Raw genomic sequence first — 57,671 nt, forward strand, 5'->3', positions numbered from 1 at the left:
ATGGTGGTGGAACAACTATGATTTAGTACTTATTATTTGTACTGTAATTCTATTGAATCTGTTAGTAAATATCATTTCTAAAAAACGCTACTTAATAAAGTTGTGTACAAGTGTAACCATATTTCTTATAGGATTTGGGCTCTTCCTATTCCAGATAAACACAAGACCGTTTGACTTTTCCTACGAAGGACATAAAGTAGACTATCACAAATTTGAATCTAAATCCATGCAAATACAAAAGGACATTTTAGGAGAGCAACTTTATAATATCATGACTAAAATTGACAATAAAATTCCTCTGAATTTTTAAGCAAGCAAATAATTACTTTACCACAGCCTGCTCTATATAATCTTGGTATTCGTACCAAAACAATTCAAATTGCCCCATTACCTCGTTAAAAAACTGATAACAATCTCCCCATGAGTTCTTGTTATAAATACTAAACTTCTGTTGGTGTACTACATAGATTCTACCAATCGTTTTTCCGTTTTCCAAACGATACTCGTTGTCAAAAATAGCTTCGGGTAAATACTCTGTCAGTAAAATGTTTTTTAGAGACAGTAACTGATCATATAACAATTCTCTTTGCACATCGTCATTACACCCAATTTCCAGAGCTACTTCTGCCTTTTTTCGCTCGGCTACAAACTTAAACTCAAAGTCCTTAATCTTGGTTCTATACAAAACCCATTTTCTAGGAAACGACTTCCCGTAACTTACCCAAAAATCTTTTCTTATCCTTGCAGCTTCCTCTCTACTAAACATTATCCGTGAATAGACTCTTTGGTTCCTAAATTTTTCATCAACTCTGCTTCGTACTCTAAGAGTGCTTGCCATTTTTCATCTACCTCTTCTCTATTTCCATATTCTCTCGCAAAATTTAAAAATAAGGTATAGTGATTTGCTTCTGAGACCATTAAATCTCTATAAAACTTAGCCAACTCTGCATCCTCTAAATTTTCGGATAATAAACGAAAACGCTCACAACTTCTAGCTTCTATCAGAGCAGCATATAACAACCTATGCACCAACTGAATGGTTCTGCTTCCTCCTTTTGGAAAAAACTTTACCAAATTAAGCACATACTCATCCTTACGATCTCTTCCTAAAGGAATTCCTTTGGCAATCAATCTATCGTGAACCAATTTAAAATGACTCATTTCTTCTTTTACCAAAGCAATCATCTCTGTAACCAACTCTGTATACTCTGGAAAACCTACAATTAATGAAATTGCTGTTGATGCTGCCTTTTGCTCACAATGTGCATGATCTATTAATATTTCATCAATATTTTTTTCTGCAATATTTACCCATCTTGGGTCTGTTGGTAATTTAAGCCCTAACATATTTTTCTTCTATTATTTTTTCTAATCGTACGCCAAAATCTATCATGGCCTTTACTTCTTTTACACTTGCCAATCTTTCTTTGTTAAAAATTAACAAACCGTTTCCATTAGATTCTATATGGTAATAATCATTACTTTCTAAAAACAGTACAATATCATCTGTAAAGAATTCTAGTATTTTATCTTCTTCTGTTCCAGACAAATAAAACCTTTTATTAAAATCTGGATGATTTGGCACTTCAATATCTGCAAACTCTGTATACTGCTTTATAAACTCTAACAAGCCTTCTTTATCTATAGCAAACTCCGGAATGGTATTTTTTAATCGAACATGATATACTGTAGTTCTTATTAACTGACGAGCAATAAACGCTCCTTCGGTAAAAACAACATCAAACAAAGCATCGTTGTTATATTGTAAAATGTTCTTGGTGGTTTGAATTTGTCTTGTGGTAAAAAACTTAAAGTCCTTAAGCCAATCAATTGTGCTATCTGTATAAGGTTGATACGTCCAACCAAAATCTTCTGCGACCAAAGCCAAACTCTTTTGCCTCTTAGTTAAAGAAAACTCTTTACTTACAGCAGGACTTTTGTTTATATTTCTAGGAGCAAAAGGGTGTGTAGTACCTGCCCCATGCAAGTCCAAACCGATCAACTCAAAATTCCCATTTTTACTTTCGAATTTCTCCACATAGGTATTCATGTTCTCTAACACAGTGCTATCTACAAAACTACACCTAGAAAAATCTACCACTACACTTTGATCTTCTGCTATTAAATTCAGCTTGTTTTTAAGTCTGTAAAAATTCACAAAAGAACTAAAGTTTTTAACGCTTAAGTAATAACTCCCATTGGCTTCTTTATACATTAAAACATTCGGTTTTAACATATTTCTAAAGAACAACACAACTCCTTTATTCATAAACATATGCAGAATAAAAGTTGTAAAAATCCCCATAAAAATCCCCACAATTAAACTGGTAAAAATAGTGGTAATTAAGGTGGCAAAAAACACGACTAACTGCTCCTTTCCTACTTTAGCTACTGCAAAAATATTTACTGGTGCAGCTAATTTATACCCTGTAAAAACCAAAATAGCAGCTAATGCAGATAGTGGTATCATTTTTAATTGCGATTGGAATAATAATATAAAAGCAACTAAAAACAATGAATGAAATAAATTAGCAGAACGATTTGTCGCTTTATTATTTACATTAACAGAACTTCTGGCAATTACTGTTACTACATTTAAACCTCCTAAAAAACCACTTGCCATAGTTGCAAAACCCAATGCCTTTAAATCTCTATTTACATTCGATTTTCGCTTTAACGGATCTAATTGATCTACAGCTTTTATACTTAACAAAGATTCAATACTCGCAATTAATGTAATAGATATTACAGACAATATAAAAGTAGATTGATGTACAATTCCAAAGTTTGGGAACGCTAATGTAGAAAACACATTGTTTGGAATATTAATTAACCATTCTTTCTCTATTGGATAGACTTGTTTTAATACCAACTGATAGAAGTAATTCATTCCCACAGCAAAAACAACAATCCACATAGGAGCAGGAATTAACTGAAAATATTTATTACGAATTTTTGAATGAAAAATCATAATTGCCAAACTCACCAAACCTATAATACCTGCATAGAAAAAACTAGTATTAGTGGTGGTAAAAAAATCTATAATCGTATTTGGAATTTGCATAAGCACCTCTACCAAACTACCACTTACCTTAGAGTTTCCAAACATTACATGTACCTGCTTGGCAAAAATTCCTATACCAATGGCTGCCAGCATTCCTTGGATGGCTGTAGAAGGAAAAAAATCACTTAAAATACCCAGTCGTAAAAAACCCAGAAGTATCATAATAAAGCCTGACATCACAATTGCCGCTAGAGTATAAGCAAAACCCAATTGTAAATCTCCACCTCCCAATGTGGTGATAGATGTTAACAAAACAACAACCAAACCATTACCAGGCCCTGTAATTGTTACGTTAGAACCTCCAAAAAGAGCTACAATAACACCACCAACAACTGCTGCTATCACTCCCGAAATAGGAGGTGCTTCAGAAGCTAATGCAAGCCCTAAACCTAAAGGAAGTGCAATTAAAGAAACCACAAATCCTGAAAATATATTTTGTGGAAGACTGGATAAAAACTCCTTCTTTTGTGTACTTTTTGTTGGCATAAACTATTTTAAAATTAGAACATTGGTTGGTAATTCCGATAATAAAAAACTCAACTCGTTTGCTAACATCTTCTTTAATAAACTTTGTCTTTTAGCAGTATCGGTAATTAATAAATCGGAACGAACCACTCGTGCATAATGCCCTATAGAATAACCACTCTTTCCATAAATACCTTGTTTTTTAATTTCAACACCATGTTTGTATTCTTCTGGAACAGTATCTATAATTTTTTGTACTCTTAAATTTTCTTGATGTGCTTGTCTCTCATGACTAATTGCGACTCTTCTTTGAGAGCGATCGTCGTCTACCTTAAGCCCCTTACTTTTTATCTCTTCTACAATGGTTACTTTTCTAGAAGACAAACTTGTGGCTACGTAAAAAGCACTGCTAATGGTTTCTTCGGATTGTGCAGTCTCCAAACCATTTACCACAATATGTTTATGGATTCTATTTTCTTCGGACTGCTTAATTAGTAACAACACAGAGCAACCTACTTTTTTGGTTAACTTTCTGGCAACAGATCCTACATAATGTTTAAATAAATTTTCCCTTTGTAAAGCCCCCAGCATTAGTAAGTCTATATTTTGCTCTACACAGACCATAGACAAGGCTTTTACGGGCTTTCCTTCTTTAAAAAGCAGTTCAACTTCCACTTGATGATCAATCTCATCAATCACCTCTAAAAGCAGCTTCTTTTTATAGGCATCTTGGGTACCAATATGTACTATGTATAACTTCGCATTAAAATAGTTTGCGAATTTAAATGCTTCTAATAAGTTGTTTTTTAAAGTAGGAGAAAAAGCAGCTCCTATTAGAATTTTTTGAAACTTTTTGATACTCATAATTTTATAGAAAGCTAAATATAACCAAGATTCCTTAGATATCTAGCCCAAACTTGCTTTTTAACAATAATAAATCGGGATTATCTTCTGCCAATTTCTCAAACTTCTCTTGAGGAGTGTATACAAATCGTTTCTTTTGAGTTTGAACAACTACAGTTTTAATTTGTATGCTGTAATTATTTAGAGAACTTCTTAAATACCCTAAAAGCTTAGGTTTAATGGTTCCCAACTGATCCTCCATTAATTTGGTTGGCAGTGCAAAAATAATTTCACCGTCCTTTAAAACTGGTTTGTTTACATTTAATACGGATGCTGTATTTAGATTTCCTTCGGCTTTTACTTTTTCTCCAAATTCTAACCATCTCTCTACCAACTGTAGTTCGGTAAATTTAGCTTTAGGTTTGTTGGTTAAATCCTCTACTTGAACAAAATCTTTATCTTCTAACCTATCTCTTTTTAAAGAAAGAGCAGATCTTCTTCTAGAAGATGGATCTCTTCTAGGCACCTCTTTTATTTCTTTTTTTACAATTTGAGGTGCAACTTTAGTAGGTGCTGAAATAGTGTTCTGAGGAACTTCTTTAGCCTTAGCAACCTCTTGAACCGAAGCTGTAGGAATAGCCACTCTAAAGAAAGTAGCCGGTATTATGAAGTCACTGCTTTTTTTTTTATGTCACTAAAAGTGATAGAAGCCAATTGCATCAAACAAAGCTCAATTAGTAATCGCTGATTTTTACTAGCCCTATAACTTAAATCTGTACTATTCGCTTTTTCTATAGCTGTAATCAAGAAATTCAGTTCTACCTTATTCGCTTGTTCAATATACTTTTGCTTGGCATTATCTCCAACTTCCAATAGTGCAACTGTAGCGTTGTCTTTAGCCACTAATAAATCTCTAAAATGTGAAGCCAAACCGTTAATAAAGTGCTGTCCATCAAAACCTTTAGACAAAACTTCGTTGTAAGCAATTAGTACTTCAGAAATTTTATTTTCAATTAATTGATCTGTAATATTAAAATACACATCGTAATCCAGCACATTTAAGTTCTCTGTTACTGCCTGACGAGTTAATTCTTTTCCAGAAAAACTTACAACCCTATCATAAATTGATAAAGCATCACGCATTGCTCCATCTGCTTTCTGGGCGATAATATGCAGTGCATCATCTTCTGCACTTACTCCCTCTTGTGCTGCAATTCCTTTTAAATGTTCTTTAGCTGATTGTACAGTAATTCTCTTAAAATCGAAAATCTGACAACGAGAAAGTATTGTAGGAATTATTTTATGTTTTTCTGTGGTTGCTAAAATAAAAATAGCATGTGCAGGAGGCTCTTCTAGCGTTTTTAAAAAAGCGTTAAAAGCTGCAGAAGACAACATATGAACCTCATCAATAATATAGACTTTATACTTTCCTACTTGTGGAGGAATACGTACCTGATCGATTAGATTACGTATATCATCAACAGAGTTATTTGAAGCTGCATCCAATTCAAAAATATTAAACGCAAAATCATCTCCCTCTACCCCTGTAGCCTGTTCATTTATCTTTTTAGCTAAAATTCTTGCACAAGTTGTTTTACCCACACCTCTTGGTCCTGTAAACAACAATGCTTGCGCTAAATGATTGCTTTGAATAGCATTCTCTAAAGTATTGGTTATAGACTGCTGCCCTACAACATCTTTAAACGTTGTGGGTCTGTATTTTCTAGCAGATACTATAAATGGCTCCATATATTATTTAGAATTGAAAGCAAATATACCTATTTGAATAGAGCAAAACAACAGTCTCTATGCATAAAAAAAACTCAGCTATAAATTAAAAGTTAATCTATAAGCTGAGCCATTGTGTTATACATTATTTGTTATTCAAAACAACATATCAATTTCTACCCCTAAAAATTTAATATGTAATAATGCAATTATAAATACCTACCCCTAAATATTTACAGTATCAAATATACGAACAAATTCGTAGAAACCATATCAAATGTTAAAAAAGTTACATTTAAAACAAAAATTAGTAATCTACATTAAATTTAAACTTATCAATTGTTACTTTTTTGGTGTACCATACAAATCAAAATCCCCTGCTTCGTGTATTTCTATGTTTATAAATTCCCCCATTTTAATATAATGCTCTTTAGCATCTACCAAAACTTCGTTATCTACATCGGGAGAATCATACTCTGTTCTTCCAATAAAATACGCTCCTTCTTTTCTATCAAAAATACACTTAAAGGTCTGTCCCACCTTTTGTTGATTGAGCTCCCAAGAAATTTGAGCTTGAATTTCCATAATGGCAGCCACTCTTTCTTCTTTGATATGTTCTGGAACATCATCTTCTAAAGTTGCTGCATGTGTATCTTCCTCATGTGAATATGCAAAAACCCCCAAACGCTCAAAACGCATTTCTTGAACCCATGCCTTTAACTCTTCAAATATTTCTTCTGTTTCTCCCGGATACCCCACAATTAATGTAGTTCGTATTGCCATCTCTGGTACTGAAGCTCTGAATTCTCTAAGTAATTTGTTGGTTTTTTCATACGTAGTACCCCTACGCATTGATTTTAAAATCTCAGTATTGATGTGTTGCAATGGAATATCTAAGTAATTACATACTTTAGGTTCTGATTTCATTACCTCTAACACATCCAATGGAAAACCTGCAGGAAAAGCGTAATGCAAACGAATCCACTCTATTCCCTCTACCTTTATCAATTCCTTTAACAACTCGGCTAAGTTCCTCTTACCATACAAATCTAATCCGTAGTAGGTTAAATCTTGGGCTATTAAAATCAACTCTTTAATTCCATCAGCCGCTAATTTACCTGCTTCTATTACCAAATCTTCTATGGGAGTAGAACGGTGTTTACCTCTCATTAATGGAATTGCACAGAATGAGCAAGGTCTATCACACCCCTCTGCAATTTTTAAATACGCATAATGCTTAGGAGTTGTTGTTAAACGCTCCCCTATCAATTCGTGCTTGTAGTCTGCTTCTAAAACTTTTAATAAATTGGGTAAATCTTGCGTACCAAAATATTGATCTACATTGGTAATTTCAGCCTCTAAATCTGGCTTGTATCTTTCTGACAAACAACCTGTAACATACACTTTATCTACAGCACCTTCTTCTTTCTTATTAGCATAATGCAAAATAGTATTTACAGACTCTTCTTTAGCCTTACCAATAAATCCACAAGTATTAATAACTACAATGTTTCCATCATCATTTTCATCTTCATGAACCACTTCTTTACCATTGGCTTTTAACTGTCCCATTAATACTTCAGAATCGTATACATTTTTGGAACAACCAAGAGTTACAACATTGATTTTATTTTGTTTGTTAGATTTAGTACGCATCCACTTTTATTTTAGGCTGCAAAAATACTAAAAAGCTATGTATAAACACTATAATAGTAGAATCAACCTAAGTCTAGTACTATATACACTTCCTTGCGGTATCGATTTATTTTAATTCTTATAAAAGTTTCTTCCTGTATAAACTTTCTTTTTTGTTTTCGCAAAGAACTCCTTCAGAATTAACCTTCAAAAAATCAAGTCATTAACAAAAGGATATCCCTTTAATTTCTAATTAAACAAATACAGGATCGTTACAACTATATAGTAGCTTCTTATCATATAAAATTAAGCTTATTGATTTTTATTTTTTAGACACTTTACTGATACTGTTTGAACTAAATACAAAAAAATAAATTCCATAGGACATTTATGCTGTAGAACATTTTACAAGCATCTAAAAAATAACACGTGATAAACTAGTCATTTTTTGCTATCACCTTCCATAGTTTATATCTAGCTATCAACGAAAAACTAAATATCAAATATTCCAAAAACCAACTAATAAATAATTAGAAATAGTTCATCTGTTCCTAACAATACATTTATTTCCCTCTACTACAACCATTTAATGTATCACGTTAACGCTTTGTAATACAACAAAAAACATTTAATCCTTGGTTTTATTAGTATGGTATATGAATCTTTTTTGATAAAGAGCTGTTGACTAATAACTTACAACCTAGTATTTATTGTATAAATAAATACCTAACTAACTTTTAAACCATATTTATAAAATGAAAAAAAACATTCTTAGAGTTTTACTATTTTTCTTATTAGTAATAGCAAACTCAAACGCACAAATTTATTATGGACCAACCAATACAGCACCAGCAGAAGCAGGAGAAGTAGGAGAACCTTCAACACCCAATAACGGAACTGTACAAACAGCTATTGCCCCACTTGGCCCTGATAACAGAACAAACGCTAGAACATCCTACCAAAACGCGGGTATTCCAAACTCTATTATTGACTTAGAGAGGTTTTTGGGGAATGGAAAATTTTCCAGACAAATCTCAGACATGTGGGCTGTTAAACAAACAGGAACGAATGTTAGAAAAGTTACCTCACAATCTTCCAATTTACCTGCTCCATCAAGCAATGTAATCTATATAACTAGTAGAGCAGAGCTAGATACCAATAGAGCCAATATCGCAAGTAACAGTAACTATACTTTTGTTTTTCAAGGATGGATAAACCCAGGCTGGCCAATAAGTGTAGGTTCTAATACAACTATTTGGGTAGACGGTACTTTAAGCTACGATGGAACTGATGCCCCTAGAACCGCAACAGGTGCTGCATTTACCCCTAGACCGTCTAAATACGATGGCGTGTTTAACATTAGACCTCAGGGTACTTTTTTAGACGAACCTAGCAATGCTTCAAACGTAACAAGTAACAAAAACCTAATTGCTCAAAAATTCTGTTCAACTTGTTATAGTCACTCAGTAGAATTTGTTAATATTTTTGGTACAAGAAATGGGCAGATTATTGTTGCACCAGGAAACTACATCGACCCAAATGGACAAACGCTACCTCAGGTAAACGGTATTACAATTATGAATGCTAACAATGTAAATATTGAAGGTGTTACTATTAAAAATTCATTGCAAGGAATCTTTCTATCTTCTTACTCACATAGAGTGAACTTTAGAAATAATTTTATTGACAACACACTCTATAGAGCCATCCATCTTAAAGGAGCATGGAATCCAAGTGCGTTTTGGGGTAATATTACCAACAACTTAATTACCAACTCTAAATTTGATGGTATTGATATAGACTCCTATGCTTCCGATTTTATTATTAATGAAAACGTAGTAATAGGTGCTAGAGACAGACTTTTAATATGGTCAGAAATTGATGCGAACAACAATCTAATCAATAATAATGTTGGAATCTTATTAGACTCAGCTACAGAAGGAACTCCACTAGGGAACGCAGGTAAAGGTGCTTATCAAGAAAATGGCACCGAAAGCCAAAGAGATCCTAGTTCTCCAAATTACGATGGAACAAGCGTAGGATTTAATGGAACAAACAACAATTCATGGACCAATAATCATAGTTTTTACGCAGAAGATAGCTCAAGAGGTTTTGACGGTTTTGTTATGCGTAAAGAACGCTACATACAGTTTAATAACATAACTTTTACCAACAACTATGTTTGGACAACCAATGTTAACCTTACTAAACACAATCCTAAATATGGAGTAAACAACGATGTATACTATTTGATAGCCGCTAACAATGATACACCATTTTATATGGTTAACAGAGAAACAGGTAAAAAAGTAAGACCTTTAACAGATTTAGATGGCTCTACAATCATCCAAGGAGATGCTTCTCTAACTGGGAATTACGTGAGGTGGGATGAAGTACCAACATCGGACGGTTATTTTTATTTAAGAAACGTACAAACAGGTATGTATTTTAGACCTTCGGGAGATAACGATGGAGATCTACTTGAACAAAGACCTAACAGTTATTCTGGCAATTATACACAATGGAAAAAAGTATATACAACTGGAGATTATTTCTATTTACAGAATAGGGAAACAGGTAAATACTTTAGACCTATAGGAGATAATAACGATAGCTCTTTAGAACAAAGACCAACTAGCTATTCAGGAAATTACACACAATGGATATTCCAAAGTACATCTAATACTCCAAAAGCAGATCTTTCTAACCTAACAATAGATCATAATCTACTAAATGTAACTAGTATTAAAATTGGATCAACTTCAAAGCTAAACATCAATATGTCAAAATCGGGCATTGCTAACGTTCAAGTTTTTGACATCACTGGAAATAAAATCCTCTCTAATACTTATAATTTAACTGAAGGTAATAACAAGATTATAATTCCGAATATCCCTAAGGGTATTTACATTGCTCACATTCAATACGAAGGAGGCAGAAAAACGATAAAGTTCCATCACTAAATAATTTTAAACAAAAAAAACCAGACAACTTATATCTTGTCTGGTTTTTATATAATAAATTAACTTTAGCTAGATTATTTAAAGAACGAATCTACAAACTCAAATTTATTGAAGACTTGTAAATCGTCTATTGCCTCACCTACACCAATATATTTTACTGGAATCTGAAACTGATCTGAAATACCAATAACCACTCCTCCTTTTGCTGTTCCATCTAATTTAGTAACTGCCAAAGATGTAACCTCTGTAGCTAACGTAAACTGTTTTGCTTGCTCAAAAGCATTCTGACCAGTAGAACCATCTAAAACCAACAACACATCGTGTGGAGCATCTGGAACCACTTTCTGCATCACTCTTTTAATTTTAGTCAACTCATTCATTAAGTTTACTTTATTATGCAAACGTCCTGCGGTGTCTATAATTACTACATCGGCATCTTGTGCCAGTGCAGAGTTCAACGTATCAAAAGCTACCGAAGCTGGATCAGACCCCATATCTTGACGTACAATTGGTACATCTACTCTATCTGCCCAAACCTGTAACTGATCGATTGCTGCAGCTCTAAAAGTATCTGCTGCACCCAACACCACTTTTAAACCTTGTTTTTTAAATTGAGCAGACAACTTTCCTATGGTTGTTGTCTTTCCTACTCCATTTACACCAACGACCATTAATACGTAAGGCTTTTTATCTTTAGGTATAGAGAAATCTGTTGCATCTTCACCACTTGTTTCAGAAAGTAAACCTGCAATTTCTTCTCTAAGAATCTGATTCAGCTCTTCTGTTCCTAGATATTTATCCTTCTCTACTCTTTCTTCAATCCTCTCAATTATCTTAAGAGTTGTATTAACACCTACATCAGAAGAGATTAGAATTTCCTCTAAATTATCCAATACATCATCATCTACCTTAGACTTTCCAGCAACTGCCTTAGATAATTTAGAAAAGAAAGAAGACTTAGATTTTTCCAAACCTTTATCTAAAGTCTCTTTTTTGTCCGAAGAAAATATTTTTTTAAATAAACTCATGCTTAATGTATTTCACCCAAAATTAAGTCGTTAAAATACAAAAAAGCTACTCTCTATTATAAGAAAGTAGCCTTTGTATTGTCAAAATTTTGCAAAAATTATTTTTTTGCTAAAAATGCTTTTACTTCTGATGGGTCCATGATAGCTTCAACGAAAGTATATGCTCCAGTTTTAGGAGATTTAACCATCTTGATTGCTTTTGATAATCTTTTAGAACCTGATTGTAACGATGCTACTGCTTTCTTTGCCATGATTCAAATTATTTAATTTCTTTATGAACTGTCATCTTCTTCAAGATTGGATTAAATTTCTTAATCTCTAATCTATCTGGAGTATTTTTCTTATTCTTTGTAGTAATGTACCTAGAAGTTCCTGGTTGTCCAGAAGCTTTGTGCTCAGTACACTCTAAAATAACCTGTACTCTGTTTCCTTTTTTTGCCATCTCTTATATATGCTTTAAGTAAGAAAAATTATTTTGTTAAAAAACCTTTTTCTTTAGCCTCTTTAATTACAGCAGAAATACCTTTCTTGTTGATATTCTTTAAAGCAGCAGTAGACACTTTTAATGTAATCCACTTGTCCTCTTCAGGAATATAAAAACGCTTTGTAATTAAGTTAGCGTTGAATTTTCTTTTTGTTCTATTTAATGCGTGAGAAACATTGTTTCCAACCATTGCTTTCTTTCCAGTAAGCTCACAAACTTTTGACATCTCGTATCAGTTTTAATTTAAATTCTAAACGGAGTGCAAATTTAAGAACAATTATTGTTACTAGCAAAATTAATTCACTCATTTTTCAATATTTCTTTCACCAATAGCTCAAAGGCCTTGTTTTTAGCCTGCTCTATTACTTTCTCTCTCGGTTTACCAAAATCAAATCGTTCTACAAAAACTTCATCTTCAACAGCTACTCCAATGTATACTACCCCTACTGTTTCATCGGTATCATCTGTGGTAGGCCCTGCGTTTCCTGTAGTTGCCAATGCATAATTAGCTCCCGTTTTCTTTTGAATCCCTACAACCATCTCTTTTGCCACCTCGCTAGAAACTACAGAATGTTCTTTAATAGTCTTTGCAGACACATCTAACAAATTTTGTTTTAATAAAACATTGTAAGCAACCACACCTCCTAAGAAAAACGGAGATACACCACTCATTGCTGTTATTTCATTGGCTATTTTTCCTCCGGTACAACTTTCGGCAACCGCTAAAGTCTTTCCATTTTTTATTAAAACCTGCTTAAGTAACTCTATAGAATTTTCACTTCCTTTTACAATTCTATAATCTGGAAAATAACTCATTAATGCAGCACCTAACTCCTTTAATGTTTCCGTTAACAATTCTTTAGAATCGCTTTTACCTGTTAACCTAAAGGTAAGTCTTCCTGGCTTTGGCAAATATGCTAATTTTACAAACGCTGGTAAATTGTCTTCAAATACTTCCAATCGTTCCGCAGCACTACTTTCGCCTAGTCCGTACAAAACAAATGTTTGATATTCTTGAAATGGAAAGTTTCCTATAGTTCTTAATCTAGGTAATACTTCGTTTTCCATTAATCCTTTCATTTCAAAAGGAACACCTGGTAAACTCACTACTATTTTCCCTTCTTTTTCAAACCACATACCAGAAGCTGTCCCTAGTTTATTAGGTAAGGTAATCGCGTTTTTAGGTAACAAAGCTTGGTCTCTATTCAACTCAGAAAACGGAATGTTTCTTTTACTAAAAATTGCTTTAATGTTATTTAAAACATCTTCATTAATCTCCAATTCATCATTAAAATAATCTACCAATGTGTGTTTGGTTACATCATCTTTAGTAGGTCCTAAACCACCTGTAACAATTACCAAATCGGCAAAAGACACCGCATGGTCTATACCGTTAACAATAGCCTCTTTGGTGTCTGATATGGAAACACTCTCTACCAATTCTACTCCCAAATCATGTAAATGATTGGCGATCCATTGCGAATTGGTATCTAATATTTGTCCAATTAATATTTCATCTCCTATGGTAATTATACTTGCTTTCAATACGTACGTTTTTTACATTTTACAAACTGTTCCTTTGCAGACTCTCTCTTAATTTAGTTGTCTTAAACACTCCCCCAATACCATAGCCACAGCATTTCCTAAATTAAAACTTCTTATAGGTCCTGAAAATGGAATTGTTCTTAACTGATTGGGAAATTGATTTTTAATACTTTCTGATAAACCCTCTGCTTCTTTTCCAAAAAACAACCAATCTCCTTCTTTAAACTGTGTTTGGTAAATAGATTTTTCTGCTCTTGCAGATAATAAAAAAACACGCTTTGCATCTTCAATCTCTGCTTTTAAATCTTCTAACGATTCATGAATTGTTAATTCTAAATTTTTCCAATAATCTAAACCTGCTCTTTTTACTTTGGTGTCTGTAATTTCAAACCCCAAAGGTTTTACCAAATGTAACTTTGCATTACACCCCACACATAATCGTCCTATATTACCTGTATTATTGGGTATTTGTGGATACACCAAAACAATATTTAAAAAAGTTTTATCTCTCAATTTATTTAGTTCTCTTTTGTTATCATTTTTACAATTTCCAAAGCTACTGCTTCTTTCGCTTTTTTCTTGTTGGTTATTAAAGAAAGTGGTCTAAAAAGAATCTCTTTTAATTGTATCTCTTTTAACAGCCCTTTCTCAATAAATTGACGTGCATTGCTATCCAAGGCTACTGTTAATCCCGATCTTTTAGACAATTGCACCAACAGCTCATACTCATCTGGTATTACGTAATTTGGCACAATAGAAGGCCTTGTTTTATCAAATACATGCATCCAATAAACTTTAACATAACCAGAGGAAATATCATGTGTATACCATGTTTGATTGCTTAAACACAAAGACAATCTAGCAGGATCTTTTTTATACTCGTTTTCATAAATAGCAACATCAATATCTGGAGTGGCTACCAAGATTAGCTGCTGTTTCTTTAGCGGGTAGGTAATTAAATCTAAACGTTCAATTTCATCAGGAATAATTGCATAAGTCAACTTTCCTTGCTCTACCTCAGTAATTAACTGATCTTTAGATGCAAACTTAACATGTACAGACTCTCCTAAATCTAAAATAGCATCCGAAAACATCATTTTGTACAAATGATGAGAAATACCAACAGTTATAATTTCATGCTCTTTTAAATAACGATGACTTATTTTATTTTCTACATCCTCTAATGACTCTACCACACTCGCAACTAAGGTATTTAGAATTCTCCCATCGTCTGTTTCTAAAACCCCTTTAGACTTACGTATAAATAGCTTCTGATTAACATGCATCTCTAAAGATCTTATGTGTTGGCTAACCGTAGGCTGGCTTACATTTAATAATTCTGATGCTTTGCTTAAAGACTTTGTGGTGTATACAGCTCTAAATGTTCGCAACCATTCTAAATTGATCATGATATAAATATTCCTATATCAAACATACAAAATTATCATATTTAACTATATCATATTATCTCTAATTTTGAACCAAGAATTTTAAAAACAAAAAAAAGATGAGTGCAATAAAATTAAAATTAGAAGGAAAAACTGCTTTTGTAAGTGGTGCAAATAGAGGGATTGGAAAAGCCATTACGGAAGAACTATTAAACAATGGGATAGAGAAATTATATGCTGGTGCAAGAAACACAACCACATTAGCCCCCCTGGTAGCCACTTATGGAGCTAAAGTAATTCCGGTAGAACTAGATGTTACTAGCAAAGCAAGTATAGAAAAGGCCACCTCTGCAATTGACACTTTAGATATTTTAGTAAACAATGCGGGAGTGTTTTCTATTGGTAAAGTTTTTTCTGATGAAGCCGAAACTAGTTTAGAAGAAAACTTTAACGTAAACGTATGGGGAGTTCTTCATTTATCTAAAGCCTTAATTTCTTTATTAAAAAAAGAAGAAGAAACAGCTATTGTAAATATTTCATCTGTAGCAGGATTGGCTAACATGCCAATGTGTGCTACTTATTCTGTAAGTAAAGCTGCTGTACATAGTATTACACAAGCTATGAGAGGAGAATTGGTTGATACCAATACATTAGTTATGGGAGTATATCCAGGACCTATAGATACAGACATGGCTGCTGATTTAGAAATGCCTAAAGGAAATACAAAAGACCTAGCTGTTGATGTGGTAAACGGATTGATGAACGGAAGCGAAGACGTATATCCTGATGCTATGGCAAAAGAAGTAGGAAGTACCTATGCAGAAAACCCTAAGGCAATTGAACAAAGCTTTGGAACTTTTGCATAATAAAAAAAGGCTTTCTCAACAGAAAGCCTTTTTTTATTTTATCTAATTTTTATATCAATCAACTTCTCATCCTCCAAGAAACCTTGTAATACATCTCCTTTGTCTACCCTACCAATCCCGGCTGGAGTTCCCGTAAAAATAATATCTCCTTTCTTTAACGTATAATATTTAGAAATATGTTCAATCAATCGGTCAATACCCACCAACATATCTTCTGTATTTCCTTTTTGTAGTACGGTTCCGTTTTTTTCTAATCTAAAATTGATGTTTTGTAAATCCGAAAAATGCTCTTTTGGAAACCACTGTTCTCCAATTACAGCACTACCATCAAATCCTTTAGACAATTCCCACGGATGCCCTTCGTCTTTTAACTTTAATTGTAAATCTCTTGCACAAAAATCAATCCCTAAACCAATTTCATCGTAGTATTTAGGAGCAAATTTTTCATCTATGTATTTACCAACTTTGTTGATTTTTATCAAAACCTCAACTTCGTACTCTACTCTATCCGAAAATGGAGGAATTACAAATGGATTTTTTCTAGGTAAAACTGCCGAATCTGGTTTTAAGAATACCACAGGCATATCTGGTTTTTTCCAACCCAAATCTTCTATATGTAGCTCGTAATTAAGCCCTACACAAATAATTTTCATTTCTTTTTAGTACTGAGTACTGAGTATCAAGTATTGAGTACTGTAGCTACGCTAACTTTGTACTCTTTACTAAATACGTTGTACCATTAAACCTATTCTCCCGTTTCTGGAAAAACTATTGCTTTGTTATTATCTACTATAATCTGATTGTTTAAATGGCATTTTACAGCTCTTGCCAACACCATAGTTTCTATATCAGCTCCTATAGCTTTTAGGGTCGTTGGAGTGCTTTCGTGTGTAACTCTTTCTACATCTTGCTCAATAATAGGTCCTTCATCTAAATCTGCAGTTGCATAGTGTGCAGTAGCTCCAATTAGTTTTACACCTCTCTCATAAGCTCTTGCATATGGATTTGCTCCCTGAAACGCAGGTAAAAATGAATGGTGAATGTTAATGATTCTATTTTCGTAGTGATTGATAAAATCATCTGAAAGTATTTGCATGTAACGAGCCATTACAATCAAATCAATAGCATTTCCATCAAACAACGCAACCAACTCAGCCTCTTGTGCTGCTTTGGTATCTTTAGTTACTGGCTTATGGTAAAAAGGAATTCCAAACATTTCTGCTATGGGCTGTAACTTGGTATGATTACTTACAATCATAGTAATATCACAGTTTAACTTTCCTTCTTTATGACGGTGTAACAAATCGTATAAATTGTGACTTGTATGCGATACCATTACCGCAACTTTTTGCTTTCTATTACCATAATCCACATGCCAAACAATATCATAAGCTTGTGCCAATCTTCCAAAACGCTCTTCCAGTTGTTCTTTGCTTAAGACAACCTCCTCATCTGCTTCTGCTCTTAATCTCATAAAGAACATTTTGTCTATAGAATTGGTATATTGTTGTGCACTTAATAAGTTAAACCCTTCTTGATAGAAAAAGTGTGTTAGTTTAGATACAATCCCTTTTTGATCGGGACATTTTATTAAAAAAGTTACTACTTGTGGTTTCATTTTTCTGAGTTGTAAAGTTGAAAAGTTAAAGTTTTTTAAAGTTTTTATCACCTAAGCAAGGTGACCTCTCTGACTTTAAAGACCTGTAACCTTAGAAACTTATTATACGATGTATTTTTTATCAAAGTTAGGTTTACGCTTTTCTAAGAAAGCATTTCGTCCTTCTTTTGCTTCGTCTGTCATATACGCCAAACGTGTTGCTTCTCCTGCAAACACTTGTTGTCCTACCATACCATCATCTGTTAAGTTCATCGCAAACTTTAACATTTTAATAGATAGTGGCGATTTCCCTAATACTTCTTGAGCCCATTCATAAGCGGTATCTTCTAATTCCTCATGAGGAATAACAGCATTTACCATTCCCATTTCAAAGGCTTCTTGTGCAGAATAGTTTCTTCCTAAAAAGAAAATTTCACGAGCTTTTTTCTGCCCTACCATTTTCGCCAAATACGCAGAACCATAACCTCCATCAAAACTAGTTACATCTGCATCTGTTTGTTTAAAAATGGCATGTTCTTTACTCGCCAAGGTCATATCGCAAACAACATGCAAACTATGTCCTCCTCCTACAGCCCATCCTGGTACTACGGCAATCACTACTTTAGGCATAAAACGAATCAAACGCTGTACCTCTAAAATATTCAAACGGTGTGCTCCATCTTCTCCAACATACCCTTGGTGCCCTCTTGCTTTTTGATCTCCTCCAGAACAGAAAGAATACACACCATCTTTGGTAGATGGACCTTCTGCCGATAATAAAACTACTCCAATAGAAGTATCTTCTTGCGCATCGTAAAAGGCATCGTATAATTCCGACGTGGTTTTAGGTCTAAATGCATTTCTTACATTAGGTCTGTTGAAAGCTATTCTTGCAACACCTCCACATTTTTTATAAGTAATATCTTCGTATTCTTTGGCTGTAACCCAGTTGATTGTAGACATAAATCTGTTTTTAAATCACGAAAAGCAAAGTTATCATTTTAATTTAATTTTAGATACTTATCCACTGAAAGCCAAGCTGCTCCGTTCACAAAAGTTAAATCACTGATTACAAACTGCTTTATCTACAAAAAAGCATTAAATTTGCATTCCCAAATCACATCATGAAGAAAAAAGTAGAAATTTTAGCTCCTGCAAAGAACTTGGTACAGGGAATGGCAGCCATTAATGCCGGTGCTGATGCAGTATATATTGGAGCTCCACAATTTGGAGCAAGAACTAATGCAAACAACTCTATAGAAGATGTTGCAGAAATGGTTCGTTACGCACACTTGTTTAAAGCACAAGTTTTTGTAGTAATTAACACCATATTGTACGACAACGAGTTAAAAAAATGTGAGCAAATGATTCATGAATTGTACCACATTGGTGTAGATGCACTAATTGTACAAGACATGGCTATTTTTGAAATGGACTTACCTCCTATTGTAATACATGCAAGTACACAAGCCAACAACCGTACACCAGAGCATGTTAAATTTTTAGCAGATGCTGGAATGAGACGTGTTGTTTTAGCTAGAGAATTGAATTTAGATCAGATTCATGAAATTCACAAAGCAACCGATGTAGAATTGGAATTCTTTGTATCTGGAGCTTTGTGTGTATCTTTTAGTGGAAACTGTTACATGAGTGTAGCTGGTGGAGAACGTAGTGCCAACCGTGGTTCTTGTGCTCAAAACTGCCGTTTGCCTTATGAGTTAAAAGATGGTGATGGAAATACATTAATTAAAGAAAGCCACCTGCTGTCTATTAAAGATTTAGATCTAAGCGATCAGTTACCAGATATGATTAAAGCTGGAGTTATGTCGTTTAAAATTGAAGGTCGTTTAAAAGATGTGGTGTATGTTAAAAATAATGTTTCCTTTTTAAGAACTCGCTTGGATGAGTTTTTAAACGGAGAAGGAAAAGAGGAATATACAAAAGCATCGTCTGGTAGGACTTTCTATACGTTTGATGCAGAAATGGACCGAAGTTTTAACCGTGGTTATACTGACTACTTTTTAAACAAACGTATTTCTAAAATTGGTTCTTGGGAAAGCCCAAAATCTAAAGGACAAGTAATAGGAAAGGTTCTAGAGATTAGAAACAACAAATACAGAGTAGAAAATGCCGAAAAGCTAAATAACGGTGATGGTTTGTACTTCTTAAATGAAGATGGATTTGGTGATGGTGTACAAGTAAATACCGTAGAAAACGACTGGATAACTCCTAATAATTTTAAAGAAATTCCGCTTGGGACTTTAATTTCTAGAAACTCTGATGCTACTTTTAACAAACAAGTAGAAAAAGACAATAGTGCTGTACGAAAAATTGGAGTAGAACTAACGTTTAAAGAAACAGAAAACGGATTTGCTTTAATTGTGGTAGACGAAGATGGACACCAATACACCGAAACAGTAGATACCGATAAGGAGCTAGCAAAAAAAGAAGGTTTCTTAGTAGCTAACTTAGAAAAGAACTTGGTAAAAGCAGGGAACACTCCTTTTATTGTTGATGAAATTCATATTGACGTAACTGATAACTGGTTCTTACCTATTTCTAAAATTAACGAACTAAGAAGAGCGGTATTAGATAGATTGGTAGATTTAAGAATTGAAGAATACCACCGTGAAGAGCAACCTATAGAAAAAACAGAACATCCATATCCAGAAAAGAGCTTAGATTACATGCACAATGTATCTAACAACTTAGCCAGACAGTTTTACCACAGACATGGGGTTGAGGAAATAGAAAAAGCTTTTGAGCTACAATGGGAACCTGGTAAAGCAAGAGTAATGACCACCAAATACTGTGTGCGTTACGAGTTAGGTAAATGCCCGCATTACCAAAAAGAAACCATGGGTGAGAAAATTAAAGAACCCATGACGTTAAAACATGGTGAAACAGAATACAAATTAAAATTTAACTGCAAACCCTGTGAAATGGAAATCTGGGAGAAGGATGCAGAGCTTGTTTTTGACGAGGAAGAATTTTAAAACTAGAAATCTAGAGAAATCCTATCAAAAGTGCCCAATTGGGCACTTTTTTCATTTAAATTAAAATGGCAAAAAACCTATTTAATATTTTAATTTACTTTTACAAAAAACGCAAACCTTATCTTTTTGTTAAAAAAACAGACACTCTTTTAACTTTTTTACTGTTTTTAATTTCTTAAACATGAGCACTTTAATAGTTTATCCGTTTTTTTTTCATAACTTTAAAGAGCTATGAGAATGTTCTTGGACATATAATGACTTAGAAAAGAAAACTTTAATCCTTTCTAGAATAAATTATTAACCACCGTTAAATAGCTAATCATTTCTGTTAATGTTATTTTTTTAAAGTTGCTAAAAAATTGAAAAATGCTATTAAAAATTCAATTATATATACTATCCCTTTGGTTGCTTTTCCTATTACTTTTTGTAAATAAGGTAAATATCCCTTTGAGTATAGAGGCGTATGACAATCTAAAGCTAAATCAATTAATTATAGACAACTTAATCCCTATAACTTGTTTGGTATTTATCTGCTTAGGTTTTTTGTTTTTCTACAAGTTCAAATATATCATTACAGGATCTAAATCACATCCTGAAAGAATTACGCACTTAGAAGATCATAACTGGGAACACTTAACTTTCTTGGTAACTTATATAGTACCTCTACTAAGTTTTGATTTAGATTTTGATTTAGAAAAAGACAGAAATGGATTGATGTTTGTTCTAATCATTTTAATTATTGGAGTGATTTATGTTAAAACAAACATTTTCTATAACAACCCTACGCTAGCACTTTTAGGCTATCACATTTACAAAGTAAATACCTCTAAAAGCAAACACATTATCCTTATTTCTAAAGACTCTCTTAAACTAGACGACACTATAGAGTCTAAGCATATAAGTGACAATATATTCTTTGCCATAAAGTCCGACATACAAACGGAATACAGTTCCAACAGAACCGAAAACAATACGATTACCACCTAAAACTTAATTCAGTTTTATTCCGTTTTCCTCTATGGTAATAACCCTGTTTTTATAAAGACCACCAATCGCGTTTTTAAAGGCTTTTTTACTCATTCCTAACTCGTACTTTATAGTATCTGGAGTAGATTTGTCTGTTAATGGTAAAAATCCATTATGCGCTTTTAAAGCATTTAATATCTGAATTTGAAATTTTGTGATTGTATTTCTAAAACCAATAGGTTGTAGCGATAAATCTAACTTTTCATCCTCTCTTACCTTTTTAACATAGGCTTTTAAACGCTGTCCTTCTTCTAATTTCTGATATACCTCGTTCACATACAACATTCCCTCACAAACCTCGTTTACCAAAACAGTAATCCCAATTTTAGAAAAACTACCTACTATTACCTCTACTTCTTGACCTACTTCAAATTCTTCCATTGTTTTACTTTTTAAAATTCTTAAAATAATTACTCAACACCTCATCATTTACAGTACTCGGTGTAAAAACTTCTAATATTTTAGGTTGATGACTCTCCTTATAAAAGTCTTTTAACTTATTTGTTACCTCTATTTCACTTTTGGAGGCAACATATTCAAAACCATACATTTTAGCCAAATGCTCGGCTGTTAATCCATGCGGAGTTTCAAAATACTCTAGAGCTTCTGTCTTTTTAGGACCTGGCAGAATCTTAAATATTCCCCCTCCATTGTTATTTACAATAATCACCCTAAAACTATTTGGAATGTATTTATTCCACAACGCATTACTATCGTACAAAAAGCTTAAATCTCCTGTTACCATTACTACTTGCTCTTCTGTTTGCATTGCATAACCTATGGCTGTGGTTGTGCTTCCATCAATTCCACTTGTTCCTCTGTTACAAAAAACTTTTATAGAATTGTCTATATCAAACAACTGAGCATAACGAATGGTAGCACTATTAGCCATTTGTAGCACCCTATTTTTAGGCAAAGACTTGTTGATTGCATCAAACACCTTAAAATCGGAATATGCAGCATTCTTTACATAATCTGCATGTACTATTTTTCTACTCTCTCTTACTTTCAATCCATTCGCCTGATACGAGCTTTCTATAGGTTTAGCCATCCAAAAGAACTGACTAAAAAACAACGTGGCAGAAATAGAAAAATGATGACTCAAACAAAAATAAGTATCGTACCCTACCTGAGGATGAATAGCCCAATGTCCTTTAGGCTGAAACTCCCTTAAATATTGTTTGATACGTTTGGAAACCACCATCCCTCCTATGGTTAACAAAATATCGGGCTTAAACTGTTCTTTTTCTTTACTGGTTAACCCTGCTAAGAACTGATCGATATTATTAATAGTATTCTCAGTATTTATGTTAGAAGTTGTCTCTGTTAAAACCAATACAGAAGGATCCTTTACCAAATGATCTATTTGCGTTTGCAACAATTCATCGGGCTGATGTACGCCTACAATTACCATTTTTTTTGTAGCAGTATTCCAAACCTTGGCAAACTCTTCTAATGTTTCTTCTTTAACAATCTCTTCTTTTAAAACCTGTGGTTCATCTACAAGTTCTAGCGGGTATTCTTTCAACTCATCTACCAAATCATACAAAGGCTCCTCAAAAGGAACGTTAATATGTACAGGCCCTCTTTCTTTGTTCGCTATCTGTATGGCTTTATAGACCAAATTTCTATTGTAATCCTCAGACGCTTCTGCTTTTAAGTTGGCCTCGAATAAAATATGATTTTTAAAAACACCTTCTTGTCTAATTGTCTGCCCATCTCCTATATCAATTTTATTTTTAGGTCTGTCTGCAGAAATCACAACCATTGGAATATGACTGTAAAAAGCTTCGGTTACTGCTGGATAATAATTTAACAAAGCCGAACCAGAAGTACACAACACTCCTGTTGCCATTCTAGTTTGCTGAGACATCCCTAAAGCTACAAATGCTGCACATCGCTCATCTACAACACTATACGTTTTCATTTTAGAGCTTTGAGAAAAGCCTATTGTTAACGGAGCATTACGAGAACCAGGAGACACAACAATAGCTTTCAGATGATTGGCGATGCAAGAAGCAATAACTACTTGTGCCAATTCATTTTCAGGATATTTCATTCAGTACTTTCTAATTATAAGTATGCAAAATTACAAATAAAAAGGTAGTATCTTTACCTCTAGAATGTTTCTTTTCTATGGATGAATTGATAGATATTGTAGACCTTAAAGGTAAACCTACAGGTAATGCTTGTTTAAAAAGCTTTGCACACAAAAATGGAATTTTACATGCCAGTATACATGTATGGTTTTATACCAAAAATCAACAAATATTAATCCAAAAAAGAAAAGAAACCAAAGATGTATATCCTAACCTATGGGATGTTTCTGTAGCAGGACACATTGGTAGCGGAGAAACTCCTTTACTGTCTGCACTAAGAGAAACAGAAGAAGAAATTGGTCATAAAATTTCTAATAAAGAGCTAACTTTCCTTCGTATATGGGAAGACAAGCACCATCATGCCAATGGAATTATAGATCACGAAATACATTATTTATACATAGCAGAGTTACAAACAGATATTTCTAACCTTTCTATTCAAGAAGAAGAAGTTTCTGCCATCAAACTCATCTCTCTAAATGAATTTGAAAACACCTATACCAACTATAATGTATTTGTGCCTCATCCAACAGCATATTATCAATACATCATCAACACATTAAAAACAAGATTTTAACACATGAAGAATAGTTTAGCAGAAAGAATATTAGATTTCTTAAAAACTTACCCTCCTTTTGATCATGTTTCCTATACCGATTTATACCATGTGGCTGTAGAAACAAAAGTTATTTATGTTGATAAAGACGAAACTTTATACTCTCAGGGAAAGCCTCCTAAAGAGCATTTCTATATTGTAAACCAAGGAGCAATTAGAATCTATAGGCAAGAAGGAGAAAAGACCATTGAAATTGAAATGTGTGACGAAGGTGATGTGCTAGGACTAAGACCTTTAATTGTAAACGAAAATTACAATGTAAATGCAAAAGCCTACGAGGAATCTATAGTGTATGCCATTCCTATTAAAATTTTTAATGAGCTTTTTGGGAACAATCCAGATATTAACAAATACTTAATTACTCGATTTGCCAGTAACTCTCCTACAAAATTCTCTCAGGAAGACAACAACACCATTTTTGCAGACTATAAAAGAACTACGCAAACAGATTATTTTAGTTCTAAAATCCTTAGTCTAACTACTCCTGCTATTTGTTGTAAGCATACAAAAACCATCAAAAAAGCGGCTTTAAAAATGAGTAAAAATAAAGTCAGCTTAATTTTTATTCTAGACGATGAAAGACCTATTGGACTTATTACCAATAAAGTCTTGTTGCACAAAATAGCAACAGGCAAACACAGCATAGAAGAAAATGTAAAAGAGATAATGATTTCTCCGGTAGTTACTGCATCCCCAGATATTTCTATTGCCGAGGCTCAGATTCTAATGCTAAAAAACAAAGTAGAACACATTAGTGTTACAGAAGATGGTACCCCTAACAGTAAAATGTTAAGTATGCTTACCCAACAAGACATTGTAGCTTCTTTAAGTAACAATCCTGCTTTGTTAATGAAACAAATTACCAAAGCAAGAAGCATTGCTAGGTTAAGAGAAATACGTCAACAATTAAACCAACTCTTACGCCGTTATATAGATCAAAAAATATCTTTTACGCATACTTTAACTGTGGTTGCAGAACTTAATGAATCTATAAACCAACGTACTGTAGAATTGTCTGTAGAAGAGTTTGATAAAATTCTACCTGTAAAATTTGCATTCTTCTCTATGGGGAGTCAAGCCAGAAAAGAACAATTAGTACCTACAGATCAAGACAATGCAATTATATTCGAGAATGTTCCACCAGAAAACCTAGAAGAAACCAGGGCCCTATTTATAGAGCTTGGACATATTATTACCAAGAATCTACACACCATAGGATACGAGTATTGTCCAGCAGAAATGATGGCCAGTAACCCAACATGGTGTTTGACCAAAGAGGAATGGAAAACTCAATTTGAAAGCTGGATTCACAATCCTACAGACAAATCTATTCTGCTATCTTCTGTTTTCTTTGACTTTAATTTTGTGTATGGAACACGTGAGCTGGTAGACGATATGACCAATATGGTCTACAACAACACCCCTAACAATTCTAGGTTTTTTATGTTTATGGCACAAGATTCTCTAAAAAACCCAAGTCCTATAGGGTTCTTTAGACAATTCTTAGTAGATCAAGATGGTGCACATAAAGACAAATTCAACATAAAACAAAGAGCCATTATGCCTTTGATTGATGCGGCTAGAATTTTAACCTTATACCACAACATTAGAGGAGTAAACAATACCGCAGAACGTTACTACAAGCTAAGAGAATTAGAACCTCAAAACGCTGAAGTATACGAAGCTTGTGCATATGCATTTAAAGCCCTACTAAAGTTTAAAACAAAAAACGGACTGGCTACTCTGGGTGAGGATGATGGTAAATTTATAAAATTAGATACGCTATCTAAATCTGACAAGATGAAACTTCGTCGTTGTTTTAAACCTATAAAGAACATACAAGAATTAATAACAGTTCGTTTTCAAGGAATTATTTAAACTGGTAGGTAAATCTATGTGGAACTACATTCAAAAAAACGTAAAGTATTATTTAAACCTAAAAAACCTTCCTGAATTCTGGAAAGACTACAAGGAAACACTAAAAGGTTTAACCAAAAAAGATATTGAAAACACCAAGTTTGTTGTTTTCGATTGTGAGACCTCTGGATTAAATCCTAGAGAAGACAGAATTCTATCCATTGGAGCTGTAACAGTTATTGACAATGAAATTCATGTAAAAAATTCTTTTGAAAAATACCTTTTTCAAGACATCTACAACAGAGAAAGTGCCGCTATACACGGACTCTTAAAAAAAGGAAAACACCTTAAACACGAAGAAGATGAGGTAATAAAAGAGTTTTTAAAATACATAGAGGGAGCTATTTTAGTAGGACACCATATAAGTTTTGATGTAAACTGCGTGAATTTTGCTTTAAAGAGGATGGGGCTTCCAAAATTGAGAAATAAAACTTTAGACACGGGCGTGCTCTATAAAAAAACAAAACATGAACTCTATGCAAATGCGCATGCTAAAGTCTATTCTTTAGACGAAGTGTGCGATGAATTGAACATTACAAAAAAGGATAGACACACTGCACATGGTGATGCCTATATTACTGCAATTGTCTTTTTTAGACTGCTTAGCAAACTGAACAAAAACAAGGATATGAAGCTAAAAGACCTTTTTTACGTACCTAAAGTTAGGTACTAATACGTAATTTGTGATAAATTTTAGCTCATATAACGTTTTCGTTAAATTTTCTATTTCTTAACAATTCTAAATAATCTTATTGCGTTTAGATTCTTTCTAATTGCCTAAAACCCTATATCTTTGCAGGCAAAAATAAAGGGTCCCATGCCAAAAACAACGAACACAATTAAACACTCGGAATTTACTTTAGTAGGTGGTGGTATTATGTCTGCCACATTAGCTATTTTATTGTACGAGAAATTTCCAGGAAAAAAAATTACTGTTCTTGAGAAACTTCCAAAAGTTGCAGAAGAAAGCTCTGAAGCTTGGAACAACGCAGGAACAGGACATGCAGGAAACTGTGAATTGAACTACACTCCAGAAAAAAATGGAGAAGTAGACCCTGCCAAAGCATTAAAAATTGCAAGTCAATTTTACGATACTTTAGACTTCTGGAAAGATTGTGAGAAAAAAGGATACATTCAGAACATTTCTAAATGTATTTCTCCAGTTCCTCATATTAGTTTTGTTAGTGGAAAAAAAGATGTTGAATTTTTAGAGAAAAGACACAGTGTTCTTAAAGATACAGAATACTTTAAAGGAATGGTTTTCTCTAAAGATAAAGAGCAAATTAAAGAATGGGTGCCTTTAATGATGGAGAATCGTGAAGAAAACACTCCTATTGCAGCAACTTACTTTAAAGATGGTTACGATGTAAACTTTGGAGAAGTAGCAGAACAAATTTTTAGATTCTTAGACAAACAACCAAATGTTCAAATATTAAAGAACAGCAATGTAATCAACGTTCAAAAGACAGAAAACAAACGTTGGTTGTTATCTATAAAAGGACAAAATGTTGGTAAACACTGGAAAATTGTAAGTAATTTCTTGTTTGTTGGTGCTGGTGGTGGAGCTTTATCTTTATTAGAAAAATCTGATATTAGAGAAGCAAGAGGATATGGTGGTTTCCCTATTAGTGGGCTTTGGTTACGTTGTACCAACCCAGAAATTATAGAGCAACACGCAGCCAAAGTTTATGGAAAAGCTAAAAAAGGTGCTCCTCCAATGTCTGTACCTCATATGGATACTCGTGTTATAAATGGTAGAAAAGAGTTGTTATTTGGACCGTACGCTGGTTTTACTACTAAATTTTTAAAACACGGATCTTTCTTTGATTTACCTAAATCTGTTGAATTCGATAACATTATGAGTTTATTAGGTGCTGGATATAAAAACCTACCATTAGTAGGATACCTAATTAAACAGGTTAAATTAAGTTTTGAAGACCGAATGGATATGTTACGTGAGTTCTATCCAGAAGCTAAAGATGAAGACTGGAAAGTAGTCTTAGCTGGACAACGTGTACAGATTATTAAAAAAGATGGAAACGGTAAAGGAAAATTAGAATTTGGAACCGAAGTAATTGTCTCTAGAGATAAAACAATTGCTGGTTTACTAGGTGCTTCTCCTGGAGCTTCTACCTCTTACTCTGTAATGAAAAGTATTATGGAAAAATGTTTTGAATAAACATCCATAACCCACATAAATCAAAGCTCAAATCTTTATAAGGTTTGGGCTTTTTATTTGCCTCTAAACGTCTGTTACATAAGCTAACACAAAATTAACCCTGAGATAAAAAATATTTTTTGTTTTACAATTAACTTAGCACTAAAACAAACGAAATGAGCAAACTAAAAACTATAATAGGAACTGTACTCTTTGCTATACTAAGCTCATGCGCTGTAGATGATGACAGCAAAACAAACAATACTAATGGTAATGGTTTTCACTTTAACGATTCTTTCTTTGTAACCGACAAAGCTTTTATAAAAGATTTTAATACCACAGACAACGAAACATCAGATATTGCTATTGTATTGTCCAATATAGATCCGTCTAGAAGTACTCCAAAATGGGGAGAAGTTAATTATGTTTATTTTGCTCTTACTGCAATAGACCTAGAAGCCCTCTCTATATCTTCCGTTCCAAAATACACCATTCGTGAGAATGCTGATTTTAATAACTTTTCGATACTTGCAGGAAACACTATTTTAAAATACAACGATCCTAGGGTGGGTAATATTGCTACATCAAGTCTTTTAACGATCAATTCAATCTCTAACAACAGTATAGATCTTATTTATGAATTTACAAAACCTAGCGGAGAAATTGTATCAGGACAGTACAAAGGAACTTACACCGACAATTCTTTAAACAAAGATTTTAAAGTTTCAAAAAGCAACCACCCCTAAATTGCTTAAAAAAACACTTTAAGTTCTAGATATCTAGACACACATATAAACTAACGCTTCTACGATGCTATTACTTAAGTTGTATATGGATATTAACAAACAATTACTCTGGTTTTAACTCCATAAACTGTCCCAAATAAAAATAATTTTCACCTCCTAATTCTCTCACTGTAAAAGTAGCTGTATGAGACCCTGAGCTTTGTTGTTTTACATAACTCATTTTACTAGATGTTCTCCCACGGTACTTTGCGTTTCCATTAAAAGTCACGATTTCTGGCTCGTTTCCATCAACAGAGATTGCAATTGTAATATCTTTTCCGTTTGGCAAAGTTGAATAGCCTAAATAAGGACCGTTCCAAGTAACCGTATAAGAAGCACCTACTTTATTTGTTTTAATTACAGCTTCCCCCATCATCATTTTGGTTCGATAGTTTTTTACATTGTAAATTTCATCATTATCCACATCTACAACCTCCCATTTATCATTCATTTTTTTAGTTGATAGGGCTAAAAAACGAGCCTTGTTGTAATGATCTTGATAAATAGGCTCTGGAAGCTTTTTAAAAGATGTTTTTCCTACGTTTTGTTTTGACATTTTTATAAAAGATCTTGCTATAATATCACGATACAAATCATGTCCTTCTTCTGTTGGATGACAATTATCTTTGGTGAACCAAAGTTTTCCTTTTTCCTTTTTTGGAACCTTAAACGACAATTTATCAGCTTTTAGAAGTTGTAATACCTCTGGTGCAAAATCTATTGAAGGGATCCCATAATAATTGGCAATCTCCTCCATTTTAGAACCATATCTTGTTTGTTTGCCAGCACTTAAAGTTTTAGTCATCCATATACCTAGAGTATACACAAAACAAATATCCGTTTCTGGATTTGCCGCTTTTATACGTCTTACAATTCCTTCTATACCTTGATGAGCCTTAATACCTGATGCATTTACCCTATATTCAACAAACAATAAATCTGGATGATAAGGCAATACAAACTCTTGTAATCTTGCCGCTCCTATATCTGCCCCTGTACCACTTAAAGCAGCATTCACATGTTTAAACTTTACTTTTGGATATTGCTTTTCTAACCACTCAAAACTCTTTACTCTCCATCCTTCTGCCTTGGTAATACTTCCTCCAATATAACCTACGGTTATTTCTTTTTCTGTCTTAAGCTTATCAAAAAAGTTAGGCAAACCATCTCTTATTCTTAATTCTTCAATTTTTGTAGTATCAAAGTTATAACTCGAATTAGCTTGGGCATACCCACATAAACTAATTACAAATAATAATAAGATGAGCACTAATTTAAAACACCTTGCTAATTTCATGTGTTATATTTATTGATTCGTTTTGTCTTATTTTAACTCCCAAGTTCGTACCCAATCGTAGTAGGTAGTTCTTTCTTCTTCGGTTCCAGTTAGTCCTCCATCAGAAGGTACAGGATTCCAGTCGTACGTTTCTGTTACCATTCTTAAATACATGGGTAAATCAAATTTTTCTGCTGGAGTTACTTGCTTTTGTAATTTTCCATCTAAAAAGAAAAGCACTTCGGTAGGGCTTTTCCACCAACAAGCATAAATGTGGTAGTCTTCCCAACACTTAAAAGTTGTATTTACTTTAGAACCTACACTTCCTTCTTTGGTTTCATCGCAAGTTTTATTCCTGCTGTGCGTATTAGAAAACATTCCGGCATCGTGATCATGTGCCCAACTTGGAGTTGTTTCAGAGATTCTACCAACAGTCTCTTGAATATCTAATTCCGTTGTTCTTTTATCACAACCCGTTCCTTCTCCTCTGTTATTAATCAACCAAAAAGTAGAAGACATAAAAGTTTTACTAGCCTTCATTCTACACTCTAAATACATTCCTGGTTTTGCAGTAATTTTAGATCTTACCAAACTTCCTGCATGTGTGTAATCTCCTTCTGGTGTATCTAGTTTATAGTTGGTTATTTTCATATCACCATTCGCAAGACTAATGGCATCTTCTTTAAATATTCCAGGAGTTCTACCTCTCCATCCCGTTCCTAACTTTCCCCACTTAACCTCATCCAAAGCAGTACCCTCAAACTCGTCCGACAACAAATCTACTTTAGACCAAGTTAAATTACTTGTATTAGGGTCTTCTCCTAAAACAAAACTCGGAATTGTAGCATCTGTTCCTAATGTAGGCGTTGGTTCTTCTTTTGGCTCTTCCTCATTTGGTTCTTCTTGTGCTGCTGGTGGAATAAATCCATCGGAGTCTGAATCTTTAGAACAAGCTAAAATTAAAAAAGCACCTATAAAGACTACCAAAGTTTGCTTTGCGTATTTTACCATAATGAGTTGTTTTTATACAAAACTAACTCTATACCCTATTTTTATAGGAATACGCTAAACCAATTTTATAGATGATATGTTTTATGTAAAGTGATTATAAAGTATACTTTGCAAAGTGAATTTTAAACTCTTTTTGCAATGCTTGTAGTTGTTCTAGCTCTTTGGATAAGACAATTGCTACAGACAATCCTTTATTACCACCACGAGCTGTTCTACCACTACGGTGCACAAAGTATTCTGTGTTTTCTGGCAATTGGTAATGAATTACATAATTTACATTAGGAACATCAATACCACGTGCAGCAACATCTGTACAAACCAATAACTGACTGGCACCATTTTTAAAAGAACGCAACGATTTCTCTCTGTCTCTTTGTCCCATGTCTCCTTCTAAAACAGCTATAGAAAAACCATCCTCTTCTAACTCTTCTTTTAATTTCTGAGCTCCCAATTTAGTTTTACAAAAGACAATTCCTTTTTCCATCCCTCTGCTTTCTACAAAAGAAATTAAGGTATCTAATTTCTGATTTAAAGTAGTAGATATAAACTTATGCGCAATATTTTCGTTCATTAACTTTTGCGCTTCTACCTCTACACGAACTGGATTATTCATGTATGTTTTAATCAAACCATTTAAAGCATTAGGAAAAGTTGCAGAAAACAACCAAGTGTTTTTTGGAGCTGTAGAATATTTTAAAATTTTATTCAAGTCTGGTAAAAACCCCATACTCAACATTTCATCTGCTTCGTCTAAAACCAACATTTTTATGTTGCTAATATCTATTGCAGCCCTGTCTAACAAATCGCACAAACGACCTGGAGTAGCTACTACAACATGAGTAGTTCTTTCTAAGTTTTTTATCTGAACGTCAATTTTTTCACCTCCGTATATCGCCTCGCAAAAAATCTTTTGAGGAGCATACTTGGTTAATTTAAACAACTGCTTTTTTATCTGCTGTGCCAACTCTCTTGTTGGAGCCAAAACTAACGCTTGAATTTCGTTTTTCTTAGGATTTAACTTTTGCAATAATGGCAAACCAAAAGCTATGGTTTTTCCTGTTCCTGTTTGAGCTTTACCAATGTAATCTATATGGTTCTCTAGTAATTTAGGAATAGAACGTTCCTGAATCTCTGTAGGAGTCTTTACTCCCATCTCTTTCATTGCCTTTATATACTCTGGAGCTGCTCCTAATTCTCTAAAACTTTTCAAAATGCGTTCGTTTAATTTTGTGCAAAGATAGCTTAATTTTAGATAGTAGAGATTAGAAGTTAGATGTTAGCCTTTAGATATATTAAACGCTGAATTTAGATAGTAGATACCAGAGGTTAGCTGTGAGAATATTAAATCACACTTGAAATACTGACAATGTTCTAACCAGACTTTTTCTTTGATACCAATCGTTATAGACCAATTCTAACTCTGAAACTTTAAAAGTTCCAAAATCATAGTTTTTGTATTTTTCTACCAATGCCAGAAACTCATCTTTGTATTGCAACTCTTTCCTAAACCTAACTACGGTAGAATGTGCTGTCTGAATGGCATATCGCTTGTCTAAACTTTGTTCTAAATTGGTCGCTTTAAAGTTTTCTCTTAAATTATCTCGCAAAACATTTAACGAATCTGTATCCATAAAACCTTTAAGCATTAAACAAGATGGAGATGCGGTAATGCCTTTAAAATGGATTTGAAGAGGTTGAAAACCAGCCAAACTATTTCGTATGATCTGATTGTAATCTTCAAGATTTATGTTCTTCAAATCAAAACCATCGTAGCAAGAAATAATAGACATAATGGTAATGTGAATATCGGAGTTTTCGTAATAATACTGTTCCGGCTCTACTTTACTTAGGTCTTTTAAAAAAGTCTGAATCTTATTTTTTACCTCATCCGAAGGTCTTAGCAATAATGTAATCCCAAACCTATTATCCTCATTTGCATCTATAAGGGGATCTACCTGGTAATCTCCTTTTGCTATTTTTACTACCGATTCTTTATACAGTGTTTCATAATGCACTTCTAAATCCATCTCTTTTTTTTAGTTAAGATAGTGATTTTGAATATTAAATAGTAAAAGTTAGATATTAGAATTGAGACTTAGGGTGTGAAAGAATATTAATAGTGAATATTTAGGTATAAGGCATTAAAGGTGAGAGATTTTATATGTCGACTAAAGTATTTGTATTTCATAAAAAAGTCAGAGAAACTATTGGTTCTCTGACTTTTTTTAAAAACTAGAAAATTCTAACTTCTAATATCTTATATCCAGTATCTTAAATTATATTCCCGAAATTTCTTTAATTTCATCAATAGCTCTTAAAGCCAAAGCATCTGCTGTTTCTTGCGATCCACTTTCTGTATAAATCCTAATAATAGGTTCTGTGTTAGACTTACGTAAGTGCAACCACTCATTGGCAAAATCTACTTTTACACCATCTATTGTATTTACTTGCTCTTCTTTATATTTTTCTGCCATGGCTACTAAAATTCCATCCACATCTAAATCTGGAGTTAATTGAATTTTATTTTTACTCATGTAATAAGCAGGATAGCTATCTCTTAACTCCTTACAAGACTTTCCACAAGTAGCTAAATGCGATAAGAACAAGGCAACTCCAACTAAAGAATCACGTCCATAGTGAGACTCTGGATAAATAATTCCTCCGTTTCCTTCTCCACCAATTACCGTATTGGTTTCTTTCATAGCTGTTACTACATTTACCTCTCCTACAGCACTTGCTGTATAGGTTCCACCATGTTTTTGGGTAACATCTCTTAAGGCTCTAGAAGAAGACAAGTTAGAAACTGTATTTCCACCTCCTAATTTCCCCAAGACATAATCTGCACAAGCAACCAAAGTATACTCTTCTCCAAACATAGAACCATCTTCACTAATTAAAGCCAATCTATCTACATCCGGATCTACTACAATACCAAAATCTGCTTTTTCTTTCACCACCAATTCAGAAATATCTCCCAAATGTTCTTTTAAAGGCTCTGGATTGTGTGGAAACTGCCCATTTGGCTCACAATATAGTTTTACACATTCTACTCCCATAGCATCTAACAAAGCAGGAATAAATATACCTCCAGTAGAATTTACTGCATCTAAAACTACCTTAAAACCAGCTTTCTTTACTGCCTCAGCATCAACCAAGTCTAAATTTAACACTTCGTTTACATGCTTTTCTACGTATGAGTCATCTTCTGTATAGCTCCCTAAATCATCTACTTCTGCAAAAGCATAAGCATCCTTTTCTGCGTAATCTAAAATCTCTTTACCATCGGCTCCGTTTAAGAACTCCCCTTTCTCGTTTAACAACTTTAAGGCATTCCATTGTTTAGGGTTGTGCGATGCTGTTAAAATAATTCCACCATGCGCATTTTCTAAAGGTACAGCCACCTCTACTGTTGGTGTTGTAGACAAACCTAAATCGATAACATTGATTCCCAAACCAATTAAGGTATTGGTTACCAAACTGCTAATCATAGCTCCAGAGATACGCGCATCTCTACCAACTACCACATTTATTTCTTGTGCTTCTTTATTTCTTTCTTTTAACCAAGTTCCATAAGCTGCTGCAAACTTTACCGCATCTAAAGGCGTTAAATTCTCTCCAACTTCTCCTCCTATGGTACCTCTTATTCCTGAAATCGATTTGATTAATGACATACTTTATACAATTGATTTTTTTTAACAACTCAAAGATTAAAATTTCTTCTTAAGAAATGTAATCATTAAAGTTTTTTTTTGATTAAATCTTTACGGTATTGCTCTGTACAAAAGAAGCTATCCTTGATTTTTCTCTTTTAAGTATAGGTATACTGCTATGGTAGCAAATATAATATTAGGCAACCAAGCCATAAAAACGGTATTAGAATTAGGCGAAGACCCTAACACTTTGGCTACCTTCATAAAGAATACATAAACAAACATTAGCGCAATTCCTACTGCTAAGTTTATCCCAATCCCCCCTCTTTTTTTCCTTGAAGCCAAGGAAACTGCTATTAACGTTAGAATGTATGCAGACACAGGCAAACTGGTTCTTTGATACAATTCCATGTAATATTCATTTAAGTTCTTTACCCCTCTTCTTTCAGATTTTTTAATAAAGTTGTACAAATCTATAGAAGTCATCTCCATAGACTTATGTCCGGTTGTAATTAAATCGTCGGGGGTAAAATCTAACGGTTTGGTTATCTTATCACCATGTGCAATAGAATCTCTATCGTCTCTAACAAAACGTTCTCTGTATTTTCGTAACATAAACGTTTCGTTTATCTCATCCCAAGTTACATTGTCTGCCACCAACTTATAACTAATTTTGGTTCCATTAAACTCTGTATAAGAGAAATTATACCCTTTGTTATTCTGTAAACTAAAATTTTTAATAAAAACCTTAGAACTATCGTTTAGCTGTAAATTAAAGTTCTTTACATAACCACTATTGGCTTTCTTTTTCTTAAGATAGGTTTGCTCAAAATTGTACATGGTACTATTCCCTTTAGGCACCACAAAATGATTCATACCCAACGCAACCATTGCCAAAATAGTTGCTCCTATAAAGTAAGGTCTTAAGAAACGTGTAAACGATATATTGGCACTACTTATGGCAATAACTTCTGTATTACCTGCCAGTTTAGAGGTAAACATAATACACGCTAAAAAGGTAGCTAAAGGCAAAAAGGTATTTCCGTAATAAATAATAAAGTTTACGTAATACTCTTCTATAATTTGTCCTAATCCTAAGTCTTCGTGTCTTAAAAACTTATCTACTTTTTCTGATACGTCTATTACTACCGCAATAGGTATTAAAATAAATAAGGTAAAAAATACCGATTTTAAGTAACGTAGTAGTATGTACCTGTCTATTATTCTCAAAACTACAATCTATTATCCATTTGTTTTACCATTTGGTCTTTCCACTCTCTAAAATCTCCTGCTAAAATATGTTTTCTAGCTTCTCTAACCAACCAAAGATAGAATCCTAAATTATGAATAGTAGCAATTTGCTTGCCTAAAAATTCATTGGCAACAAATAAATGACGTAAATAGGCTTTAGAGTACTCTGTATCTACCCAAGTAATCCCAGCAGGATCTATAGGAGAGAAGTCTTTTTCCCATTTTTTATTTTTTATGTTGATGTGCCCCTGAGAAGTAAACAACATTCCATTTCTTGCATTTCTTGTAGGCATTACACAGTCGAACATATCTACCCCCAAAGCAATGTTTTCTAAAATATTAATAGGGGTTCCCACTCCCATTAAATACCTTGGTTTATCTTCTGGCAATACAGAACAAACCGCATCTGTCATAGCGTACATTTCTTCTGCTGGTTCTCCTACAGACAATCCTCCAATAGCATTTCCTTCTGCCTCTACAGAAGCAATAAATTCTGCCGATTGTTTTCTTAAGTCTGTATAGGTACTCCCTTGTACAATAGGAAAGAAAGTTTGCTTGTAATCGTAAGTATACGGTGTTTTTTCTAGGTGATTGATACAACGTTTTAACCAACGGTGAGTCATATGCATAGAACGTTTTGCATAATTATAGTCACACGGATAAGGAGTACATTCATCAAAAGCCATGATAATATCTGCACCAATATCACGTTGAATTTCCATTACATTTTCTGGTGTAAAAAAGTGATAAGAACCATCTATATGACTCTTAAACTTTACCCCTTCTTCTTTAATTTTTCTTCTACCAGACAAAGAATACACTTGGTATCCTCCAGAATCTGTTAAAATAGGACGATCCCAGTTCATAAACTTATGCAAACCACCCGCTGCCTTTAACACCTCTGTTTTAGGTCTTAAATACAAATGATAGGTGTTTCCTAAAATAATATCTGGATCTATATCTTCTCTTAGTTCTCTTTGATGCACCCCCTTAACGGTTCCCATGGTTCCTACAGGCATAAAAATTGGAGTTTCTATGACTCCATGATCTGTAGTTATTTCTCCTGCTCTTGCCTTACTCTTAGGGTCTAAACTTTCTATCTTAAATTCCATAGCGGCAAAAATAACACTTTGGAACGAACTTCTGAGTTTTGTTCAAAAAAGAATCGGTTTGTTTTTAAAAGTCTTAAAAACAAACCGATTGTATAGCGTTCTTTTTTCTTCGCTTATTCTAATTTCCAAGTACGTACCCAATCGAATCTGGTATAACGTTCTTCTAGTGGTTTGTTAAAGCCCATTTCTTCTGCGGTTGTTTCTTCTATCCAATCGTAAAAGTTGCTAGACATAATTAAACGCAACTCTCCTTTAAACGGTATTGCCGGAGTTACTTGCTGTACCAAATCTCCATCAATAAAGAAATCTACACGGGCACCTCCAGGATGCCAATACGCTGCATAAATATGAAACTCTTCTGAGTTTTTCTTATCAAAATTTGTTTTTCCTCCTTTGGTTTGTTGCCCTCCTGTATAACAATTTCCGGCATTGTGTCTGTGGGTGTTGTAATGGAATATTCTATCCCATTTTGCAGCCACGGCCCAATCGTCCTTGGTCCATGCATCTCCTTTTTCGCCTGTAAATACCCCAACGCATTCCTGAATATCTATTTCTAAATTCTCTCCAAAACTGGCATTACTACTACATGGAATAGGAGGTGTTTTTAACCAAAAAGCGGCAGACATTGCGGTTCCACTAGCTTTCATTCTAGCCTCCATATAATAGCCTTCTTTGGCATATACTTTTCCGTAAAGGTAAGCTCCACCATACCTTCTGTTGGCAGGTTGCGAAGTATTATCTTTAGGACTGTATTGAGGCGTACTATATTTTTTTCCTTCTATTCTTAAATATCCATCTGCTACGGTTGCATTGTTCGCATCAAACAAAGACCTTGTAGAACCATACCAACCTCTATCGGTTCCGTTCCACAATGTTTCGGGCGAAGGAGACCATTTGTCTGTATCCAAAACCCCATCATTAAACTCATCGGACAAGTCCGCTACTTTTACCCAAGTTTTGTTGGTAGGTTTAGGATCTTGACCTGCATTAAAAACTGGTTCTGTAACTTCTGTATCTGTTGGTTCTTCGTTGTTTGGTGTTTCCTCATTTTCTGAAGGGGGCACAAAAATAGCATCCGAAGACTTAGAGCAGTTTGCCAATGTAAATACCAAGATACTTAGCAATAGATAAATAACTTTATTCATTATTTTATTAGGTTGTTTTTGTTCCATCTAAAAATAAACAGCTCCTCTTTTAACAAAGGGGTTTAACTTTTCTATTTCCAGAACAAATGTTGAACAAAAAGAAAAAAACCAACTCCATATCCACTCGATCTTGCTATCTTTATATAGTTATAAATTGCTTAAAAAAAATGACATTAGCACAACATCTTTGTCTATTCTACCAACAAAATAACATCCCTAAAAATGGAGGTATAGAAGAAGATTACTTTGATTTTCCGGTCTTTGGAATTACCCTAACACTGCCCAATCTGGAATTTAGAAAAAAAGCGACTTACATTCACGACCTACAACATGTTTTAAATAATTGCGATACCAGTTGGAAAGGAGAAGCATTTATTTCTGGATGGGAAATAGGCACGGGTATGTGGAAGCACTTTCCTGTTTCTTTTTTAAGCCTTTGGGCTATGGGCTACGCACTTTGGCTATATCCTAAAGAAGTATACAAAGGCTATAAAAAAGGATTGAATACAATTGGAATTATAGACATACAACTTAGTAAAGAGGACTTTATGAAATTGAGTTTAGAAGAGCTACAAACAATAACACAAAAAGAGAAACAGACAAAAATGAGACTGTTCCAGTGGAGCCTGTTTATTATCTGGTGTTTTGTAAGTGAAATCATCCTACTTTTTCCGCTATTGATTGTACTTGCCATTGTATTATTAATGTATATTTAGTCTGCAAAACAATCTCTTATGAAAATAAACTTTACCAAACTAAACCATGTGCAATTGTGTATTCCTATTGGAGAAGAAGAAAAAGGAAGAGACTTTTACTGTAATCTACTTGGGTTAGAAGAAATAGAAAAGCCTAAAGAAGTAAGACATAATGGTGGTTTTTGGTGTAAAATAGCCAATGTGGTTTTACACATAGGTACAGAGAACTTACCACCTCCATCCAAAAGACACCCAGCTTTTGAGGTTGAAAACATAGAAGCTGTAAAACAATATCTTATATCAAAGGGAATTCGTATTAAAGAAGACATTCAAATCCCTGGATTGAATCGTTTTTCTTTTTATGATTATTGGGACAATAGAATTGAGTTGCTAGAGTTTGAGTAATTTTAAAAAGCTGAATTTATTTGTATGTGAATAATATAGATCTTAGGGTACAATTCTTGTTACTAGATAAGAAACTGCTCTGTACAATGTTAAACAAGCTTATAGTCCTAACAACCTTCTTTGCCATTCTAAGCTCTTGCGAAAGAAAGAACGAGTATACTCTAGACACTGCACAAACTATCTATAGTATTGATGCGAATCTCCCTAAAGTAAGGCTAGATTTTACCTTGAAAGACTCTTTATTAGAACAATCTATTGAAAATAAACACGGAATAGATTTATGTAAAGACCCTTATTTTAATGGTATTATTGAGCATCAAAACAAAGAATACACACTCCCTATTTATTTGATAAAAACGAACTATTGTAATCTTTTTGGAACCTGTAATAAAGATGGAATTGAAATTTATCTGAATGAACTAGATGAAATTTTAATAGACCACGAACGCATCACCCCTGAAGACGATCCCGAAACTTCGGGAATAAAAACCGTAACCAATAAGTGCCGCGATCATTTTAATGAGGATGGAAAACGTGCTTTATTCTTTATCAACTGGACAAACGAATGGAAACCCGAAAGTATGAAAAAGCTTTTTCTGGATGTACGAGAAGGAATTCATAATTTTTACAATGATTTTGCGCTAGAAACTTATAACAAATCAATAACAGCGTGTACACATAAAGAAAAAGAACAATTAAACAAACAATTCCATTACCTAGTTTGTGTTTCTCATTTTCCCTACGTAATCCCACCTCCACCACCTCCACCGGTAGACTATAAAGATGAATTTATCCTTACCAAAGAAGATAAAGGAGTGCAAAACGAAGATTAACCACTTTACTTAAGTAATAGTAAAAAGGAAATAGTCTTGATTTAAACTGAACTAACCATATCTGATTCTTTTTATACCCTGCTATCTTTATTTATTCTCTATTTTAGAGCAGCTAACAAAAAACTACTCACTATGAATAAATTGATGGGGCTTAGCCTTATTTTTCTATTAACTTTAACCACTGCTTGTAAAAAAGAACATGTAAGTACAAAGCAACCTAATATTATCTACATTATGTCTGACGACCATACCACCCAAGGAATTGGGGCTTATGGAAGCAGGTTGGCCACCTTAAACCCAACACCAACTATTGATAGAATAGCCAAAGAAGGGGTTTTATTACAAAACGTATTCTGTACCAACGCTATTTGTACACCATCTAGAGCAAGCATTCTTACTGGACAATACGGACAAGTAAACGGTGTGGTAGATTTAAGTGGACGTTTGCAAAAAGAAAAACAATACCTCGCTTTAGAAATGGGTAAACTAGGTTACAATACCGCTATGATTGGTAAATGGCACCTAAAGCACGCTCCAGAAGCTTTTGATTACTACAATGTATTGCCAGGACAGGGAGATTATTTTAACCCTACGTTATATACCAAAGAAGGAGGAACTAAAATGGAATTCCGTTTTGAAGAAGATTTGGTAAGAGAAGTAAATGCTACCAAGTACCAAGGACACTCATCGGATGTAATTACAGACATCTCATTAGACTGGTTGGCCAACAAAAGAGATAAAAACAAACCCTTCTTTTTAATGCATCACTTTAAAGCTCCACACGACTTTTTTGAGTATGCACCTAGATACGAAGACTATTTAGCCGATGTTACCATTCCTGAACCTGCCAGTTTATGGGATAATAAAAACAATGGATCTGTAGGAACTAGAGGTTTTAATGATTCGCTTCTAGACACCATTGGTTCTTCTATAGGACATAGAAATGTCATCAGAAATATGGGAATGCATATGGAGATTGACCCGAGTATTCCAGATCCTGAATACAAAAGGTTGGCTTATCAAGAATATTTAAAAAGATATTTACGCTGTGTAAAAGGGGTAGACGACAATGTAAAACGTTTGTTTGACTACTTGGAAAAAGAAAACTTAATGGACAATACCATTATTATTTACACGGGTGACCAAGGATTTATGTTAGGAGAGCACGATTATATAGACAAGCGTTGGATGTACGAAGAGTCTATGCGTATGCCTTTTATGGTTCGTTACCCAAAGAAAATTAAAGCGGGTAGCACTGTAGACGCAATGGTAAACAATACAGATTTTGCCCCAACTATTATTAACATGGGTGGAGGAACTACACCTGAGTACATGCAAGGAAGTAGTTTTTACAACATTCTAGAAACAGGAGTTGAACCGGAAGGATGGAAAAAAGAAACGTACTATCGTTACTGGATGCACATGGCACACAAGCACAACAACCCTGCGCATTTTGGTATTAGAACTAAAGACTATAAGTTAATTTTCTTTTATGGTAGAGATTACAACACCACCAGAAATACCGAAGCACAAGAATGGGCACACAACCCAGCATCTATGTCTTACTTTAATACACCTCCGGCTTGGGAACTGTACGATTTACAAAAAGACCCTAAGGAAATGAACAATGTGTATGGACAAGCAGCATACAAAGACATTGTAAAAGATTTAAAAGATAGATTAAAAAAGTTAAGATCCGAAGTGAAAGAAGATGATTCTAAATACGAAGCTATTAGCAAAGTTATAGAAGAGTACTGGGATTAAGTATTTTTTTAACTTGTACCCATAAACACCTTACAGTACGCTATTGTAAGGTGTTTTTTTTTTGGCTTAAACCCAAACTCCATGTAAACTCTCTGTAGGTATTCATCTTTTTTTTCTTTTCCTCCTCTTTAGTAAACAACAGATTAAAAGGAGTTTAAGCACACTTTTTTATACATTTATTTTTGTATATTTAAAAGAAAAACAAAAAATGCATTATTATGATTAAGATAAAACCTACACAAAAGGTAGACCCCAGAGATATAAATGCTCCTAACAAATACTATGCACGTGTTGTTTCTAAAGGAACTGTAGATTTAGAGCGTTTGTCTACAATTGTATCTAGAAAAAGCACTGTTACGGAAGCAGACTGTTATGCAGTTTTGTACGCATTGGTAGAAAGCATGGAAGATCAGTTACGTATGGGACAGATTGTAAAATTAGATCGCTTAGGTTCTTTTCAGGTCTCTGTAAGTTCTAAGGCAGCCGATAGTCCCGAAGCTATTACCGCTAAATCTGTTACTAGTAGTAAGCTTTGTTTTAGGCCCGACATTCGTTTAAAAAAGTCGTTAAAAAACTACACATACACTACTAAGAGATAAACTTATTTTTACTTTTTTGTTTTGTAAAACAACTGAACCTCTAAAAATTTGGTGCCCAACGTTTGTTAAAATGTTGGGCACCATTTTGTAAAATGGTGCCCAACGTTTTACTTTTTTACACGCTTCTTAATTGTTTTTTATACTGTGCTCAATACTTTTTTACACTGTTGATACTTCTTTTTTATACTGTTGTTTTTTTAAAAAGCCTATTTATAACTTTTTTAAAACATGATTTCTCATATTTAAAAAAAGGGGAAGTCGTTAATTTGTGTAGCTGTTCTGCAGAATTAGCTACGTACATAAACAATTTGGTGAAAAAACAGAATTACAAACAAACATGAAGTTTCTAATTTTATCTGACACTAAGCCCCACAAAACACTCAATACAAACAAATTAAACATCTATTTTTTCTATTTCACACTTCCTTTTTGTATTTTAATAGGGATGAAAAAGAATATTACATTAAAAAGAACTATTCATAAAGACCAAGAAATTGTTTGTATCATATTTCCATACGATGCTATATTACTTAAACAAATTAGAATTATGAATACTCGTTGGAGTAAAACATTAAAGTGTTGGTATATTCCTTTGGATGATTTTGTATTACATACTTTCTTTCAGAAAATGAAAAACTATGCTCATATTAACTATGAGCAACTAAAAAACCATCAGAAACAATCAAAGCGAACAAGCTCCCCATTAAAAAGCACTAAATCTCAACTTAACGATTCTCAAAAACGTATTCTGAATGAATTTTACAGCTACTTAAGAGGTAAACGATACAGTAAAAGCACTTTAGATACATACACTTATTTAATTGCAGATTTTTTAGTTTTTAATAGAGAAATTGAAATTAAAGTAAAACGCTCTATTGAACTATTTGTAGAAAAGGTATATGTTCCCAAAAAGATAGCTATAAGCACACATAGGCAGTTTATTAGTGCTATGAATCATTACCTAACTTTTACAAAAGCAGGTTTTCTTTTAGATTTTAATATTGATGCACCAAAAAAAGACACCAAATTACCAAATGTGTTGTCTAAAGAAGAAATTATCCGTTTGATTCAAGTTACCAAAAACCTAAAGCATAGATTGTGTATTACCTTACTGTATTCATCTGGCTTACGTATAGGCGAATTGTTATCTCTACAACTAAAAGATATTGATTTTGACAGAAAATTAATAAGAATTGAAATGGCTAAAGGGAGAAAAGATAGATATGTACCATTAGCAAATAGTATTTTACCTATGCTACATAATTATATAACTACCTATAGCCCTAAAAAATATTTGATTGAAAATCATTATGAACACAAACAATATAAAAGCTCTTCTGTAAGACATTTCTTAAAAAAGTCTTGTATAGCAGCAAATATTCAGAAACATGTTACACCCCACACGTTACGACATAGTTATGGGACACACCTTTTAGAGAGTGGTACAGATATAAGATACATACAACAGTTTTTAGGGCACAGTAACCCAAAAACTACTATGATATACACCCATGTGCAAAGCGAAGCTCTCCAAAAAATTAAAAACCCTCTAGATTTAATTGTTGCACAATTAAATAATCAAAAAAAAATAGGTTAAATTTGGTTGTATAAGACAAGTTAAAAACTTCTCTTATACTCCTAGTTTTTGGAGTATAAGGTGAGTTTTGTTTAACATATAACCCGTTGTCTTCAAGTTTGATTGAAGATTCCAACTAACATTTTAACTCCAATTTTCTTTAGTCGTTTAACTCGTTAATCTGTATCGTAACTCTGTTGAATTGAAACAGTAGAAACGCACATGAAAAGGCTCTGTACTCTGAATAATTAAAAGTAGCTCCGTGAATGAATCTGTAGCTTTGATTCAAAAGGTTTTAGGCTCAGAAAATTTTGAAACCGTTGAAAACTGTAAAAGTAGCCTTGTTTGAAAAATCGTAGCAACGCTGAATTAAAAGTAACAACGTGAATCTTTTAGTGGCTACGTACTTGAAAAAACAGCGGCAATGTTGAAAATTAAACGTAACTCCATAAATGATTCAGTAGATACTTAAAAAACAGTAGCAGCGAAAAACCAAAAGACAACACTGCATAGGCTCTATTTTTGGCTTTGTTACTAATTTTTAGTTCACTACTTTTATAAAAAAAAGGCTATAACCGAGAGGGCTCTGTCCTTTTACCAAAAATCCAGCCTATACAAACTCGTTGTACATTATTAGATGAAACTTCAAAATCTTAGAAAGGAAATAGTTTTAATAGCCGAAAAAATTAATGCACCAAGTAACTTATTTCCAACTTTAGGCTCCCCCATAGGAGATGCTACACCAAATATTGAAGTTGATAATTCTGGTAACTATCATTTTGTTGTTTCTGAAAGAGGAAATGAATATGAAAGAAAAGTTTTTGAGGACGAAAATGAACTACTCTATTTAATCTTTTCAGGAATAACTTTTAGTATGGCTTGTGATTTTGAGCTTAAAAACAGAAATCAAAGCGAAGATTTTAGAAAACAAATTTTTGAAAAGCAATTTGAACTAATGAATCGTTTGAAAGAGGAATGGGGTGAAAAAATAATATCTGAACATCAAGATATATTAAAAACAAACCCATACACAAAAGATTGAGTTTATGGAAAACTTAAAACTTGAATTAAATATTCATAAGGCAAGATATGCTTTATTATTTAACAAGTTCAAATACGCCTCTGTTATTCAATCGAATAAAGAAGTAGCTCGTTTAAAAAAACACAACCAAAAACACCATTTTACTCTCGAAATTACTAATCATGAAAAATTAATATTAGAAACAGATTCTATATCTCATTTTGAGTTCACAATTCACATCGAAAACAAACTCCGAAAGTGGAAATATTTTTTAAACTCTCCTCTAGAAATAATGAAATTCTCTAAAAAATATTGCTTTGAGAATTTTACCGTTATTGAAAACACATCTCAAATGAAAATTTATGATAATGAAAGGATTATTGGTTTTGTTTATAAAAAACCTTTTATGAAAAATGGTTATGAAACTAAATTTGAGAACTCTGAAAATAAAATTGAAATGATGATTTTACTTTGTGTACTAGCAATAAAAAATGAATTTTATGATTACGAAGATTAAAACAATGTACAACACTCAATAAGCTAAATTTTGGGCTTTGTTCTTGGCATAAAGTTCTGTACTTTTAAACAAGCTTTGTCTTGGCTGATAGACCACTGTTCTATAAACCCAAAACTTAGCTTATTAAACCCGTTGTACACAAGCTCTGAAAAGCCAACAGCACAGTCAAGCACATTTCATTTTGCTCGTGCCTCACAAAATAAAAAGAGCTTGCCTTTCCCCTACGCTCATTACTATTAAATGATACTTTTTATACTCATTTAGTGAGTGTGTGGGAAATCTTATTTAGATTAGTAACCTGAATTAAAAAAAATCAAAATGAACCGAATAAAAGAGGTTTTAGAACAAAAAGGAATAAAACAAATCTGGTTAGCTGAAAAATTAGAAAAGAGTTACAATATGGTGCACTCTTATTCTCAAAATAAAAGACAACCAAGTTTAGAAGATTTATATAAAATCGCTGAAATCCTTGACGTAGATATTAAAGAATTAATTGTTTCAAATAAGGAATAAACATGAACAAACAACAACTAGCAGCTAAAATTTGGGAATCAGCAAATCAAATGCGTTCTAAAATTGAGGCTAATGAATATAAAGATTACATATTAGGCTTCATTTTTTACAAATACCTATCAGATAAAGAAATACAATTCTGTAAGAAAAATGACTTTGCTGAAGAAGATATAAAAGCGCTTTCAGAAGAAGATGTTGAAACTGTTAATTACATCAAAAAAAATATAGGCTATTTTATTGCTTATGATGATTTGTTTACCACTTGGATTGATTTGGGTAAAGACTTTAGTGTAGATAATGTAAGAACAGCGTTGTCGGCATTTAGTCGCTTAATTAGTCCTGCTCACAAAAAACTATTTGATGGAATTTTTGATACGTTACAAACTGGTCTAAGTAAGCTTGGAGAAAGTGCAGCTAAACAAACTAAAGCAATCAGTGACTTGTTGCACTTGATTAAAGATATTCCAATGGATAGCAAGCAAGGCTATGATGTACTTGGTTTTATCTACGAATATCTTATTGAAAAGTTTGCTGCTAATGCAGGAAAAAAGGCAGGAGAATTCTATACACCTCACGAAGTTTCAGTACTATTATCTGAAATTGTTTCCAATCATTTAAAAGACAGAAAAGAAATTCAAATTTATGATTCTTGTAGTGGTTCTGGCTCTTTACTTATTAATATTGGTAATAGTGTAGCAAAACATATAGATGACAGAAATAACATTAAATACTACGCACAAGAATTAAAAAAGAACACCTATAACCTTACTAGAATGAACTTGGTAATGCGCGATATTTTACCAAATAACATTGTAACTCGTAATGGTGACACTCTTGAAGATGATTGGCCTTATTTTGATGAAAATGATACTGTACATACTTACAATACGCTTTATGTAGATGCAGTAGTTTCAAATCCACCATATTCGCAAAAATGGGACCCTGCAAATAAAGATTCAGACCCAAGATATTCAAGATTTGGATTGGCACCAAAATCAAAAGCAGACTTTGCTTTCCTTTTACATGATTTATTCCACATTAAACCAGATGGTATTATGACCATTGTATTACCTCATGGTGTTTTGTTTAGAGGTGGTGAAGAAGGTACAATTCGAGAAAAATTAATAGAATCCAATCATATTGATGCCATCATCGGTTTACCACCAAGTATTTTCTTTGGGACAGGTATTCCTACTGTAGTCATTGTTTTAAAACAAAAACGTAAAAATACTGATGTCTTAATTATTGATGCATCAAAAGGTTTTGTAAAAGAAGGTAAAAACAATAAGTTAAGAGCTTCAGATATTAAGAAAATTGCTGATGTAATTCGTGATAGACAAACTACACCAAAATTTTCTAAAGTAGTTGAGCGAGATACCATCAGAAAAAATGAATACAACCTTAATATTCCAAGATATGTAGATTCTTCAGAAAATCCAGAAAGTTGGGATATTTATGCTTCTATGTTTGGAGGTATTCCTGCAAAAGAAATAGACGAGCTTGAAAAATACTGGCAAGCCTTTCCTAATTTACGAGAAGCTTTGTTTAATAAAACTTCAGAAGTTAATTCAGAATTAAAAGTTGAAGACATTAATACTGCTATTAAAGAACAAGCTAGCGTTAAAGACTTTAAAAATAAGTTTGATAATTCATTTAAAGATTTAGATGCTTTCTTAAAGCAGGAATTGTTAACCAATATGCAAAATGTTAATGTTCCGAGAGAAAAAGAAGTATTGAGTAATGATATTTTTAAAAGGCTTGAAACTATAGACTTAATAGATAAATATGAAGCGTATCAATTGCTGGATAATGAATGGGAAGCTATAAAAGTAGATTTAGAAATTATACAAACTGAAAGTTTTGAGGCTACTAAAATAGTAGACCCAAATATGGTGCTTAAAAAGAAAGATGGAAAAGATGTAGAAGTTCAAGATGGTTGGAAAGGTAGAATTATGCCTTTTGAATTGGTTCAAGAAGTCTATTTAAAAGAAGAACTACTAAGCCTACAAAAGAAAGAAAATCGCTTGTTAGAAATTACTTCTGAATATGAGGAAATCATTGATTCTTTTTCTGAAGAAGAAAAAGACAGTCCTGTTTTGAATGATAACAATGATGCTTTTGTAACTAAAGAAGTTGGTATAGCGCTTAAAGACATTTTTGCTGATGTAGAATCTGAAGAAATAAACATCTTAAAAAGCTATTTGGACTTATTAGATAACAAAGCAAAGAAGCCTGAGAAAGTTGATTTTATAAACAACCATAAACAAGTGCAATGGTCTAAAATAGTAGCTAATAAAGATGGTACTTATGGTAAAGGCAATGTCAACAAATATCTATTCACATTACAATCTACATTTACGTTTCCAGAAGATTCATTTGAAAGTAAAATTGTTAAAACAGGAAAACTTCTAGCAGAAGAAAAAGAAGTGAAAAAATTAGCTAAGGAAGAAAAAGCAAAACTACACTTACAAACAAAAGTGACTATTGAAAAACTTTCTGATGAGCAAGTGTATGAGTTACTAGAAGTAAAATGGGTACACCCAATTGTAAAGTCTTTAAACAATTTACCAAAAACAATTATTGATACGTTAACAACCAAAGTGGTAGCACTTTCTGAAAAATACAGTATAACTTACTCAGATGTTGCTAAAGAAATTAATAAAGCAGAAAATTCTTTGTCTAAATTAATTGATGACCTTGAAGGAAATGAATTTGATATGAAAGGATTAAACGAATTGAAGATTTTATTAAATAGCGAAGACTAGTATGGCTAAGAAAAATAAAAATCCAGAAGTTCGTTTTAAAGGTTTTACTGAAGATTGGAAACACCTAGAATTAGGAGAATTTCTTGATGAACGTAAAACAATGCAGAAAATATCTAAAGATGCACCGATTTTAGCTTTCGCTTCAGGACAAGGTGTTATAGATAGAAGTGAAAGAAAATCTAACAACAGAGACCATTTAACTTTAGACCAAGAAAACAAGGTTTACAAGCTGACAGAACTTAATGATATTGTTTACAACCCTTCCAATCTAAAATATGGAGCAATAGATAGAAATAAACACGGAAGAGGTGTTATATCACCTATTTATGTAACCTTCACTACCGAAGAAGAACCTTCATTTATAGAATTAATTGTCAAGAGCGAAAAGTTTAAATTAAGAGCTTTACAGTATGAAGAAGGAACAGTCGTAAAACGACAATCTGTTAGTCCTGAAAATCTTTTATCGTTAAAAGTAGCTGTATCTAATTCACTTGATGAACAAAAAAAAATAGGAAGACTATTCGATGATATTGAGGATTTAATTAATAAGCATCAAAAAAAACACGATAAATTAATAAGCATCAAAAATGCAATGCTTGAAAAAATGTTTCCTAAAAATGGTGCTGCCATTCCAGAAATTCGTTTTAAGGACTACAAAGAAAAGTGGGTGCAAGATACACTTGAAAAATTATCTGATGTATATGATGGAACTCATCAAACTCCAAAATATACAGATAAAGGAATAATGTTTCTTTCTGTTGAGAATATTAAGACCTTAAATTCGAAAAAATTTATTTCTAAAAAAGCTTTTGAAGATGAATTTAAAATTTATCCTCAAAAAGGAGATGTTCTGATGACTAGAATAGGAGATATTGGAACAACCAATGTTGTTGAGACCAATGAGCCAAGAGCGTATTATGTAAGCCTTGCTCTTTTAAAACAAAAAAAACTTGACTCATACTATTTAAAAGAATGTATTTCTTCTGTGGTTGTTCAAAAGGACTTGTGGCATAGAACTTTGCATATTGCTTTTCCGAAAAAAATCAATAAAAATGAAATAGAAAAAGTCAACATACCTTATCCAAAATCGAAAAATGAGCAACAAAAAATAGGAGAGATTTTTAAGCAGATTAATAGTTTAATTCATCTCCATGAAGTTGAATTAGAAAAATTGCAACATATCAAAAAAGCCTGTTTTACAAAAATGCTTGTACCACAAGATTAAACTAGTAGCTATAGAAAAATAAAGAAAATGACATTTACCAAAGAATCTGAATTTGAAGAAGCCTTAATACTTGCTCTTAGTAAAAAAGGTTGGGAAAATGAGGTGATAAAAAACCCAACAGAAGAAGATTTGCTAAATAACTGGGCAAACATTCTTTTTGACAACAACAGAGGTATAGATCGCTTAAATGACACACCATTAACAAATGGTGAAATGCAACAAATACTAGAGCAAATTACTAGTTTAAGAACACCTCTAAAATTAAATGGGTTTATCAATGGTAAAACAGTTTCTATAAAACGAGATAATGAAGATGATAAGCTTCATTTTGGTAAAGAAGTTAGTCTCAAAATATATGATAGACACGAAATAGCAGCAGGACAAAGTAGGTATCAAATTGTACAACAACCACAATTTAAAAGTAAATCTAAAATACTAAATGACAGACGTGGTGATTTAATGTTGTTAATTAATGGTATGCCACTAATTCATATTGAGTTAAAAAGAAGTGGTGTATCTGTTAGTCAAGCCTACCATCAAATAGAAAACTATTCTCGTTCAGGCATCTTTTCAGGTTTGTTTTCTTTAGTTCAGGTTTTTGTAGCAATGGAGCCTAAAGAAACTGTTTATTTTGCCAATCCTGGACCAGAGGGAAAATTCAACAAAGACTTTTATTTCCATTGGGCAGACTTTAATAATGAGCCTAAAAATGATTGGAACGATATCGCTTCTTCTTTTCTCTCTATTCCAATGGCACATCAATTAATTGGTTTCTATACTGTACCAGATACTAATGATGGAATTTTAAAAGTAATGCGTAGCTATCAGTATTATGCAGCAAATGCCATATCAGATAAAGTAGCCAAAACAGATTGGAAAAGTAAACATGCACTAGGTGGTTATATTTGGCATACTACAGGTTCTGGTAAAACCATGACCAGTTTTAAATCGGCTCAACTCATTGCCAACTCACAAGATGCAGATAAGGTTATCTTTTTAATGGATAGAATAGAATTGGGTACACAATCTTTAAAAGAATACCGAGGTTTTTCAGAAGCAAATGAAGATGTACAAGCAACAGAAAACACAGGTGTTTTGGTTACAAAACTAAAAAGTGATGACCCTAAAAACACCTTAATTGTAACTTCTATACAGAAGATGAGCAATATCAAAGATGAAGATGATGGTTTAAACGCTAGAGACATCGAAATAATGAATGGGAAAAGAACAGTATTTATTGTAGATGAAGCACATCGTTCCACTTTTGGAGATATGCTTATTGATATTAAAAACACCTTTTCATCAGCTATTTTCTTTGGATTTACAGGAACACCAATTCTTGATGAAAACCAAAAGAAAATGAATACGACTTCAACAGTTTTTGGTGATGAATTGCATAGATATAGTATTGCAGATGGTATAAGAGATGAAAATGTACTAGGATTTGACCCATATAAAATACTAACCTATAAAAACAGAGATTTAAGGCGAGTAATTGCTCTAGAGAAATCTAGAGCTGTTGACGAAGCAGAAGCGCTATCTGACCCTGAAAAGAGAGAAATTTTCAATAGATACATGAATGATGTAAGAATGGCAGGTAATTATGAGCCTTCTGGGAATTATGTTCGTGGTATCGAAGATTTCGTGCCAAAGTCTCAATATGAGATTGCCACACATCAAGAAAAAGTAGTTGAAGATATATTGGACAATTGGATAGTCTTAAGTCAGAATCATAAATTCCACGCCATTTTTGCAACAAGTAGCATCAATGAAGCTATTGAATATTATAGATTAATAAAAACAGTAAAACCAGAATTAAAAATAACTGCATTATTTGATTCAAATATTGATAATATAGGCAACGCAGCATATAAAGAAGATGGCTTGGTTGAAATACTAGAAGATTATAATGAAAGGTATGAGCAAGATTATACACTTGCAACACACGCAAAGTTTAAAAAAGACATTGCTACAAGATTAGCCCACAAAGCACCATATGTAAGAATCGAAACTACACCAGAAAAGCAACTTGATTTACTTATTGTGGTAGACCAAATGCTAACAGGTTTTGATTCTAAATGGGTAAACACACTGTACTTGGACAAAGTGATTAAATACGAAAATATCATTCAAGCATTTTCTAGAACAAATCGACTATTTGGTCCAGACAAACCATTTGGGACAATACGTTATTATAGGTTTCCACATACTATGGAACAACATATCAACAGAGCTATAGAATTATATTCAGGAGACAAACCAGTAGACTTGTTTGTAAATCGTTTAGAACAGAATTTAAATTCAATAAATTTTGTCTTTAATGAAATTTCTCAATTGTTTAATAACGCAGGTATTGAAAATTTTGAAAGATTACCAGAAGGTATTCCTGAACGAGGAAGGTTTGCATCACTCTTTAAAGATTTAAATGACTTTTTAGAGGCGGCAAAAATTCAAGGTTTTAATTGGAATAAATTAAAATACGTATTTGGTAAAGGAAAAGGTAAGACAGAGGTTGAAATGAACTTTGACGAAAATACATACTTGATTTTAGCTCTTCGATATAGAGAACTATTTAGTGGTGATGGCGGAGGAACTGGAACAAGTGAAGTTCCTTTCGAAATTGAAGGTCATTTAACAGAGATTGATACTGACAAGATTGATGCAGACTATATGAACTCTCGCTTTGAAAAATACCTTAAAGAACTTAAAGGTGATGACGTTGATAGTGAGCAACTACAACATACTTTAGACGAATTACATAAGTCATTTGCTACACTAACACAAGAAGAACAGAAATACGCTAACATTTTTATACATGATGTTCAAAGTGGTGTTGTAAATATTGAAAGTGGTAAAACCTTTAGAGAGTATATCACAGAATACATATTCAATGCGAAAAACGACCAGATATATAAAATTTCACAAATATTAGGCTTAGAAGAATCAAAACTTCGCAATATGATGGACTCAGGTATTACGGATAAAAACATTAATGAATATGGTCGTTTTGATGATTTAAAAAGTACCGTTGATAAGAGTAAGGCAAAAGCGTATTTTGAAGAGTTAGAAGGAAAAACAATTCCTGCTTTCAGAATAAATATTAAGATTCATGATTTGATTCAAGAATTTATTATTAGTGGTGGATTTGAAATGTGAATAAATAGCCAACGCAAGTGCAAGCACATTTAAAGTTTGCTCGTGCCTCACAAATTTAAAAGAGCTTTCACGCCAACGCTAGCAAGTTTGCGGAAGAAAAGCCAGTGTACAACAACGGTAACCGTTGCACAAGTCCCAAAAAACAAGAAAACAACTACACTATAGAGCCCTTTTAAGGGCTTTGTGTTTTTTAACTAGTTGCTAAAAACTAATTTCTACAAGGCTTTAGACAAACTAAAAACAAGTTTGGAGACAACATAAATGTAAAAAAAGAAGCTGCCAAGGCTTTGGCTTTACTTTGGGCTCTTTTTTCTATAAATTTTAGGTATTTCTTTACATTATAAGCAATAGCAGCCATGTGCATACACTTGTTGGCTTGTTCTAATCCTTTGGTGTTTACTTTTTGCATGCCTAAAAATTGTGTCAAGGTGCCAAAAACGGGTTCTACTGTACTCTGTCTCTTAGCTTTCATATACCTCCCTTGTGAACTATTAACTCGAGTATTGTTCCTCTCATATTCCTCTCGGTAATAAGTAACCGAAAAACTCTTCTCTTTCGCCTTTCCTAAGCAGCTTTCCTTTATTGGACAATCAATACATATCTTTTTGGAAGCTCGATAAGATTTCTTTTTTGTATGGTTTTTCTTTTCAACAAACGTTTTCTTATAAGGAATCATTTTTCCTTGAGGACAGAGATAACGGTCATTTTCTTTATCGTAGGTAAATCCTGAAGGGCCTCCTTTGTAAGTTCCATGTGGTGGGATAAAACTTTTTAGGTTCCTACGCTCTAAAAAGGCATAATTTTCGCCACTACTATAACCTGTATCTGCTACACAATTCTCCCATAACAACCCTACCTTCCATAAGCGTTTTTGGACTCTGTTTACAATGTCTTCCAATTGTTGATTGTCTTTGCCATCGGCATGATAAGCTTGAATATCGCTTATCACATGATGATCTGTGTCTACAGTTAATTGTGATAGGTAATTTAACTTTCTTGCCTTGCCTGGTTTTACACTGATACGTGCATCGGGATCTGTGGGACTATAATGAGTCTTATTACTCGTATAACGAGAGCCTTTATTCCCTGCTCCTGGACGTTGGTCTTGATTGCTGGACCAATTTTTTGTTCTACTTGAGATTGCTTGTAGTTCTTGGTCGCTAGCTATTATAGTTTGTTCTCTTTTACTTGCCCTATTTTCTTTGGATTTACGCAGAGGCTTTTCTTTGTCTCGTTTGCTAATATGTCTTACCTCTCGTAAATAGGAATCCAATTCTTCTGCTGGAACTTTCAACTCCAAACTATCCATAGAAGCATTCGCCTTTACTGGAGCAGAATCTATTGTTTGAGTATGACCGCTAACCATACCTGTATCTACACACAACTTAAATACACGGGTGAAAAAGGTTTCAAAAACGGATGCTGGTAACAGCTGACGGGTTCTACTTATAGTACTATGCCAAGGAAGTTCCTCGTCTATATCGTATCCTAAAAAATACAACAGATCCAAACGCATGCTACAATGGTTGATTAACTTACGATCGCTGTTAAGATTCTCTAAATACCCTATCAAACAAAGTTTAAAAAAAACAACAGGATCTACACTTTTTTGACCACTGGTTCCGTAATAAGGAAGAGTTATAGAATATAGAAAGTTAAGCTCTAAAGCTTCTTTTAAACGTCTGTAAAAGTTCTCTGGTGGAACCCGACTACTCAACTGAAATTGTTGAAATAGTTTTTCTTGATATGTCTTATGGCCTTGCATATATAAAGATAAAACTTCATATTTAACTTTACAAATTAAAATCTTGTGCAACAGGCACAACGTATATAAAAAATAGCGGTTTAGTCGCTTAATCGAAAGAAAATGAATAAATTAAAGGTCTGTTATAATCCGAAAAGTTAGTGTATAAAATCCGCTACTTTTCATATACAAGACCGTTGGCAACAACTACTCTCTCAAAAACTACGAAAAGAAAACAGCTAATGAAAATTGAAGAAATCTTTGAACTCGTAGATCGAAACTTAATTGATAACAAATTTGACAAATCTATTTCTGAAAGGATTTTAAGCGCTGAACAAGACTGGGATTATGAAATTGAGAGTTTAAATGAATTCATTGAAATCTTAGAACAGGAAATCGGAGCTGAAACCACTAAGCAAAACCTTGAAAAATTATTAGAAACTTATAATCAAGAAAAAAGTAACTCGTGGAAGAGTGAAAGTATTTGTTACTTACTTGAAATATTTAATTACACTGGTTATAGTAATTTAAGAAAAGTATTTGAAAGTTTATCTGAAAAACTACTAAAGAAAACAAAACTTCTAAATGTTGAAATTTTTGAAGTAAAAGGATATCCTTCATTGAAAGTTTATGAGGAATACTTTGAAATAAGAGCAATTGATTACTCTCTTTCGAGGAAATTTAAATATTATGAATTGAAAAAAATAGTAATCGAAAACATTAAAGAAAAGTGGTGGTATAAACTCTATATTATTTCTTCAATCCCGGGTATGATTTATTCTAAAGATGACCCTATAAAATTGAAAATTATAAACAAACGAAATGGAATTTGGGAATACAAAGTTTCTCCAAAATTTAATAGTGAATTTAGACAATTCATATCTGTGATTAATCATAGAATAAAAGCTGTTGCCAACAACCAATAAGCTCGATTTTTGGCTTTGTTTCTAGCATTTAGTTTACTACTTTTAAACTAAGTTGGTCACGGCCGATAGCTTCGCTGCTAGTCTACCAAAAATCCAGCTTATTAAACCCGTTGTGTGTCATTTAAAAATCGAACCCTGAATTGAAAAAACTGCTGATAATAACACTTTGTACAATTTTAGTTTCATGTGGAATTAAAAAAAACAAAACGGAATTTGAAAAAATAACTATTGACAAAGAATTGAATAGAAATCTGTTTGATTCAACTGAATTTATACTCAATCCTTTGACCTTGAAAACGGAATCCGGATATGACAATGTTGCTGATTCAACTCAATATATAATTAAGTCTAATGCAATTGTAAATGGCGATAGTTTAAGACTTATGAGGTTTGCGGAATTAAAACGAATTGACTCTGACACTCTTGAATTGAAAATATTTGAAACTAATCCAGCGTATAGTCAAAATTTGATAATAAAAATAGTCGACAATCAATTCAAATCGAATTTTAAGTATTGGATGTCTGGACCACAAATTGACCCGAAAATAAAAACGCTTGAACAAGAATTGTGTATAAAATTAATTCCAAAACAAAAAGGAGAAATGATTTTTGGAACATTTTATTTTAAAGGAATTTGCGAATCGGATTGTAGCGGAGAAATTGAAATAAAAGGAGATTTTAAAACCGAATTGGAATAAAAAAACGAATACACAACAACGTGTATAATTAATGGCTAGTTCTCGCCTACTTACGAAAATCCTTGCGGATTTTCTATTCGGTTTATATTTGCTAAATTAGGTGCTTAAACACGCCACTAATCATACACAAACCCGTTGTCTTCAAGTTTGAATCGAAAATTCAAACTAACATTTTAACTCCAATTTTCTTTAGTTGTTTAACTCGTTAATCTGTATCGTAACTCTGCTGAATTGAAACAGTAGAAACGCATATAAAAAGGCTCTGTACCCTGAATAATTGAAAGTAACTCCGTGAATGAATGTGTAGCTTTGATTCAAAAGGTTTTAGGCTCAGAAAATTTTGAAACCGTTGAAAACTGTAAAAGTAGTCTTGTTTGAAAAATAGTAGCAACGCTAAATTAAAAGTAACAACGTGAATCTTTTAGTGGCTACGTACTTGAAAGAACAGCGGCAATGTTGAAAATTAAACGTAACTCCATAAATGATTCAGTAGATACTTAAAAAACAGTAGCAGCGAAAAACCAAAAGACAACACTGCATAGGCTCGATTTTTGGCTTTGTTACTAATTTTTAGTTCACTACTTTT

Annotated in this window: 50 protein-coding genes and 1 pseudogene (1 of these 51 cut by a window edge); 24 read left to right on the forward strand and 27 right to left on the reverse strand. The window is 33.2% G+C overall.

The window, feature by feature from the left end; genetic code table 11:
- Positions 1-310, forward strand: the end of a protein-coding gene (locus tag ACXHHC_RS05570) for a metal-dependent hydrolase (protein ID WP_458228658.1). 491 nt of this gene lie to the left of the window's left edge; the window shows 310 of its 801 coding nt (coding positions 492-801); its start codon lies off the left edge, out of view; the stop codon is at positions 308-310.
- Positions 311-322: 12 nt separating this feature from the next.
- Here ACXHHC_RS05570 and ACXHHC_RS05575 read toward each other — a convergent pair whose 3' ends face one another.
- The 6 genes and pseudogenes from ACXHHC_RS05575 to rimO all read right to left on the reverse strand — a co-directional run bounded on the left by ACXHHC_RS05575 (position 323) and on the right by rimO (position 7,756).
- Positions 323-766: a DUF4268 domain-containing protein gene (locus ACXHHC_RS05575; protein WP_458228659.1), complete on the reverse strand. Its 444-nt coding sequence runs from the start codon at positions 764-766 to the stop codon at positions 323-325.
- Entirely contained in the window at positions 766-1,347 is a 582-nt protein-coding gene (gene miaE / locus ACXHHC_RS05580; RefSeq protein ID WP_458228660.1) for a tRNA isopentenyl-2-thiomethyl-A-37 hydroxylase MiaE, read from the reverse strand. Before miaE ends, ACXHHC_RS05575 begins: the two co-directional genes overlap by 1 nt.
- Positions 1,334-3,550 (reverse strand): SulP family inorganic anion transporter, encoded by a 2,217-nt coding sequence (locus tag ACXHHC_RS05585; protein ID WP_458228661.1) that lies wholly within the window; start codon positions 3,548-3,550, stop codon positions 1,334-1,336. The genes miaE and ACXHHC_RS05585 overlap by 14 nt, the downstream gene beginning before the upstream one ends.
- A 3-nt stretch (positions 3,551-3,553) precedes the next feature.
- The gene (locus ACXHHC_RS05590; RefSeq protein ID WP_458228662.1) at positions 3,554-4,393 is read right to left on the reverse strand and encodes a universal stress protein; all 840 of its coding nucleotides are present in this window, start codon (positions 4,391-4,393) and stop codon (positions 3,554-3,556) included.
- Positions 4,394-4,427: 34 nt separating this feature from the next.
- Positions 4,428-6,121, reverse strand: a pseudogene (dnaX, locus tag ACXHHC_RS05595) (DNA polymerase III subunit gamma/tau).
- Positions 6,122-6,442: 321 nt separating this feature from the next.
- Positions 6,443-7,756, reverse strand: coding sequence for a 30S ribosomal protein S12 methylthiotransferase RimO (gene rimO / locus ACXHHC_RS05600; RefSeq protein ID WP_458228663.1), 1,314 nt, complete (start codon positions 7,754-7,756; stop codon positions 6,443-6,445).
- Between the two features lie 734 nt (positions 7,757-8,490).
- On the opposite strand from rimO, the gene ACXHHC_RS05605 reads away from it, so the two are divergent.
- Entirely contained in the window at positions 8,491-10,698 is a 2,208-nt protein-coding gene (locus ACXHHC_RS05605) for an RICIN domain-containing protein (RefSeq protein WP_458228664.1), read from the forward strand.
- 74 nt (positions 10,699-10,772) lie between these two features.
- Here the strand turns inward: ACXHHC_RS05605 and ftsY are convergent, their stop codons facing one another.
- The 7 genes from ftsY to ACXHHC_RS05640 form a co-directional block, all read right to left on the reverse strand.
- Positions 10,773-11,726, reverse strand: coding sequence for a signal recognition particle-docking protein FtsY (gene ftsY / locus ACXHHC_RS05610; RefSeq protein WP_458228665.1), 954 nt, complete (start codon positions 11,724-11,726; stop codon positions 10,773-10,775).
- Positions 11,727-11,824: 98 nt separating this feature from the next.
- The gene (locus ACXHHC_RS05615) at positions 11,825-11,977 is read right to left on the reverse strand and encodes a DUF4295 domain-containing protein (RefSeq protein WP_458228666.1); all 153 of its coding nucleotides are present in this window, start codon (positions 11,975-11,977) and stop codon (positions 11,825-11,827) included.
- 8 nt (positions 11,978-11,985) lie between these two features.
- Positions 11,986-12,168, reverse strand: a complete 183-nt coding sequence (gene rpmG, locus ACXHHC_RS05620) for a 50S ribosomal protein L33 (protein WP_010134999.1) — start codon at positions 12,166-12,168, stop codon at positions 11,986-11,988.
- Between the two features lie 28 nt (positions 12,169-12,196).
- The gene (rpmB, locus tag ACXHHC_RS05625) at positions 12,197-12,436 is read right to left on the reverse strand and encodes a 50S ribosomal protein L28 (RefSeq protein WP_457823611.1); all 240 of its coding nucleotides are present in this window, start codon (positions 12,434-12,436) and stop codon (positions 12,197-12,199) included.
- Between the two features lie 74 nt (positions 12,437-12,510).
- Positions 12,511-13,755, reverse strand: coding sequence for a CinA family nicotinamide mononucleotide deamidase-related protein (locus ACXHHC_RS05630; protein WP_458228667.1), 1,245 nt, complete (start codon positions 13,753-13,755; stop codon positions 12,511-12,513).
- Between the two features lie 48 nt (positions 13,756-13,803).
- Positions 13,804-14,268 (reverse strand): tRNA (cytidine(34)-2'-O)-methyltransferase, encoded by a 465-nt coding sequence (locus ACXHHC_RS05635; protein ID WP_458228668.1) that lies wholly within the window; start codon positions 14,266-14,268, stop codon positions 13,804-13,806.
- Positions 14,269-14,273: 5 nt separating this feature from the next.
- On the reverse strand, positions 14,274-15,164 hold the full coding sequence (locus ACXHHC_RS05640) for a LysR family transcriptional regulator (RefSeq protein WP_458228669.1): 891 nt from the start codon (positions 15,162-15,164) through the stop codon (positions 14,274-14,276).
- A gap of 98 nt (positions 15,165-15,262) precedes the next feature.
- Between ACXHHC_RS05640 and ACXHHC_RS05645 the strand changes: the two genes are divergently transcribed.
- A complete protein-coding gene (locus tag ACXHHC_RS05645; protein WP_458228670.1) occupies positions 15,263-16,009 on the forward strand; it encodes an SDR family NAD(P)-dependent oxidoreductase in 747 nt (248 codons plus the stop codon).
- Positions 16,010-16,047: 38 nt separating this feature from the next.
- Here ACXHHC_RS05645 and ACXHHC_RS05650 read toward each other — a convergent pair whose 3' ends face one another.
- From ACXHHC_RS05650 to ACXHHC_RS05660, 3 genes are all read right to left on the reverse strand, one after another.
- Positions 16,048-16,662, reverse strand: coding sequence for a fumarylacetoacetate hydrolase family protein (locus ACXHHC_RS05650; RefSeq protein ID WP_458228671.1), 615 nt, complete (start codon positions 16,660-16,662; stop codon positions 16,048-16,050).
- 92 nt (positions 16,663-16,754) lie between these two features.
- Positions 16,755-17,627: a formyltetrahydrofolate deformylase gene (gene purU, locus ACXHHC_RS05655; protein WP_458228672.1), complete on the reverse strand. Its 873-nt coding sequence runs from the start codon at positions 17,625-17,627 to the stop codon at positions 16,755-16,757.
- Positions 17,628-17,729: 102 nt separating this feature from the next.
- Positions 17,730-18,569, reverse strand: coding sequence for a 1,4-dihydroxy-2-naphthoyl-CoA synthase (locus ACXHHC_RS05660; RefSeq protein ID WP_458228673.1), 840 nt, complete (start codon positions 18,567-18,569; stop codon positions 17,730-17,732).
- 161 nt (positions 18,570-18,730) lie between these two features.
- Between ACXHHC_RS05660 and ACXHHC_RS05665 the strand changes: the two genes are divergently transcribed.
- A complete protein-coding gene (locus ACXHHC_RS05665) occupies positions 18,731-20,602 on the forward strand; it encodes a peptidase U32 family protein (RefSeq protein WP_458228674.1) in 1,872 nt (623 codons plus the stop codon).
- A gap of 366 nt (positions 20,603-20,968) precedes the next feature.
- A complete protein-coding gene (gene kwaA / locus ACXHHC_RS05670) occupies positions 20,969-21,589 on the forward strand; it encodes an anti-phage protein KwaA (RefSeq protein WP_458228675.1) in 621 nt (206 codons plus the stop codon).
- A 3-nt stretch (positions 21,590-21,592) separates the two neighbouring features.
- Here kwaA and ACXHHC_RS05675 read toward each other — a convergent pair whose 3' ends face one another.
- Together ACXHHC_RS05675 and menD are read right to left on the reverse strand one after the other, a co-directional pair.
- Entirely contained in the window at positions 21,593-22,009 is a 417-nt protein-coding gene (locus tag ACXHHC_RS05675) for a DNA-binding protein (RefSeq protein ID WP_458228676.1), read from the reverse strand.
- Between the two features lie 4 nt (positions 22,010-22,013).
- On the reverse strand, positions 22,014-23,687 hold the full coding sequence (gene menD, locus ACXHHC_RS05680; RefSeq protein WP_458228677.1) for a 2-succinyl-5-enolpyruvyl-6-hydroxy-3-cyclohexene-1-carboxylic-acid synthase: 1,674 nt from the start codon (positions 23,685-23,687) through the stop codon (positions 22,014-22,016).
- Between the two features lie 77 nt (positions 23,688-23,764).
- Here menD and ACXHHC_RS05685 point away from each other — a divergent pair, with 77 nt between their 5' ends.
- The 5 genes from ACXHHC_RS05685 to ACXHHC_RS05705 all read left to right on the forward strand — a co-directional run bounded on the left by ACXHHC_RS05685 (position 23,765) and on the right by ACXHHC_RS05705 (position 29,164).
- Positions 23,765-24,304, forward strand: a complete 540-nt coding sequence (locus ACXHHC_RS05685; RefSeq protein ID WP_458228678.1) for an NUDIX hydrolase — start codon at positions 23,765-23,767, stop codon at positions 24,302-24,304.
- A gap of 3 nt (positions 24,305-24,307) precedes the next feature.
- Positions 24,308-26,221 carry a DUF294 nucleotidyltransferase-like domain-containing protein gene (locus ACXHHC_RS05690; protein WP_458228679.1) on the forward strand — a complete coding sequence of 638 codons (1,914 nt, stop codon included), beginning with the start codon at positions 24,308-24,310 and terminating at the stop codon, positions 26,219-26,221.
- 16 nt (positions 26,222-26,237) lie between these two features.
- The gene (locus tag ACXHHC_RS05695; RefSeq protein ID WP_458228680.1) at positions 26,238-26,933 is read left to right on the forward strand and encodes a 3'-5' exonuclease; all 696 of its coding nucleotides are present in this window, start codon (positions 26,238-26,240) and stop codon (positions 26,931-26,933) included.
- Positions 26,934-27,077: 144 nt separating this feature from the next.
- On the forward strand, positions 27,078-28,439 hold the full coding sequence (gene mqo, locus ACXHHC_RS05700) for a malate dehydrogenase (quinone) (protein WP_458228681.1): 1,362 nt from the start codon (positions 27,078-27,080) through the stop codon (positions 28,437-28,439).
- 155 nt (positions 28,440-28,594) lie between these two features.
- A complete protein-coding gene (locus tag ACXHHC_RS05705; protein WP_458228682.1) occupies positions 28,595-29,164 on the forward strand; it encodes a hypothetical protein in 570 nt (189 codons plus the stop codon).
- A gap of 103 nt (positions 29,165-29,267) precedes the next feature.
- Here the strand turns inward: ACXHHC_RS05705 and ACXHHC_RS05710 are convergent, their stop codons facing one another.
- From ACXHHC_RS05710 to ACXHHC_RS05745, 8 genes are all read right to left on the reverse strand, one after another.
- On the reverse strand, positions 29,268-30,500 hold the full coding sequence (locus ACXHHC_RS05710; RefSeq protein WP_458228683.1) for an SGNH/GDSL hydrolase family protein: 1,233 nt from the start codon (positions 30,498-30,500) through the stop codon (positions 29,268-29,270).
- Between the two features lie 27 nt (positions 30,501-30,527).
- Complete coding sequence (locus ACXHHC_RS05715) at positions 30,528-31,490, reverse strand: family 16 glycosylhydrolase (RefSeq protein WP_458228684.1); 963 nt, start codon at positions 31,488-31,490, stop codon at positions 30,528-30,530.
- Between the two features lie 94 nt (positions 31,491-31,584).
- Positions 31,585-32,700, reverse strand: coding sequence for a DEAD/DEAH box helicase (locus ACXHHC_RS05720; protein ID WP_458228685.1), 1,116 nt, complete (start codon positions 32,698-32,700; stop codon positions 31,585-31,587).
- 136 nt (positions 32,701-32,836) lie between these two features.
- A complete protein-coding gene (locus ACXHHC_RS05725) occupies positions 32,837-33,517 on the reverse strand; it encodes a 2'-5' RNA ligase family protein (RefSeq protein WP_458228686.1) in 681 nt (226 codons plus the stop codon).
- 249 nt (positions 33,518-33,766) lie between these two features.
- On the reverse strand, positions 33,767-35,161 hold the full coding sequence (gene glmM, locus ACXHHC_RS05730) for a phosphoglucosamine mutase (RefSeq protein ID WP_458228687.1): 1,395 nt from the start codon (positions 35,159-35,161) through the stop codon (positions 33,767-33,769).
- A 117-nt stretch (positions 35,162-35,278) separates the two neighbouring features.
- Positions 35,279-36,370 (reverse strand): LptF/LptG family permease, encoded by a 1,092-nt coding sequence (locus tag ACXHHC_RS05735; protein WP_458228688.1) that lies wholly within the window; start codon positions 36,368-36,370, stop codon positions 35,279-35,281.
- Positions 36,371-36,372: 2 nt separating this feature from the next.
- The gene (gene tgt / locus ACXHHC_RS05740; RefSeq protein WP_458228689.1) at positions 36,373-37,503 is read right to left on the reverse strand and encodes a tRNA guanosine(34) transglycosylase Tgt; all 1,131 of its coding nucleotides are present in this window, start codon (positions 37,501-37,503) and stop codon (positions 36,373-36,375) included.
- Between the two features lie 113 nt (positions 37,504-37,616).
- Positions 37,617-38,648 carry a family 16 glycosylhydrolase gene (locus ACXHHC_RS05745; RefSeq protein ID WP_458228690.1) on the reverse strand — a complete coding sequence of 344 codons (1,032 nt, stop codon included), beginning with the start codon at positions 38,646-38,648 and terminating at the stop codon, positions 37,617-37,619.
- A 167-nt stretch (positions 38,649-38,815) separates the two neighbouring features.
- On the opposite strand from ACXHHC_RS05745, the gene ACXHHC_RS05750 reads away from it, so the two are divergent.
- The 12 genes from ACXHHC_RS05750 to ACXHHC_RS05805 all read left to right on the forward strand — a co-directional run bounded on the left by ACXHHC_RS05750 (position 38,816) and on the right by ACXHHC_RS05805 (position 53,717).
- On the forward strand, positions 38,816-39,364 hold the full coding sequence (locus ACXHHC_RS05750; protein ID WP_458228691.1) for a hypothetical protein: 549 nt from the start codon (positions 38,816-38,818) through the stop codon (positions 39,362-39,364).
- An 18-nt stretch (positions 39,365-39,382) separates the two neighbouring features.
- Positions 39,383-39,748, forward strand: a complete 366-nt coding sequence (locus ACXHHC_RS05755) for a VOC family protein (RefSeq protein ID WP_458228692.1) — start codon at positions 39,383-39,385, stop codon at positions 39,746-39,748.
- An 86-nt stretch (positions 39,749-39,834) separates the two neighbouring features.
- Entirely contained in the window at positions 39,835-40,581 is a 747-nt protein-coding gene (locus ACXHHC_RS05760) for a hypothetical protein (protein WP_458228693.1), read from the forward strand.
- Between the two features lie 132 nt (positions 40,582-40,713).
- Positions 40,714-42,345, forward strand: a complete 1,632-nt coding sequence (locus ACXHHC_RS05765; protein ID WP_458228694.1) for a sulfatase family protein — start codon at positions 40,714-40,716, stop codon at positions 42,343-42,345.
- A 218-nt stretch (positions 42,346-42,563) separates the two neighbouring features.
- The gene (locus ACXHHC_RS05770) at positions 42,564-42,944 is read left to right on the forward strand and encodes an HU family DNA-binding protein (RefSeq protein WP_458228695.1); all 381 of its coding nucleotides are present in this window, start codon (positions 42,564-42,566) and stop codon (positions 42,942-42,944) included.
- A 445-nt stretch (positions 42,945-43,389) separates the two neighbouring features.
- Entirely contained in the window at positions 43,390-44,541 is a 1,152-nt protein-coding gene (locus ACXHHC_RS05775; RefSeq protein WP_458228696.1) for a tyrosine-type recombinase/integrase, read from the forward strand.
- A gap of 616 nt (positions 44,542-45,157) precedes the next feature.
- The gene (locus ACXHHC_RS05780) at positions 45,158-45,562 is read left to right on the forward strand and encodes an Imm63 family immunity protein (RefSeq protein WP_458228697.1); all 405 of its coding nucleotides are present in this window, start codon (positions 45,158-45,160) and stop codon (positions 45,560-45,562) included.
- Positions 45,563-45,566: 4 nt separating this feature from the next.
- Complete coding sequence (locus tag ACXHHC_RS05785) at positions 45,567-46,058, forward strand: hypothetical protein (protein WP_458228698.1); 492 nt, start codon at positions 45,567-45,569, stop codon at positions 46,056-46,058.
- 318 nt (positions 46,059-46,376) lie between these two features.
- Positions 46,377-46,571: a helix-turn-helix domain-containing protein gene (locus ACXHHC_RS05790; protein WP_458228699.1), complete on the forward strand. Its 195-nt coding sequence runs from the start codon at positions 46,377-46,379 to the stop codon at positions 46,569-46,571.
- 2 nt (positions 46,572-46,573) lie between these two features.
- On the forward strand, positions 46,574-49,336 hold the full coding sequence (locus ACXHHC_RS05795) for a type I restriction-modification system subunit M (RefSeq protein ID WP_458228700.1): 2,763 nt from the start codon (positions 46,574-46,576) through the stop codon (positions 49,334-49,336).
- Between the two features lies 1 nt (position 49,337).
- Positions 49,338-50,561 (forward strand): restriction endonuclease subunit S, encoded by a 1,224-nt coding sequence (locus tag ACXHHC_RS05800; RefSeq protein ID WP_458228701.1) that lies wholly within the window; start codon positions 49,338-49,340, stop codon positions 50,559-50,561.
- 27 nt (positions 50,562-50,588) lie between these two features.
- Positions 50,589-53,717, forward strand: coding sequence for a type I restriction endonuclease subunit R, EcoR124 family (locus tag ACXHHC_RS05805; protein ID WP_458228702.1), 3,129 nt, complete (start codon positions 50,589-50,591; stop codon positions 53,715-53,717).
- A gap of 208 nt (positions 53,718-53,925) precedes the next feature.
- Here ACXHHC_RS05805 and ACXHHC_RS05810 read toward each other — a convergent pair whose 3' ends face one another.
- Positions 53,926-55,482, reverse strand: a complete 1,557-nt coding sequence (locus ACXHHC_RS05810; protein ID WP_458228703.1) for an IS1182 family transposase — start codon at positions 55,480-55,482, stop codon at positions 53,926-53,928.
- 221 nt (positions 55,483-55,703) lie between these two features.
- Here ACXHHC_RS05810 and ACXHHC_RS05815 point away from each other — a divergent pair, with 221 nt between their 5' ends.
- Entirely contained in the window at positions 55,704-56,387 is a 684-nt protein-coding gene (locus ACXHHC_RS05815) for a hypothetical protein (protein WP_458228704.1), read from the forward strand.
- A gap of 140 nt (positions 56,388-56,527) precedes the next feature.
- Positions 56,528-57,085 (forward strand): hypothetical protein, encoded by a 558-nt coding sequence (locus ACXHHC_RS05820; protein ID WP_458228705.1) that lies wholly within the window; start codon positions 56,528-56,530, stop codon positions 57,083-57,085.
- The last annotated feature ends 586 nt before the right edge of the window (positions 57,086-57,671 follow it).

This window comes from Wenyingzhuangia sp. IMCC45574 (genome assembly GCF_054182685.1).

Bases quoted from the DNA above. Each gene is read 5' to 3' on its own strand.
- ACXHHC_RS05575 (WP_458228659.1), bottom strand. From the start codon at position 766: ATGTTTAGTAGAGAGGAAGCTGCAAGGATAAGAAAAGATTTTTGGGTA.
- miaE (WP_458228660.1), bottom strand. From the start codon at position 1,347: ATGTTAGGGCTTAAATTACCAACAGACCCAAGATGGGTAAATATTGCA.
- ACXHHC_RS05585 (WP_458228661.1), bottom strand. From the start codon at position 3,550: ATGCCAACAAAAAGTACACAAAAGAAGGAGTTTTTATCCAGTCTTCCA.
- ACXHHC_RS05590 (WP_458228662.1), bottom strand. From the start codon at position 4,393: ATGAGTATCAAAAAGTTTCAAAAAATTCTAATAGGAGCTGCTTTTTCT.
- rimO (WP_458228663.1), bottom strand. From the start codon at position 7,756: ATGCGTACTAAATCTAACAAACAAAATAAAATCAATGTTGTAACTCTT.
- ACXHHC_RS05605 (WP_458228664.1), top strand. From the start codon at position 8,491: ATGAAAAAAAACATTCTTAGAGTTTTACTATTTTTCTTATTAGTAATA.
- ftsY (WP_458228665.1), bottom strand. From the start codon at position 11,726: ATGAGTTTATTTAAAAAAATATTTTCTTCGGACAAAAAAGAGACTTTA.
- ACXHHC_RS05615 (WP_458228666.1), bottom strand. From the start codon at position 11,977: ATGGCAAAGAAAGCAGTAGCATCGTTACAATCAGGTTCTAAAAGATTA.
- rpmG (WP_010134999.1), bottom strand. From the start codon at position 12,168: ATGGCAAAAAAAGGAAACAGAGTACAGGTTATTTTAGAGTGTACTGAG.
- rpmB (WP_457823611.1), bottom strand. From the start codon at position 12,436: ATGTCAAAAGTTTGTGAGCTTACTGGAAAGAAAGCAATGGTTGGAAAC.
- ACXHHC_RS05640 (WP_458228669.1), bottom strand. From the start codon at position 15,164: ATGATCAATTTAGAATGGTTGCGAACATTTAGAGCTGTATACACCACA.
- ACXHHC_RS05645 (WP_458228670.1), top strand. From the start codon at position 15,263: ATGAGTGCAATAAAATTAAAATTAGAAGGAAAAACTGCTTTTGTAAGT.
- ACXHHC_RS05650 (WP_458228671.1), bottom strand. From the start codon at position 16,662: ATGAAAATTATTTGTGTAGGGCTTAATTACGAGCTACATATAGAAGAT.
- purU (WP_458228672.1), bottom strand. From the start codon at position 17,627: ATGAAACCACAAGTAGTAACTTTTTTAATAAAATGTCCCGATCAAAAA.
- ACXHHC_RS05660 (WP_458228673.1), bottom strand. From the start codon at position 18,569: ATGTCTACAATCAACTGGGTTACAGCCAAAGAATACGAAGATATTACT.
- ACXHHC_RS05665 (WP_458228674.1), top strand. From the start codon at position 18,731: ATGAAGAAAAAAGTAGAAATTTTAGCTCCTGCAAAGAACTTGGTACAG.
- kwaA (WP_458228675.1), top strand. From the start codon at position 20,969: ATGCTATTAAAAATTCAATTATATATACTATCCCTTTGGTTGCTTTTC.
- ACXHHC_RS05675 (WP_458228676.1), bottom strand. From the start codon at position 22,009: ATGGAAGAATTTGAAGTAGGTCAAGAAGTAGAGGTAATAGTAGGTAGT.
- menD (WP_458228677.1), bottom strand. From the start codon at position 23,687: ATGAAATATCCTGAAAATGAATTGGCACAAGTAGTTATTGCTTCTTGC.
- ACXHHC_RS05685 (WP_458228678.1), top strand. From the start codon at position 23,765: ATGGATGAATTGATAGATATTGTAGACCTTAAAGGTAAACCTACAGGT.
- ACXHHC_RS05690 (WP_458228679.1), top strand. From the start codon at position 24,308: ATGAAGAATAGTTTAGCAGAAAGAATATTAGATTTCTTAAAAACTTAC.
- ACXHHC_RS05695 (WP_458228680.1), top strand. From the start codon at position 26,238: ATGTGGAACTACATTCAAAAAAACGTAAAGTATTATTTAAACCTAAAA.
- mqo (WP_458228681.1), top strand. From the start codon at position 27,078: ATGCCAAAAACAACGAACACAATTAAACACTCGGAATTTACTTTAGTA.
- ACXHHC_RS05705 (WP_458228682.1), top strand. From the start codon at position 28,595: ATGAGCAAACTAAAAACTATAATAGGAACTGTACTCTTTGCTATACTA.
- ACXHHC_RS05710 (WP_458228683.1), bottom strand. From the start codon at position 30,500: ATGAAATTAGCAAGGTGTTTTAAATTAGTGCTCATCTTATTATTATTT.
- ACXHHC_RS05715 (WP_458228684.1), bottom strand. From the start codon at position 31,490: ATGGTAAAATACGCAAAGCAAACTTTGGTAGTCTTTATAGGTGCTTTT.
- ACXHHC_RS05725 (WP_458228686.1), bottom strand. From the start codon at position 33,517: ATGGATTTAGAAGTGCATTATGAAACACTGTATAAAGAATCGGTAGTA.
- glmM (WP_458228687.1), bottom strand. From the start codon at position 35,161: ATGTCATTAATCAAATCGATTTCAGGAATAAGAGGTACCATAGGAGGA.
- tgt (WP_458228689.1), bottom strand. From the start codon at position 37,503: ATGGAATTTAAGATAGAAAGTTTAGACCCTAAGAGTAAGGCAAGAGCA.
- ACXHHC_RS05745 (WP_458228690.1), bottom strand. From the start codon at position 38,648: ATGAATAAAGTTATTTATCTATTGCTAAGTATCTTGGTATTTACATTG.
- ACXHHC_RS05750 (WP_458228691.1), top strand. From the start codon at position 38,816: ATGACATTAGCACAACATCTTTGTCTATTCTACCAACAAAATAACATC.
- ACXHHC_RS05755 (WP_458228692.1), top strand. From the start codon at position 39,383: ATGAAAATAAACTTTACCAAACTAAACCATGTGCAATTGTGTATTCCT.
- ACXHHC_RS05760 (WP_458228693.1), top strand. From the start codon at position 39,835: ATGTTAAACAAGCTTATAGTCCTAACAACCTTCTTTGCCATTCTAAGC.
- ACXHHC_RS05765 (WP_458228694.1), top strand. From the start codon at position 40,714: ATGAATAAATTGATGGGGCTTAGCCTTATTTTTCTATTAACTTTAACC.
- ACXHHC_RS05770 (WP_458228695.1), top strand. From the start codon at position 42,564: ATGATTAAGATAAAACCTACACAAAAGGTAGACCCCAGAGATATAAAT.
- ACXHHC_RS05775 (WP_458228696.1), top strand. From the start codon at position 43,390: ATGAAAAAGAATATTACATTAAAAAGAACTATTCATAAAGACCAAGAA.
- ACXHHC_RS05780 (WP_458228697.1), top strand. From the start codon at position 45,158: ATGAAACTTCAAAATCTTAGAAAGGAAATAGTTTTAATAGCCGAAAAA.
- ACXHHC_RS05785 (WP_458228698.1), top strand. From the start codon at position 45,567: ATGGAAAACTTAAAACTTGAATTAAATATTCATAAGGCAAGATATGCT.
- ACXHHC_RS05790 (WP_458228699.1), top strand. From the start codon at position 46,377: ATGAACCGAATAAAAGAGGTTTTAGAACAAAAAGGAATAAAACAAATC.
- ACXHHC_RS05795 (WP_458228700.1), top strand. From the start codon at position 46,574: ATGAACAAACAACAACTAGCAGCTAAAATTTGGGAATCAGCAAATCAA.
- ACXHHC_RS05800 (WP_458228701.1), top strand. From the start codon at position 49,338: ATGGCTAAGAAAAATAAAAATCCAGAAGTTCGTTTTAAAGGTTTTACT.
- ACXHHC_RS05805 (WP_458228702.1), top strand. From the start codon at position 50,589: ATGACATTTACCAAAGAATCTGAATTTGAAGAAGCCTTAATACTTGCT.
- ACXHHC_RS05810 (WP_458228703.1), bottom strand. From the start codon at position 55,482: ATGCAAGGCCATAAGACATATCAAGAAAAACTATTTCAACAATTTCAG.
- ACXHHC_RS05815 (WP_458228704.1), top strand. From the start codon at position 55,704: ATGAAAATTGAAGAAATCTTTGAACTCGTAGATCGAAACTTAATTGAT.